This is a genomic window from Streptomyces mangrovi, from assembly GCF_900114215.1.
GTDB classification, from domain to species: domain Bacteria; phylum Actinomycetota; class Actinomycetes; order Streptomycetales; family Streptomycetaceae; genus Streptomyces; species Streptomyces barkulensis.
The window spans coordinates 1-57,671 of the sequence record NZ_FOSG01000024.1 but is presented as its reverse complement, the minus strand read 5'-3'; the positions used below and the strand labels follow the sequence as shown (position 1 = coordinate 57,671).

Sequence of the window (57,671 nt, the reverse complement as noted above, 5' to 3'; positions counted from 1 at the left end):
GACCCCATGATCTTTTCTCCCTCCCGGGTGGCAAGAAACGCACACGCTCCGAGCGGAGAAACTCCACGGGCTTATGCGGCGCCTCGCCGTACCACAACGGCCTCAGCGGGTGCCCGCGCACCGCACTCTGGCACAGTGCGCGGGCGCCCGTCCTACCAGGTCAGCGGACTCGAATGCGCAGGTAGCGCACCGTTGAGCGGGCCGCGAACCCGGCCATGACCGCCATGGCCGCCACTCCCCCGGGCTCCGGGTAGGCGCCTGCGACCAGCATCGAGGCAACGCTGGCGACCGAGACGGCAAGGCTCATGCACACCTTGACATCCCAGACACAGACAGCCCTGGACTGTGGAGCCGGAAACACGGGAATGGTAATTTCGCGAGAGCCCGGAGGAAGGCCCATACCTTCCGCCCGGTATACGGGGTCAAGCACTGCTGCTCCTTGTTGCTTGGATCCGGTAGGCCCGGGGGTGCGGCAACACTCCCGGGCCAGAACTACATGCGCCGGCAACCCTGGTGACTCCTGGGGCTGCGGCGCACGAGTGATGTTACCCATCTCTTTTACCGACTGTACGTCGTTTCCCCCCATGCAAAGAATTTTGTCACGCAAACATCCATCTGCCTCTATCCGCTGTTGACGCGAATTGCTTGGAATTCGATCAGACGGTTTCCGAGGCTGTCAAAATCGGTCACCGAAGGGAAGGGGAATGAACGCGGAGCGGCAATGAGGCGGTCGCATTACGACATGGGGCCGCGAAGGAGCAGCTCACGTCTCTTCTTTCCTGGGAGCCCGTGCGCCCGCCCCCGAGGTCACTCGAACGGATGACAAGAGACCATAAGCGGAAGGGTGCGTTCCGCTCGCATGCACGTGCAGATGCAAAAACTTCCGCTCCGGATCGCTGGAAGCGAGCTCTGCCGGGCCCATGACGGCGACTGGAGGAGATTTCCTGGTCAACGAACACCAGCCGAACATCGCTCCCACCTGCCCACCGGGACACCGGCCCACCCGCCACACCGTGCGGCCAGGAACCAAAATGCAAAGGCAGCAGACAACACCGGCCGCTGCCCGCGACTGCGGCATCCCGACGCCCGGGCCCCGCAGCTCACCGAACGGGCTTCTTCCCGCACAGCGCCGCCCTGCCTGCCTGCGCCGCGAAGCGGTGTCGACGCCCGCGGCCGGGCCGCCGGCACGGCGCCTGCGACGTCTTCTGACAGTGATTATGTGACTGGTGGTTCTGCTGATGAGCCTGACTCGCCTTCTGACTGACGTCGCTGACTGTCCTGTCTGGGATTTGTCGGCTCGTCGGCGGGACCGCCATGCACGCGGCCGGACGGGCGGCTGTGACCTCATAGGAGCTTGGTCCAGAAGCCCCGTCACTGTCTTGTCCACCCGCCCGACCGGCGCGTGCCGCCCTCGGCTCGGACAAGCGGCAAGGACGGACATGACCAGCATGACGCACGACGGCCCGGAGATCACCGGCGGAGTCGACACCCACGGCCTGACCCACCACGCGGCCGTGATCGACCCGGTCGGCCGGCACCTGGCCGACCGGGAGTTCCCCGCGACCATCCGCGGTTACCGGGATCTGCTGGACTGGATGCGCTCGCACGGCACACTCGCGGCGGTGGGCGTGGAAGGCACCGGCGCCTACGGTGCCGAACTCGCCCGGGTCCTGACCGCCGCCGGGGTCACGGTCGTCGATGTCGACCGGCCGGATCGCAAGACGCGGCGGACGAAGGGCAGGTCCGACCCGATCGATGCCCACGCCGCCGCGACGGCGGTCGCCTCGGGGCGGGCCACCGGGATCCCGAAGAGCCGGGACGGCGTGGTCGAGGCGATACGGGTGCTGCGGGTCGCCCGCCGCAGCGCGGTCAAGGCCCGCACCCAGGCGATGAACCAGATCCGCAACCTGCTGGTCTGTGCCCCGGCCATGCTGCGTGAGCAGGTCGCGGGCCTGGACCGGGCCGCACTCATACGCTCCCTGGCCCGCCTGCGGCCCGGCGACGACCTCTCCCGGCCGCTGGCGGCCACCCGGGCGTCGCTGCGGCGTCTGGCCCGCCGCCACCAGGCCATGGAGCGGAGATCACCGAGCTGGACGCCGAGATCGGCCCGCTGGTCGAGCAGGCCGCCCCGCAACTGCTGGAACTGTTCGGGGTCGGGCCCGAGACCGCCGGGCAACTGCTGGCCTCGGCCGGGGACAACCCCGAGCGCATGCGCTCGGAGGGTGCGTTCGCGCACCTGGCCGGAGTCGCGCCGATCCCGGCGTCCTCCGGCCGCACCCACCGCCACCGCCTCAACCGGGGCGGTGACCGGGCCGCGAACAACGCCCTGCACACCATCGTCCTGGTCCGCATGCGCTACGACGAACGCACCCGTGTCTACGTCGAACGCCGCACCACCGAAGGGCTGTCGAAGAAGGACATCATGCGCTGCCTCAAGCGATTCGTCGCCCGCGAGGTCTACCGCGTCCTGACCAGCACACCAACCGAACGAATCACTCAAACCGACCTCGCTCCCGCGGCTTGACATCCATAGGAGCATCCCGGCGCACTGGGCGACGCCTCGGCCGCGCTATGGGCGGCCCGGTCGAGGCGCGCAGCATGTCGAGGTGGCGCAGAGGCGCGGACAGGCCGAGTACCTGCCGCCAGACGCTCATGCCTGAACCGGTGGCGGGCTCCGGGAAAAGCCCGCTCGCGGCAGTCCTCACGACCGCTGCCGACCGCTGCTTGGGAGACCGGCATCCCAGCGCGCCCCGCGGATGCCCGGGCGAGCCGGTCGGCGGCGTAGTCGAGCCAGAGTTGTCCGGTCACCCGGCCCCGGGCGGCCAGTCGGTGTCCGGCGTCTTCGGCCCACTGCCGCACCGGCGCTTCGTCGAGAAGATCCCGGTGGCCGAGGAGGTCGAGTCCGGTGAAGGCTTGGGCCAGCCCCGATTCGCTGGGCAAGGTCAGGGGGTGGTCTGCCATTGGTGGAGGAAGTGCGGGTCAGAGGGGGCGGATTGGTTCAGCGGTTGGCCGTCGGTGGTGAGCTGGTCGCGAGTGATGTGTCGGGGGGTGGCCTGGCTGGCGCCGCTGGTCAGGTGGGGGCAGTACTCGAGGGCTGAGGTGAGGCAGTCGTGATGGAGTGCGGCTTGGATTACGTCGCCGTCGGGGGTGACCAGGACCCAGGCCTGCTCGGGCAGGGGTAGGCCGCATACCTGGCAAAGCCATCGGTTGTGGGCGTCCGAGAGTCGTTGGGCGTCCAGGGCTTTCCAGTAGACATGGCCGCGGGAGCGGGGTGTGATCCAGGGGATGGGGAGGCCGTGGTGGCGGGGACGGGGCAGCCCGGGCTCGGTGGGCTCGGCTTGGCCGCTGACTGTCAGTGCCTGCCACAGCGGCGTCTCGATACCGAGAGCGGCGCACCAGGGGGTGGCACAGGCGACGCGGCCGGTGGTCGGCTGGTAGTAGCGGGGACGGGCGCAGTCTGGGCAGGGCAGGGCGGGCGCGGTCATACCAACCGTCCTTCCTAAACAGGCCGCGCAGAGGCCGACGGCAGTGCCGTCAGCCTGAGCACGGCAAGAACTGCGATCCGCTCCGCCTGCCGGGTTACCTCGAAGACACGCTCGTTCTCCCGAAGCCGCCTGGTCGGTGGGCTGTGTTCCCCGGGACTCGACGGCGGTGGCGGCAAACGGGTCCGCGGCTGCAAGGCTGCGCCACGAAGGCTGTCACCTGCTGGTTCTTATGCGTGGGGTGTGGCGGTTCAGGCGGGGTGGGCTTCTTCCCAGGCCTGGAGGATGGTGGCGGGGATGCGTCCGCGGTCGGGGAGGTCGTAGCCGTTGGCACGGGCCCAGGCGCGTACCGCTTGGGAGTCGATGCGCCGCCCGGTGCTGGGGGACGGTGCCGGTGCGGGGGCGGTCTGGGTGGGGGCCGGGGTGAAGAAGACTCCGCCGTCGAGGAGATCGTCGGGGAAGACGGGGACCTGGACTTGCCGGCTGAGGACGGCGGTGAGGAAGTCGGTGAGGGAGCCGTCGTAGGTGTACCAGTCGTGGCCGCGGGGCTGGTTGACGGTGATGCGCCAGGTATCGGGGGCGGTGTGGGGTGTGGTGATCCAGAACAGGTGGTTGCCGTTGTCGGTCACTCCTATGGCGAACAGCGCCTGGGGGTCGTGGGGGACGGGGAACCTGTCCTGGTCGCGGTCCTGGGTGAGTTGGTCGCGCAGGGTGGCGGGCATGGGGCCGGTGAGGCTGGCCCATGGGGTGGGGGCGTGGGGGTGGTAGATGCGGAGGAAGTCGCAGAATGCGCCGGGTCCGTAGGTGGAGGCCAGGTGTTTGTAGTCGTCGGGCAGGCGCAGGCCGAGGGTGGTCTCGACGGTCGGCCAGTCCACGGCCGGGACGTCGGCGGGCGGGGGGCAGAGCTGGGTCAGGTTGTCGAGGCCGGTCATGGCTGGAGTCCTTGGCGGTGTCGCTGCTGCTGTGCGTGGGCGGGGTTTTCCAGGCTGGTGTCCACGATCGTTTTTCCTTTTTGATCGTAGGCTTCGAGCTGGATGTACTTCGGTACGGAGTCTTTCTGGTCGTCGCTGTACTCGAGGTAGACGTTGTAGGTGACGATCTTTCCGTCTTTTTTGACCGCGTCGTAGATCGCTTGTTCGAGGTCCCGCATTTCGGGGCTGTTGGTGGGGTTCTGGGTGATGGTGAAGAGATTGTCCAGGGTGTCGCCGGAGCCGCCGAGCATGTTGGCCAGGATGTGCCCTCGTGCCTGGTTGTAGTCGCCGCCGAGGAAGCCGGGAGGTCTGAGTGACTGCCTGGCGTCTGTGCCTTCGTCGAGCATGTCCCGGGTGACGGTGGCGTTCATCTCGTACGGGCGCCCGTGCTGGTCGCGGGTGAAGGTGACGCGTCCGCCCCAGGTCGGGTCCGCTTCGCAGCCGGCCAGACCGAGGGGGTCGGCCAGGGTGAAGGGGTTGGGGACGTAGGCGTAGTGGTTGATGGCGGGGGCGAGGCCGAGGGGGTCGGGGGTGATGTAGCGGCCGAGGGCGGGGTCGTAGTAGCGGTTGAGGTTGTAGTGGAGGCCGGTTTCGGGGTCGTAGTACTGGCCGGGGTAGCGCAGCGGGGTGTAGGCGGTGGCGTCGCGGTTCCACTGGGTGGCACCCCAGGTGGTGCTGCGTGTTCGCCAGGCGATGTCGCCGTCGGGGTCGATGAGTTCGCTGGGGCTGCCGTCGAGGTGGGCGACGATCGCGAAGAAGCGCCGGTCGATCTCGTGCTGGTCGGTGTCGGTTTTCGTCTCGCGTTGGGCCAGTGGGTGCAGGCCGGTGTAGTCCCAAGTGAGGGTGGTGGGGCCGGTGGTCTGTTCGGCCAGTTGGGCGCCGTCCCAGCAGTAGGTGGTGGTCTCCAGGAGCCGGCCGTCGGGGTCCAGGTGGTGTTTGGCGGTGCGGCGGCCCAGGGCGTCGTAGCGGTAGTGCCAGTGGGTGCCGCCCGGGGTTTGGAGGTGGGTGAGGCGGTCTTCGGCGTCCCAGTGGAAGTGCCAGGTGAGGGTCTTGCCGGACAGAGTGGTGGTCTGGCGGCGGATGAGGCGGCCGGCGGGGTCGTAGTGGTAGTGGGTGCGGCCGGCGCGGGTGATGCGGGTGCCCTGCTGGGTGCGGGGGCCGGCGGTGTCCTGGCCGGGGGCCTGGGCGGGCAGGGTGGTGTGGGTTTGGTCGCCGGCTGCGTTGTAGGCGTAGGTTTCCCGCCAGCCGCGTGCCTGGACGGCGGTGATGCGGCCGGAGGGGTCGAGGGTGAGGGTACGGGGGCCGGCGAGGGTGTCGTCGATGCCGGTGGGGGTGCCGTCGGCCCGGTAGGTGAAGGTGCGGGTCAGGATGTCGGTGCCGGGTGTGGTCAGGGACTGGCCGGTGAGGCGGCCGAGGGTGTCCCAGGTGTGGTGGAGGGTCAGGCGCCCGTCGAGGTCTCGGGCGGTCTCGCGGCCGAGGGCGTCGCGGTCGAAGTGGAAGGTGTGTTCGCCTGTCTCGTAGGCGGTCAGGCCTTGGGGGGTGTAGGTGAGGGTGCTGGTGGCGCCGGAGGGGGTGCGGCGGTGGGTGCGGCGGCCGAGCGCGTCGTAGGCGTGGGCGAGGGTGCGGTCGTTGACCGTCTCGGCGGTGATGCGGCCGGCGGCGTCCCGTTCTAGTTCGATGGTGGCGTGGGGGTTGGTGATGCGGGTGAGGTGGCCGGTTTCGTCGTGGGTGAAGGTGGAGACCGGTCCGTCGCTGTGGCGTAGTTCGGTGACGCGGCCGAGGGTGTCGCGTTCGAAGGTCAGGGTCTGGCCGGCGGCGTTGGTGCGGGATATGAGGCGGCCGGCCGGGTCGTGTTCGTAGGTGATGGTGCGGCCGTCGAAGTCGGTCTCGCGGGTCAGGCGGCCGGCCGCGTCGTAGGTGTAGTGCCAGGTCAGGCCTTGGGCGTTGGTGACGCGGGTCAGGCGTAGTTCGGTGTCGTGGGCGAAGCGGTATTCGCCGTCGGTGGTGCGGGTGGCGGTGGGCTGGTCGAAGTGGGTGTGGGTGTGGGTGCTGGTGCGGCCCATGCGGTCGGTGTGGCGCAGCAGGTTGCCTTCGCCGTCCCAGGTCCATTCCTCCCGGGTGCCGTCGGGTAGCTCCCGCCAGGCCGGTTTTCCCTCCACGGTCCACGCCTGGCGGACGGTGTGGCCCAGGGCGTCGGTGGCCACGGTGACGCGGCCGAAGGCGTCCCGTACGCAGGTGGCGGTTGCGCCGCCGGGGGCGGTGACCGCCTCGGGGAGGCCGACCGGGTTGGGGGTGATCCGTGTGGTCTGGCCCAGGGCGTCGCGGATGGCGGTCAGGTGGCCGTGGGCGTTGACCTCGTACTCGGTTCTCGCGCCGGCCGGGTCGGTCGTGGATGCCAGGTTGCCGCGGTCGTCGTAGGTGTAGCGCGTCCGCCGGCCGCCGCGTTCGGTGATCTCGACGGGGAGGTGCAGGTGGTTGTAGGCGGCGGTGGTGCGTGCCCCGTCGGGCGCGGTCATCGCGGTGAGGTTGCCGTGCTCATCGCGTTCGAAGCGGGTGGTGTGGCCCAGGGGGTCGGTGACGGCCAGGAGCCGGTCGTAGGGGTCGAAGTCAAAATGTGTGGTGTGGCCCAGGGGGTCGGTTTCGGTGACGACCTGGTGGGCCTGGTTGATGCGGAAGGCGGTGGTGGCGCCGGTGGAGTCGGTGAAGTGGGTGGTGCGGTGGCCGTCCGCCCCGGCGGGCTGGTAGGCGAAGGTGGACGACAGGAAGCCGGCCGGGCCGGTCGTGCGGCTGACCCGTCCTTCGGTGTCGTAGACGTAGTGGTAGGTGGAGTCGTTGCGGTCGGTCCAGGACGTGATCCGCCCGTCCGGGTCGTAGGTGAAGCGCAGCGGCCGGCCGGAGGAGTTCGTCACGGTCTCCAGGCGGCCGGCTTCGTCGTACCCGAAGGCCGTGATGCGGGTGGGGCCGTTTGGGGTGTGGAGGCTGATGTCTGCGATGCGGTCCAGGTCCGCGTCCCGCGACAGGGTCACGCGGTAGCCGCCGTCGTGGGTCACCGCGGTGGGCAGGCCGCCCTCGCTCCGCGCAATGTGGACGCTGTTGCCGTTGCGGTCCTCGATCTCGTTCAGCCAGTACAGGCTGCCCTGGTGAGGGCTGCCGGTGAAGTAGCGGGTGATCCCGGAGCGGATATCGGTGACCGCGTAGGTCACCTCGCCCAGGACGCTGCGTTCGGCGAAGGCCAGGGGCAGCCGGTCGCCTTCCAGGGGCCAGACCGCCTCGCTTCCCTCGCCGGGGAGGGCCGGATAGGCGAGGATCGATCCGTCCTCGCGCGCCCACAGGGTGCCGCGGTCGGTCACCTCCAGGCGCTCGTCCAGGGTGGAGGCCCAAGTGGGGCCGAACCAGTGTCCCCAGCGGTAGCTGGAGAGGTGGGTGCGGCGCAGCACCAGCGGCAGCACCCCCGGCAGGGCCAGGTCGGTGTGGGCCAGGACCATCTCGCCGCTGGCCACGTCGACCGGGTCGGTCTTGCAGCGGCGCTTGGACAGCGGGATCGCCTTCTCCCGGGGCTGCTCCGAGGCATCCCGCAGGGAACGGGGCCGCTCCCCGCCGCGGCGGGAGCCGGGACTACCGGGCCGGTCAGCCCCGCCGGGGCCTTTCCCGCCTTGGCCGCCGCGGCCGTCTCCGCCGTCGACCTTGATCTTGTCGAAGGAGTCCTTGGTGCGGCGGTCGTTGTCCTTGTGGGAGCCGGCGATACCGCGCACGCCCTTGGGCAGGGCGCCGCCCATGTGGTCGCCGAGCTGTTTGGTGGCCTTCTCCAGGGAGGCCATCATCTTGTCGGCGACGGTGTCGATGGCCTGGGCGACGTCGTCCTTGCCGCGTGTGCGGTTGTGGCTGCTCTTGGCTTTGGTCAGCTTGCCGGTGGTGCGGCCGTTGATCGAGGTGCTGACGCTGTTGAGCTTGGTCGCGGCCCGGTCGTGCTCGTCCTCGTCGATGTCCAGGGTGCCCAGCATCCCGCCCAGGCTCGGCAGGCCGCCCGCTGCGGGGCCGTCGGCGGAGGCCAGGTGCAGGGACTCCTTGCCGGACTGCACGCCGTCGGCGAAGCCTTCCCGGCCGGCCGCGCCGACCTGTGCGATGTCGACGCCGTCCTGGGTGCCCAGGCCGTTGGAGGCGAGCTGGACGACCAGTTCGGCGGCCATGTTCTCCAGCGCGGCCGCCGCGGGCTCGGTCATGGCGGTGACGATCTGCTCCACCGCCAGGTCCATCATCTCCTTGATCGCCCGCTTGACCGCGATCCGGCAGGCCTGGATCGCGCCCGCGCCGATCAGCGTGGACAGCCCCGCGGTGAACGGGGCGGCGGCCAGGGAGATACCCGCCGAGGCCGCGCACGCGGTCAGCTCCCCGACTGCCACCCACTTGCGGCCCTCGATGATGTCGGCCGCCGCGTCCATGGCATCGGCGAAGATCCGGGCCGCGTCACCCAGATCCTTCAGATGCTTGTCCTTGACCTTGCCCCAGTAGCCGTTCAGCGCGCCCAGCGCCTCACTCTGGCCCGACGAGATCAGCCGCTGCATGCTCTGGTGCGCGGCGTGGGAGTCCTCGTCCACGTCGTCGGCGAAGTCCCGCAGGTCCTTGGCCATGTCGCGGTAGGCGTCCTCGTCGACGTTGGGCCAGCCCACCCCGATCAGATCCAAAATGGTGTCCACACCGTCCGGCAGCACCACCGCCATGACCCGGCCCCCTCGTCGCCGCCCGCCCCACGCAAGTCGGCCAACTACTCTTCCACAGGCGCTGATTGGACACCGAACGGTTACCGGGCAAGCCCCCCCCGCCACGGCCCCCAGCAGAAGATGATCATGCCAGGTTCCGCGTCCCTCCCCCACCACAGACAGCCGCCAGCCCGCCACAGGCTGAGGGTGGCCCGGTCAGCACCCCAATTCGGCTTCACGGCCTGATCTCAGTCAGCCTGTGGCTTCACCCCTTGGTGTGACGGACCGAGCATCGCCTATGCCCTGTGATGGGCACGTCCGAGGCCTGCGCACAGGCAGTTTGGTTCCACGTTATTGGTGTACTTCGCTTCGAACGTGGAGGGCCCGTGAGCGGATCAGGCGAGGATGCGGCGACAGTTCCCTCTCAAGACACGGTGGGCAGGCTGCGGAGCAGGGCCGCAGACTTGTTCGTCGAGGTGCAGCGGGCCGACAGCAAAGCAACAGCGTTGTGTGGCCTGGCTGGAGGGTTGTTGGCTGTCGATGTCGCGGCACTGTCGACGCTGGACGACGCCGTGTGGCCGGTAAGGGCCGCGTTGACGCTGGTGTGCGGGTTGCTGGGCACGGCTCTCATCGCCGCCTTGTTGGCGATCCGCCCGGTGCTTCCGCGCGGCAGGGCGCTCACCGGGATGGACGGCCCGTCTCCTCACGAGAACTCCGAGACCCTCATGGCCGTTCTTGCCGCCATGGGTCGTGAGGAGCAGCTGCGTGCGGACGCGTTTCAGGTGGCGCGGCTGGCCGCGCTCGCCCACCGGAAGTTCCGGGCCATCAGGGTGGCCGTAGACCTCACAGTATCCGCCCTCGGTATGGCCGGAATCGGATTGTTGATCACCTACATCACCTCTTGAGACCATCCCGCATGTGACGGGTGCCACACCTCGGGGGGTCCATGTATCAGCCGCATGCCACCGTGATCGGCCCACGCCTGTGGTCCAAGCTGCGTGACCTCGCTCCCGTGCGGGTCCGCCCGGCCCGCAGCATCCTCCTGCGGCAAGGTGACCCCGGGACCCACGTCATCGTGCTGGAATCCGGATCAGCCCTGGTGACGCTGGTCGGAGAGAACGGAGAGCGGACCCTCCTAGCCGTGCGGGGAGCCGGCGAGCTACTGGGCGAGTTGGCCGTTTTGGACGCGCAGCCGCGGACCGCGTCCGTCATCGCGGCCGAGACCTGTCACGTGCGTATCGTCCCCGCTGCCGATTTCCTCGCCTTCGTCGAGCAGCACGATCTCCTGGCCCCGCTGCTGCGCCATGCCATCACCCGCGTCCGCGAAGCGGAAACCGTGCGGCTGGAACTCGCCACCGCCCCGGTCCCCGCCCGCCTGGCCTCGGCACTAAGCCGTCTGGCCCGGTCCGCCTCCGCAGCGGCGTCGGAGATCTCGGTGCGCCTCACGCAGGCAGAACTCGCACAGATGATCGGCGCGTCCCGCAACGCGGTCGGAACGGCGATCAAGGCGTGGCGCGAGCACGGCTGGCTGGACACGGAAGCCGGCGGTGGCCTGCTCATCAAGGACATCGCCTCCATCCAGGCCCACGCGCACACACAGACGTGACGGAGAGCACCGGATAGGTGCCCAGTACTGGGCACCGTCTTCGCCCGGGTCCGGCCAGCATGGTGCGCCGACCGCGACCGATGTGATTGAAAGGCCGGCGATTCCATGACCTCCTCTGCCCTGCCCGATCCTGTCGACGTGCCGCCGGAGCATGCGTTCCTGGTCGTCGATATGAAGGGCTACAGCCAGATCCCCGAAGCGGAGATGGCTCCGGTGCGCTCCGATCTGGACAGTGTCCTGACCACTGTGTTCGCCCAGAGCGGGCTGACCCCTGTCAGGCCTGAGGAAGACCACTACAAGGAGACCGGCGACGGCGCCATCTTCGTGCTGCCGGCCCGGGATGCGGCACGGCTGATCGATCTACTCAGCCACCTGAACGACGCGCTCGTCCGTCGCCACAAGGCGCGGTTGGCCGATTCGCCGCCGATCCGGCTGCGGGCCAGCGTGCATACCGGCCCGCTGGTGATGCCGGGCTACCGAGGCGATGCGATCAACGATGCGTGCCGATTCGTCGACAGCCAGGCCGTGCGCCAGGCCATGACTGCCGCCCTGGAACACGGCTCCTTCCTGGCGGCCGTGATCTCGGAGATCGCCTTCCGCCGCACCGTGCGCGCGGGACGTACCCTGACGCTCGACGAGCGCCAGTTCCTGGTCTCCACCGCCCGCGTGCAGGGAAAGCCGGACTTCGAAGAGCCCTGCAGGGTGTTCGTCCCCCGGGTGCCGCCGGCACTGGTCAGCCCTTACATCACCGAGGAAAGCGATGTCCCGCCCCCGCATCTGCGGGATCCTGCGGCGCAGGCACCGGCCGGGAGCCGGAAAACCGGCGAACGTTCAGCCCCGGTGAGGCAGAAGGCCAGGGCCAGCGGCCATGCGCAAGTGGTGCAGGTCGGCGGAGACCAGATCACTTACCGCCCGGAGCAGCCGTGACGACGTACGAAGACGCCGGGACGCCTCCGGTGCAGCAGCGAGTTGAGGCATCGGGGCACGCCAGGGTGACCCAGGTCGGCGGTGACTACAACCGTCACGAGTACGTGCGCGGCTGGGAGCACCTGCACGGCGTCAGCGTAGGCAAGCGCGAAATGGATCTCGTGCAACATGCTTTCGTTGATGCATCGGTCGATGGCCGACCGGGCCGGGTGGCTGAGGCTGTGGGCGCGCTACGCCGGTTCGACCAGCGACGCAGTGTGCTGGTCCTTCTCGGTGAGGCGGGCACAGGGCGCCGGACAGCTGCGCTGCGAGCACTTCATGGGATGGGGGTTCCTCGCGAGCGCATCCGCTGGCTGGTACCGGACTGGGAGCAGCCACGCATCGAACAAATCCCCGCCACCAGGAAGCACGGCTTCATCCTCGACCTGACGGACCACGGGTCGCTGCCCGAAAGCTTCTACTCGGGGCTGTCCGGCTACCAGAAGGAAGCCGGGGAGAAGGAAGCCGTTCTGATCATCCTGGCGACGCCGGGTGCCTGGGATCCTGGACATCTGGCCTCTGTGCCCCATGTACGCCTGGTCCGGCCAGCAGCGACGGAAGTCGCCAGGGCCCACCTGCAGTGCCTGGCCCCCGACAGAGTGGACTGGCTGTCAGGCACTCCCCTTGAGGAACTACTCGCGGCGGCGACGCACGCCTCCGACGCGGCTCGTCTGGCCCGGCTCGTCGCCGAATCCGAAAGCGACGACAGGGACACGGTCAAGGAGGAGTTCACCGGCTGGAAAAGGTACCTGCAGGGCTGGTTCGAGAAGCACTCCAGCGCGGAGGACCTGCGCGAGCGGGCGCTCTTGGTGGCCGCCGCTTTGCTGGAGGATGTGCCGGCCGATGTCGTGATGGAAGCGGCCGATCAGTTCTTCAAAGAGGTCGGGGGCGTCCTGCCTCCTGGCGGCGCACTGGCCGGCCGGGATTTGTGCCAGCGACTGGACACCATCGAGGCCTCACAGATCGGCGAGAACATCTCGTTGGAAGCCAAGAGGCACGGGTTGCCCGGGGCTGTCTTGATGCATGTGTGGCAGCAGCGGCCGCAGCTGCGGCAGGCACTACTGGAATGGGCCTCGAAGATCAGCGCTCCGAACGGAGTCGCCGAGCGCCATCTGCGGCGCATCGCGGAATCTCTTGTCCGCCTGTCTCTGCTCCCCGGCGGCGCGACGGTGCGGTCCGTGGTGAGCGACTGGATCGACAAGGGGCACACCCGGCACCGGCGGCTGGCTGTGGAGATCCTGGAGAGCATGGCGCTCCATCCGGCTACGGGGGCTGGTGTCCGCAAGCAGCTGTACGACTGGGCTCACCAGAAGAACACCAGCGAGGCATTGGCTGCGGCGGTGGCCGAGATCTGCGCCGGCAGGCTGGGCCGGGAGTACCCGCGGGTGGCATTGACCCGGCTGCGTCTATTGGCCTCGCGGTCCGACGGCAAAGCGCGCGAAGCGGTAGCAAGCGCGGCGCGTACCCTTGTCGGCCGTCCCGAGCAGCGAGTTCTGGTGCTGTCGGAAATCATCGACTGGTCGAGTTCCGCCGACGGCAGCGTGCGCCAAGCCGGAGCGAGCATCTTCCTGGCACTGACCGATATCACCGATCAGGATCTCCTCCCATCGCTTATGGCTGGGGAGACCCCGGACGACTCGGCCAGCACGCTGGCCAGGCAGCTCCTCGTCCGCGGCTGGCGTGCGGCGCTCTTGGAGCCCGCTGTGGCCGAAGCGGCCCTCACCAGCCTGGCAGCCTGGCTGGACTCCTCCGAGCTGCCGGATGACACGGTCCTGCCTGTGGTGGCAGCGGTGATCCGCGGACACCTCGGCCAGCAGGGGGTCGCCAGGCTGCTGGTGGGTTCCTCGAACAGCACCGAACTGGGGCGGGCCCGACGCCACAAGCTGGTCGACCAGTTGATCTACACGCAAGCAGCGCCTCCCACCGAGCTCGGTACCGGGCGCGAGCCCACCGGTGAAGAGACCCGTTCGGCAGCGTGAGCATCCTGCCCTGGCGCCGAACCGCCCGGCCGGCACTGCCCATCTCCGATAGCGAAACGGCGCATCCGCTCGTCATGAGCGGCGAGCGGATGCCCAGCCGCATCCCCAGTGTGTTCTTCACCGTACGCATCGACGGCGCGTGGCGTCCAAAGCAGGACGAAATGCCCGGTCATCATGACTCTGCCGCCCTCGCCCGTCACCATCTGCGCCACGGCGCCGACCGCGTCCTGAGCTCGTACTCCGTTCTCGACCTCGCCGCAGCTCAGGACGCGGCCAACACCGCCATGGCTCGATGGCACAGCCCCGCAGCCGGGCTGGAGGTCATCGGCTCGGTGCAACTGGCCGTCTCGGCCCGAGATCGCGAACTGGCCGAGGAGCACACACGCCGACACCAGAACATCGACCTCGAGCACGAGGCGGAGATGCGCCGCCTAGCCCACCTGCAGCGCGTGCTCGCCGATCCGAGCCTGCGCCGGGTGTGGTGGATCAACCAATTCCCCGACCGTTTCGATCAGCTGTCGGACCTGGTTAAGGAGCTGGGTGATCTCCCTGCCCCGTGCGAGCGCGAGGACGACGGCACCCGCGGCGACATCAGACGCTTCATCGACCAGCTCGTCACCGCCACGGACACCCCCGAGCAGCGGGACCTCTTCCTCCAAGCCCTCATCCACGCCCTCCACGTGCTCGGCCACCACGACTTGAAGACCACGGCCGCCCAATGGCAAACCCAACACAAGCCCGGGAGTACACCGGCATGAACCCGCACACCGCACGATGGCTTCTGACCCCCCTGCGGCAGCTACGGACCCACCGGCTCATGGCCCAGCACGGGCCGACCCTGCCGTACGAGACCGCATGGGCCTTGATCACCCTGCGCCGCGCCCCCGACGAAGCCGGCTTCGTGCGCGCCTGGGCCGGCGAGAACCCCGGCGAGGAACCCGGAGTCCACTACGACCGGTGGCACGAGCTCAGCCAGGCAGAACAACGCCGCCGCCGCCAGTGGCTACACCGCCACGGCCACTCCCCCGTCCAGCTCCTCCGTCTGGATGCCGACCTCATCAAAGCCGCCGGCCTCCATGTCCTCGACTGGGGGCCGCCCTCCAGCCTATGAGCAGCACAGCTCAACGATGGCTTGCCTCTCCAGGTTGTGCAGTGGCTGGTGCATGTGAGGCGGCAGGCGCACCGCCTGCCTGCCCGGCGGGATGGTGGTGGATCCAGGACAGCCCGCCCAGGTCCAAGGCGTAGCGGGCGCGGGTGACGGCGACGTAGGCCAGGCGGGCCTCGGCGTCGTCGATCGCCCCGGGCAGGGGCTGGCCGTGGTCGTCGGTCTCCTCCTGGTCGGGGGGCGGGGTGAAGTCGTCGGCGATCCGCACCGCGGCCCACTGACGGCCCTTGGCCTTGTGGGTGGTGGAGACGATCACCTCCGCGTGCCGCTCGTCGATCAGGCAGTCGGCGGCATGGAGGATGGTGTCGGCGCCGTGTTCGCCGACCAGGTCCACCAGCGGCTGCAGGTCCCGGCCAGCCGGGTCGTGTTCGGCGTAGTCGATCAGGTCGCCCCAGGTGGTGAACAGCACCAGTTCCGGATGGGAGGTGCGGCGGCCGGACTGCAGGTCGAGGGCGGCGTGGGCCAGGGCGCGCAGGGCCTGCCCGCCGCCCGCGAGGGCCACCGCGTAGCCGTCGTCGAGGTGTTTCATGATCTCCACCATGGCGCCGACGTTGGTCCGGCACAGCACTGCTTCCGGCTCGGGTACTTCGCCGACCTCGCTGGGAATCTCTTCAGTACCGGTCAGCCGGATCGGCGTCTCCGCAATCTGCAGCCACCGGTTGGCCTCCGCAGCGATCGCGGGGCCGAAGCGGAAGGAGCGGGACAGGGTCAGCGGGGTGCCGTCGAAGCCGGTCATCACATCCTTGGCGCCGCGCCATCCGTAGATGGCCTGGGCGGAGTCGCCGACCATCACCAGCTGGGCGTGGCCGCGCTGGTTGAGGAAGACCTCCTCCAGGACCGGGTTGGTGTCCTGGGCCTCGTCCAGCAGCAGGAAGTCCGCCTGAATCCGGGGTTGGGACAGGGCCCACATCTTCAGGTAGTGGTCGTGGTCGAAGCGGACCACCCCCTGGTCGGGGTGCTGCAGATCCGCCCAGGCCTTGCCCGCGTACGGCAGCACCAGGTCGGCGAACTCCGCGTGCATCTCATCCGAATCGATGCCGCGCAGCCGCGGCACATGGCCGGCCTCCAGCACCGGGGAGGCGGAGTGGCAGAACCGCTCCACCGTCCGCAGCACCGCCGCCGACAACGCCTTCGGCGACAGGTCCCGGCCGCCGAGGGTGATGCTGTGGCGGATGCCCAGCTCCATCCCGGTGCGCCAGCTCGGGACCCGGGGGGCGTTCAACCGGGCCTGGTAGCGGTGGCCGATCGCGGCGTAGGCCAGCGCGTGCGCGGTCTTGCAGACCACCGTGCGGGGGAAGGCTTGAGCGGCGGCCTGGGCGATGGCCCGGTTGAACGCCAGGTACCGGCCCCGCCGCTTCGTGGCGTGGGCCAGCAGTGCCAGCGTGGTGGTCTTCCCGGTGCCGGCGCCGGCCTGGATCACCAGGTGCTCCCCGGCGGCGAACGCCTCGGCCGCGGCGGCCTGCTCTGCGGTGGGCTCCACCGTCGTCATCTCCATCTCCTTCACGATTGGGCAAGCTCAGCAGGGGGTGGCCGGTGCAGCGGCCGGATGGGCACGGCCGGCGGGGCCGTCCGGTGTGCCGGCCCGGACCGCCGCGCCCGGGGATGCGGCCGGCGGAGCGGGGGCTGCGGGCGGCGGGCCGGGCAGGTTCGCTGCGGTCAGCCACCGGCCCCGGCCCGGATCGGCGCCGGGGACCAGCCACACCGGCACCCCCGCGGCCACCGCGCGGCGGGCGATGTCCGCGCTCACTCCCGGGCCGGGGGCGAAGGCCTCGTGGAAGACGACCACCAGCCGCGGGCCCTCGTCGCGCAGGATCCGCTGATGGCGCACCGCCAGGGTCTCCCGCGGCAACCGCATCAGCCCACGGCTCGCCTGGAGGCGGGGGTGGCAGCGGTGCCGCCACGCCGGCAGGCCCCGCTCCTGGCACCAGCGGTGCGCGGCCCGCTCCGCCCCGGTCCCCGCGCCCTCGATCACCACCAGGTCCCCGCCGTGCCGGGCGGCCGCCCGGTCCAACACCGCCGCCACCGTCTGCGGCCACGGCCAGCACCGGCTCCCGCACACCCACACCCGCGCCGCGAACCCCATCACCGGCCCGCCTCCCGCCGGCACGGCACAAGCCGGCCAGACCGGCAACGGGTGCCGTCGGCCCGGCCGGAGGGGTATCGGCGGACGGGGCGGAGCTGAAGGGGTTCCTGGCCGCCGTCCGGCAGGCGCGCGCCGGCGTCGCGGGGAGGAGAAAGGGTCATGGGCGGGACCGTGGCAGGCGACACGCCGCGCCACCGGTGTCCGAGCCGCGTACGTCCCGGGAAAGGCTGAACCGACCACCTCAGATGTTCGACGGTTCGGTCATTCGTTCATGGTGCGTCATCAGTTCGGGGATGACCTGCGTCGGCGCTCTGCGGTCGAGGAGGGGTCAGATCGAGGGCTTGGCGGGGGGCGGGTGCCCCTCGCACAGGCTGCCGAGGAGCCGGTCGATCGGGATGTCCAGGGCATGGGCGAGGGCGTGCCAGGTCTTCAGGCTGCCGATGGTGCGGCCCTGCTCGATCTCGATCAGGGTGCGGCGGGCCAGGCCACTGTGCTCGGCGAGCTGGTCGTAGGTCCAGCCGCGCTCCGCCCGCGCCCGCGCCAGCTCCAGGCGGAGCGCGGCCAGGTTCGGGGCGGGCGGAGGGTTCGTCACCCAGCTATCGCACGGTGCAGGACCCTGCCCTGTCAGTGCAGGTCTCTGCCCTATCTGATCACTGACTCGACCCAAGCGCAGGGCAGGGGTCTGCACTAAGGTGCGCGCCGCCGGATGCTGCCGACCGCCACCTCGGCGGTATGGAAGCAACTTCGGCCTGGCCATGAGTCGACTCGCAGGAAGGAATGGCATCCGATGGGGCCCGGCACACCCCCGCGTCCGCCGCAGCGCATCTGGACGGTCACCATCAACCCGCACCCGGACGGACCGGTCCTGCACTGCCTCGTCTGCGGCCTCCTCCCCCGTTCTACAGGCATGCCTCCCCGCCGCGCCGCCGTCGCTCATCTGCGTGACCATGACCGCCGCGCCCCTTTGGCGCCGCACCTGCGCATCTGTCAGTGCCGGGAGGACGGCTGCCGCCAGCACCCCCGGCACCGCGGCTGCGACGGCCCCCTGCTGCTTCTGGTGGCCTGCGACCTGCGCGGCCGCACCTGGCGCCTGGCCGACACCTGCCACGCCTGTGCCGCTGTCACCGCGCACTCTGCCCCGGTACCCGAGTCCCATCAGGTCCCGTCCGCTCGCGGCGCCGCTTCCGCCAAATTCATACCGGAAGGTGACGAGGGCGGGGAGGTCTTCGACGGTTACCTGTGGTGGACCGACGAGGCGCACCTTCCCTTTTGAGGAGGAGGCCGTTCCGCCCCTCGGCCGGCGCCTGCGCGGACGCGGCTTCTATGAAAAGAGCCGCAGGAGGAGGACAAGCGCCAGGAGGGCTGCCAGGGCTACTACGGCGATCTGCCAGGTTCTCCGCCGCGAGGGCAGGACCAGGACGCGGGGTGAGGCAGCCGTGGGGAGGACGTAGTAGACCCGGTGGGGGGTGCTGGGGTACCACGGTGCGGGCCAGCCGCAGGTGTCTGAAGGTGGCCTGCCGCGCGATTTCGCCTTCATGGGGCGTGAGGTGGGGCTGCACAAGGTGCAGAAGTCTGCTCGCCGCGTCGGCGGGAAGAGGGTCTTGGCCGGTGAGGTGCAGCTGGTGCCAGGCGCCGCTCTCGCGCGCCGCGCTCCAGGCCGGGTACGGCACGCCCGTCTCGGGCTGCCTGATTCTCTCGGTGCGGGGCTCCCGGCGGATGATGCCCTCGATCCACGTCACAATCCTGCCGGCGCCTTTGCACCGTTGGTGGGGCACGGTTCCGGCGCGGTCGCAGTCGGGGCAGTCCCGTACGCCTGCGCCGTGGCATGTCGAGCAGGTGGTGCGGCCCCGGCCGTCGCAGGTGCGGCAGGCGGCGTTGTGCGTCCCGCACCGCTCGCAGGTGACGCGCTCGCCCACCACGCCGTGGTCTTCGTGGACCTTCAGCTTCCGGTAGCCGGTGCCGTCGCACCGCAGGCAGGAATCGATGCCGCGGCAGGCGGCGCAGGCCGTGGACGCCTCACACGGTAGGTCCCCTCGGCCCTGGCAGCGCGGGCAGGCGGTCTTTCCGTTGTCGCAGGGGCAGAAGTCTTCGGTCACCGAGTCCCGCCGCACCAGTTTCACCGTCTGCGCCCGGGTGAGGTCCTTCGGCGGGGCGATGCGGTGGCGGGCCAGGGAGTCGCACTCCGGCCGGTCCGACAGGTCGATGTGGCCGTAGTGCTTTTGCCGCTGCTCCATACGGGTCTCGATGAACCGTATGACCTCGCCTTCCAGGAGGGTGTACCAGGCGATCTGGGGGGCAGCTCCGGCCCGGGGGCTTCACCCCGGTCTTCGATGCATCGCCGCACCGCCTCCAGGACGTCTTTCTCGTTCAGCGCGCCGCTCCCTCTGCCGCCGGGCTCCGGTCTCCGCCTTTTTCTCCTGCGGCCGCTATCGGCACTGCGGGGCGGGGCCCGTATCGGGACGGTAGCCAACCAGTCGCCCGGTTGCGGTGCATTCCCTGCAATTCCATACCAGGCTCACTCCCGCGTGGGGGCGGTGGAGTCTTGCGTGACGGCCGATCCGGTGAAGGAGATCGCCGCCGGAGGCGGCAGAGTCCCGCTGGCCTTCGGTGGCCTCCTGTCCCGCGTCGGGGCGGTCTGAGCAGAGGCTGTAGGGCATCGGGAGCAGGGGCGGTGCGGCTTTCTTCGCGCCTTCCCGGATCATCACTGTCGGTGGTATGACTTTCACCGAGCGGAAGCTCGCGGTGCAGTCAGGGGGAGTATGGGTACGTCACGCCAGTCGTCTGGGTACTACGCCGAACCTCTGTTCACCGAGCTTCCGAAGCCCTCACAGACTCCTGTGACAGTGGTGTCCCCCATGATGGCACCGCCTCCCGCTCTCACACCGAAGCAGATCTTGGTCCACCACTCGGCCGATCAGTGGGAGGAGTTCGTTTACGAGTGGGTGCTGGGGCTGAAGAAGACGGCGGGGTATGTGGACGTAGTGGGCATGGGGGGCTCCAACGACCGCGGCGCCGACATCGCAGCTTTCCTGACGACGAGGAAGACCGACGACCGCTGGCATTGCTACCAGTGCAAACACTACGAGAAGGCCCTGACGCCCCATGCGGCCTACCCGGAGATGCTCAAGATCTTCGTCGCTGTCGCGGAGAAGCAGTACCAGGTACTTCCTGAACGCTATGTCTTCGTCGCACCGAAGACCGGCGCCTCCCTCACGCAACTCCTGGCCAAGCCTTCCGAGCTCAAAGCCTCGTTCTTCAGGGAGATCGCCAAGCCGGGCAGCAGATTAACGGCCGACTACGACGAAGCGGTACTGCACCGGGCGCTGGATCTGGCCCAGCAGACGGACTTCTCTCGCTTCGAAGCCGGCAGTCTCGACACGATCCTTGAGCAGCATGCTACGACTCCGTACCACGTGAGGCGGTTCGGTACGCGTCTGCCGGAGCGGCCCGCTGTCCCGAAGCCTCCCCCGGAGCACTCCGCCGATGAGGCGCGCTACATCCAGCAGCTTCTGCGTGTCTACGCGGAGAAGTACGGCTGTTCGCCGCACTCCCCGGATGAGGCGCGTGCGCACCCCAGGGCAGGGCGGCACCTGCAGCGGCAGCGTGAGGCCTTCTACTGCGCCGATGCGCTGCGTGTCTTCGCCCGGGACAGCGTGCCTCCCGGCACATACGAGTCTTTGCAGGACGATGTCTACGACGGGGTGGTCGAGGTCGAAGAGCGCGATTTCGGCACCGGCTACGACAGGCTCAACGCTGTCTTGGACGCCGCTCGGGACATGGAACTCGGCGCCAATGTTCTCGTCTCCTATGTGCGACCCAACGACCGCAAGGGCATCTGTCATCAGCTCGCCAACGAGGACCGGCTCACCTGGTGCCAGGAGGAGGAGCGGTGAATCCCCTCAACAGCCCGCTGGAAGTCGGCATGCGCGCCTTGGTGTTGCTGTCCGAGTCCTTTCCGGAGCCCTTGGATCTGGCGCAGCTGGTCTATCTGGACCATGCGATGCTCCACAGCGGCGACATGAACGGCCCACCGAGTCTGCATCCTTCCCTGCCCGCTGGCCCGGGAGAGCTGGCGATGAAGCGGCAGCTGATCGAGCAGGGACTGCTCGTGCTGCTGCGCGCAGGGCTGGCTGACGTCCAGGCCACCGCGGACGGCCTGGTCTACCGCGCCTCCGAGGAGGGTCCGGGCTTCGTGGACATCCTCGAAGCCCCCTACATCGGCGCCCTGCGGCAGCGGGCGCAGTGGGCTGTCCAAGCCCACGCAGGACCTCGCGTGGATGCCCGCGAGGCAACGCAGGCCATCACCAAGCGGTGGGCCGAGGAACTGCGCGGCGGCTTACCCCTGTCCGGGAGTGACCATGAGTAGTCTCAAGCTTCTGCACCTGACCTTCGCCGGAGCCGGGAAAGAGACGGCACAGGTCGCCTTCGGCTCCCGGCTGACGGTGGTCTACGGGGCCTCCGACACGGGAAAGTCCTTCGTCACCGAGGCGATCGACTACATGCTCGGCGCCCGCCGCCTCAACGTCATTCCCGAAGCCGAGGGCTACTCCCAGATCCTCCTGGGCCTGGCTTTGCCCGACGGCAGTGTCATCACGCTCATGCGCGCCCCGCGATCAAGCCGTATCAGCGTCTTCGAGGACGATCTACGCGAGCTTGTCTACCGGGCACCCGACTTGGTCCTGTCGGCGCACCACACCCCGAGGAGTTCCAAGAACCTCTCGCGCTTCCTGCTGGAGCGGCTCGGGCTGGGCGGCGCCCTGATCAGCACCAACGACAGCGGAGGCACCAAGCTCCTGGGCTTCCGCGACCTGCTCCACCTGTGTCTGATCAGCGAGACCCGGATGGTCTCGAAGGTGTCGCCTGTCCTGCGTACCTCCGGGCCCAGCGGGCAGACCGCCCATAAATCGGTGCTGAAGCTGTTGCTCACCGGCGCCGGTGAGCAGGCCGCCGCCACCCGGCCGAACGCCTCGCAGCGGCGCGTCCACAAAGGCAAGATCGACTTGCTGGACAAGCTGATCTTGGATCTGCAGCAGCAGCTCACCAACCATGGTGCGAATCAGACCGCACTGGAGGAGCAGCTCCGGCGCATCATCACTCACCTGGACGCCCGGGCGGTGTCGCTGCGGGATGTCACGGCCCGGCATTCAGCGGCTGCCGAGAAGCGGGCCACGCTGTCGGTGGGGCTGGGCCGGTACACCGAGCGCCTGGCCGAGGTCGATGATCTGCTGGGCCGCTTCGAGCTGCTGCGCAGCCAGTACGAATCCGACCTCGCCCGCCTGGCGATGATCAGCGAGGCGGGAGGCCTGCTCGGCTACTTCCACACCGGTACCTGCGTCTTCTGCGGCGCGGAGCCCGAGCACCAAAGGACCGGCCACGACGAGCAGGAGACCACCGCGCTGCACACCGCGGTGGCCGCCGAGACCACCAAGACACAGCACCTTCTGTCTGACCTGCTGGTCACCATCGAGGGGCTGCGCGCCCAGCGACAGGACCTCGCCGACCAGCGCGGCGCCGCCCTCGCACAGGCCGAGGCCGCCGACCGCGAGATCACACGCATCGAAGACGAAGAGCTGCGCCCCCTGCAGAACGAGGCCACCGAGCTGATGACCGCCCGCTCCCGGGTGGAGCGGGAGCTCGGCCTGCACACCCGGATCCAGGAACTCGAAGAAGTCCGCGCCGGTCTCGTCGCCGACGGAGCGCTGCCGAGCGGCCGCCCCAGCGGCAGCATCCCCGCCAGCACCGTGGTCGACTTCGAGCAGACCATCCAGCGCACACTCGACGCCTGGCAAGTGCGCAGGGCCGGCGAGGTGTCCTACGACCAGTACAGCGCGGAGCTGTCCCTGGGAGACCGCCCGCGCGCAGGGCGCGGCAAGGGCATGCGGGCCGTGCTCCACGCAGGCTTCGCCGTGGCGCTCGCCGACTTCTGCCTGCGCCGGGATCACAGCCACCCCGGCTTCGTCGTCCTGGACTCCCCCCTGGTCACCTACCGGGCGCCGGGAGGAAGGGACGCGGCGCTGCCGGAAGGCGTGCGGCACCACTTCTACCGGCACCTGTTCACCGACTTCGCCGGCCAGGCCATCATCGTGGAGAACGACGACCCGCCCGCGGACATCGTGGAGCAGGCGCAGGTGTACCTGTTCACCCGCGAACCCCACAGCCAACGCTTCGGTTTCTTCCCCGCCGGTCCCGGACACTCCCCCACACCATCGGACGAATAGAGCGGCGAGCAGTTGCTCATCGTGGGCTCGGCCTGCACGCACTGGCCTCGGCCTCCCCTCCCTCGGAGCCAGGCTGGGCGGCTTGGAGCACGCTGCCGCGCCACAGAAGAAAGGGAGGACAAGGGGCCTGCGGTCACGGTGCAGTAGCCGGTCTCTTAAGTCAGAAGGGGAGCATGCGGCGCAGACCGCGAAACGCCTGGTGCGCATTGTGCAGGAGGAGACCGAGTACACGGCGGGCCGCACTGCGGCGGTACTCGTGGTGCGACCAGACCGCCGGCAGGACCACCCCGACGTAGAACAGGAGGAACACGGCCAAGGCCAGAACTCCGAGCGGGGTGAGAATCTCGGTGAGGGCGAGGAGTGCTTGCTGCACGGCATCGGTGACGGACACAGGGGCTCCTGGGCAACGAGGGTCACTGGGCCGCTGGCTGCGGCAGTTCCAACGCTTCCTGTCCAGTGGGGTGTTCAGCAGCTGTATACGAAATACTGAACACTGCTTGAGCGGCACGCCTGTCGAGAGGGCATCGCCCCGGTACCGCGCAGCCGGATGTGCTGGACGACTGAGCATCGGAGGGGGCAGGTGGCGGTCGGCGCGCCTGTGGAGGGCGGAGAGGAAGGCTTCTTCGCTGAGCTGCGCCGGTTGGGGCAGCTCTACCGCACCCATCTGGAGGAGCGTCCGAGCCAGCGGAAGCTGGCGCGAGCGGCTGGCGTCGCGCCGGCCACCGTGAGCGGATGGCTGAAGGGTGACCGCTTCCCTCAGCGGGAGGACTCCTTGGTCACGGTGGTCAAGGAACTGCAGAAAGCCGCTCGGCTCAAGAGCGGCATCCCCCAGGAGAGCCTGCATCTGCTGGATCCTGCCAGGTGGCGCGAGCAGCACCAAAGCGTGGTCCGCCGCCGGGCGCAGGTTGTGCAGGCGGGCGTGCAACGCGAACGTGCCGTGAGAGCGCTGGAGGCGCAGGACGCAGCAGCGCGCCTTGCCAAAGTGCCCGACAAGCCGCGTCCGCTCATGCAGTGGCACCCTCGGCACCTGGGAGTTCACCCCGCTGTCCCCGGTACTTCCGAGAGACTGAAAACTTCTGCCTCGGCAAGTGCTGGCGGCGAGGGCTTTGTCCTGCCGGCGTACGTGGAGCGTGAGCACGACCAGCACCTGCGGTCCTACCTGGGCAGAGCAGCGGACAGGCAGGAGACGACGCTCGTTTTGATCCAGGGTGAATCCAGCACCGGCAAAACCCGCACAGCCTACGAAGCAGTACGTGCCTGCATGCCCGACTGGCAACTGCTCTTCCCCAAGGGAGCCGAGGACCTCGTCGAGGTGCTGGAGAACGGCCTCTTGTGTGCACGCACCGTGCTCTGGCTGAACGAAGCCCAGGAGTTCCTCCTTGGGCCGCACGGCGAGGAGGCCGCCGTACGGCTGCGGCGGTCTCTGGAGCAGCCCGGTCCTGCGGTGATCGTCATGACCTTGTGGCCCAAGCACTACAAGGCCTTGATGGACCGGCCCGATGTTCCCGGCAAGGACCGGCACTCACACGCCCGTGCCCTGCTCGCCCAGGCCATGGTGATCCACGTTCCCGTGGCATTCCAGCGCCGTGCGCTGGAGGACGCGCATGCTACAGGTGACCTGTCTTTGGATGTCGCAGTACGCGTCAGCCGTGAGGGCGCGGTCACCCAGGCCCTGGCGGCAGGCCCTCAACTGGTCAACCACTACGAATCCGCCGACGGGGTACCGGCCTGCTACGGCAAAGCGATCATCACGGTCGCGATGGACGCACGTCGAATGGGCCACTCCTCCGCACTTCCGGATCGGCTCTTGGAGGCAGCCGCTCCCGGTTACCTGACCGAACCACAACGCGCCGCAGCGCCAATCGACTGGTTCTCCGGCGCCTTGGCCTATGCCCAGATCAAGATCAAAAATGTCGTCTCCCCCTTGGAGGACATTGCCGTGTCGGGCAGTATGGGGGCAGTATCTGGGGTGTATCGGTTGGCCGACTACCTCGATCAGTACGGCCGGACCACTCGCCGCTACACGTTCCCTCCCACTGCTTTCTGGGAGGCCGCGCAACGGATCGTCACGGGTGCGGACGACTTGTACAACTTGGCGGACTCGGCCCGGCGCCGAGGCAGAGGGGCCCTGGCCGACACCCTCTTCCGGCGGGCCGCCGACAGAGGGGACGGGCGCGCCTGGGAGGAAATGGCGCACACGCGCTACGTGCGAGGTCGCCGGACAGAAGCGGAGAAGCTGCTGTGGAAGGCCTATGCGGCAGGCGAGATCGAGGCCCTGCTGACGTTGGCCCAGTGGCACGAGGACGACGGCAATTGGGCAGAGGCGAAGCGTGTGGTGCAGCAGGCAGCAAACTCAGGTGCCGTGCATCCTCAGGTACTGCTCTTCCTAGCGCAGGAAAAGTACGCCGACAGCAGTGATGAGACCGAGCGCCTTATGCGCACCGCAGCGGATCTCGGCGATCCGGAAGCCCTGGCCTCTTATGGGCGTCGCCGAATGCTCACCGGAGATGCGCAGAGCGCGGAGCGGCTTTTCCAACAAGCCATTTCCTGCGGAAATTACGAAGCTGCGGGCGAACTGATGCGCATGCGGCTCCTCCACCAAGGGAATGTGTCCGGCGCCGAGAAGGCAGCACGGCAGGCAGCTAGCCTTGGAGACTTCTTTGTGCTGGCAACCTTGGCTCAGCTCCTGATGGACGTGGACCGGGCTCATGGGGAACAACTGGCCCGGCAAGCCGCTGCCTTTGGTGGCCTCCCCCCATCACGCATGGTGGACCTGTCCCCATGGCAGTACCTGGGCAGAGGCCATGCTCTCGCGCTGTTGGCAGATTTGGCCGAAGCCACCCAGGGACGCGGGGCGGGCGAGAAGGTATATCGGGACGCAGCGGCGGTCGGAGACCTGCATGCGATGACTCGACTGGCCCAACGTAGAAGAGACCTCGGTGACGTTGCCGAAGCAGAGCGGCTGTACCGCTGCGCAGCCGAGAGCGGCCACCTCCCGGCTTTGACCTCGCTCGCCTGGCTGCGGCTGGAGGCCGGAGACGCAGCCGAAGCCGAGCAGCTCTGCCGAATCGCACTCGACGCAGGAGAGCCCATAGCGTTGAGCGCCCTGGCGGAGACGTGGGAGGAGACCGGCCGCCAGGAGAAAGCCGACCGACTGCGCGAGCATGGCTTGGACGCGGACGGAGCCATCGCGGAACCCTGGCTCCCTGCCTGACGTCCCCAGGAGAAGCGCGTTGGAGAATGGAACCTGCGGTTGAAGAGCCTGCATTCGATCTCCATCAATAAGAGAACTCGAGATAATCGATCCTCTTCAACGTGACCGTCTCCAAAGCGCTTGGGATGCCATCGCGATGGAAGTAGCTCGCGGCCAGAGCTTCGCTGAGAAGCTGGTGGAGCTCTGCTTCAGGCGCGTTGCGGTGTCGAGCCCGAAAGAGCCTCTTGAGGTGGGGACTTGGCAGGCTGAGAGTGAGGAAGCGCAGGCGTGGATCGTCAGTGGTTCCGGCCGCGGCAGTGAATCCGAACCAAGCGCGGAAGGAGACAGTCATCTGTCCGTCGTTTTCCATGATGGCAGCGTGGGCGCGCCAGCGTACGTGAGGCTGCCACAGGCGCAGTGTTTCTCTTTCGATGGCATCGCGCAGGGCATCGTCAGTGGGCGGGTCGCCGGCGAGGATGCGGAACACGGTGTCGGAGTCGGTGCCGAGGCGGGTGGCGAGGGCGTCGTGGTCTCCTTTGACCTGCTGGAGCAGGTACTTCGTGCGGGCTCGGTCCGAGCGTGGGGGTTGGCGGGTCCAGTGGCGGGCGTCGGCGCGGTCGAGGGCTTCTTGGACGGTGTCGGCGTACAGGCGCAGGGACATGAGGGCGTGCCTTTCGCTGAGATGGCGCCCGGGGCGCGGGAGGTCCTGGGAGGATCGGCGCGTGCTGATGGGCGAGGAACTGGAGCGGCTGCCGCGGCAGCCGGTATGGATCGCCGAGGAGACCACCGCGTCGTTCCTGCTGCGACTGGCCGCGCTGAACGGGCTGTCCTTTGACGCGCTGGCCCGGCACGTGGGCGGTCCGCGCGGTCTTCCGGTTCCCGATCCGCAAGTGGATGAGGTGTGGCTGGGGCCTGTGGTACGGGAGCGTCTGGCGCGGGTGTGCGGTCGGCCGGTGGAGCGGCTGGAGCGGGCTCTGCCGAGCCTTGGGGAGTCGCGGATTGCGCCGAAGGCGCGGCGGCAGGTGCGGGTGGAGGCGTGGTCGGGGAGTCGGCGGCCGGTGCAGGCGTGTGCGCTGTGCGTGGCCGGCCGGGCGGATCGCCCGGTGTGGCGGGTGAGCCGGGACACCTGGGCGGTGTGCGTGCGGCATGGCCGGTGGATCGGTGAGGCGCCGGGGCGGTTCCAGGTGGGGGTGGCGCAGGTGCCGGGTGTGGTGGAGGCCCAGGAGCGGCGGCAGCGTCTGGAGCGCACTTCGGGGTTGTACGCGCGGGCGCTGTTGGCGGATGCATCGCAGGTGGCGGTCTATTGGTGGCAGTGCCGCCAGATGGGGGCCAAGGGGGTATGGCGGGAGCGGCAGGCGGCGCTGGGTGTGAGCCGGGCTGATCTGTGGGCGGTGCCGCTGGTGGTGTGCCCGGAGGTGGTGGTGGTCGCGGAGGCGATGGCGGTGCGGGAGCGGCAGCGGGCGGTGGGGCGCAGTTTCGCAGGAGGGCCGGCGGGTTGGACGACGGGCCGCTGGGTGGCGTGGGTCGGGGAGCGGCTGGGCATGGCCGAGGAGATGGCTGCCGGTGGGCATCGGGCGTTGGAGGCGTGGCTGATGGCGCACCGCAACACGATGTCGGTGAAGGAGCGGTTGGCGTTGCCGCGGCCGCCGGAGGGGTATCGCAGTTGGCCGCTGCGGATGATGCGGCCTCATCTGGATGTGCCGCGCTTTGGGCCGCTGGAGGCAGCGTCGTGTCTGCCGTGGCGGCTGGGGTCGCCGATGACGAGTGTCGCCGTGGTGCGCTGAGGGCGTCTTGGTGGCTAGGTGGAGAAGCTGCGAGGTCATGCGGCGTTTTTGATGTAGCGGGCGGGGTTAAGGCCGCCGTCGTGCATCTGGCGGTACCACTGCAGGGTCTGGGCGCCCTCTTCCTTGACGTAGCCGGGGTTGACGCCGAGGTGGAATGCGCCAGTTCGGCCGTTGCTGTCCGTGTCTGGGGGAACGACGTCGAGAGCGGTGGGGTGGTGGGCCGGGTAGAGGACGCAGTCTGACAGCACGGCCAGAGGATGGCGGCCGGTGGCTTCCAGAGTGCGGCGCATCTTGCGATGCATGTTGGTACGGGCGCGGGCGATGATGGCGGCGCGGATGTCGGGCCGCCAGGTGCGGGTGTTGAGCGCGGGCCACGGCTCGAAGGGAGCTCGGTGAGGATCGCGAGGGCCGGCGCGGAGTTTGCCGATGCCGCCTTTTCCGGTGGTCTTGATCGCGGCGAGCAGGGAGAGCAGAGCGGGGTCCTGTTCGGGCAGGGCTCGCATGGCGTGGAGGAAGTCGGCCTGGGTCATGTCCGGGGTGATGCCCAGATCGTTCATGGTGGCCAGGTAGGCGTCACGCAGGTGTTCGTACCAGGGGTCGAGGTAACGGCCGCTGTCGTAGCGCAGGTAGGCCTCGGTGGGGTGGACGGCGGCGCCCAGTTCGACGGCGTAGGCGAGGGTCGGGGTGGCGTACCAGGCAGGTCCGGTTGGGGGCTGGCCGGTGGGAGTGAAGGGCGAGGGCAGTCGCGGGTCCAGGTCGATGTGTGACAGGTCCGCGTACCAGCAGCCGGGGATCTTCTTGTCGAAGGTGGGGTGGATGACGTGTTCGGGGGGCGCGTTGAGGCCGACGGCGAGACTGCTGGCCGCGACGACGAAGGCGAGGTTGATGTCGAGGCCGACGACGTGTGGGTAGGCGGTCTCCTCGGTGGTGAGGGGGCGGTGCCAGTCCCAGGCTTCTTCGTTGAGGGCGTCGGCGGGGTTACGGTCCCGGGCGAGAGGGTGGGCGTCGTGGGCTTCGGGTGGGGCGGGGGGCAGGGGGTGCCACAGGGCGCCGGGGTTGTTGCCTGACACCCATTTGTTTGAGTCGCTGCGGACGGAGCGGGTTGGGGGGCGCAGGGTGGTCATCAGTTCCTGGCCGCACACGGCGGTGGAGCCGCAGGGAGTCAGGACGCGGTTGGCGTAGGTGCCCAACCAGCGGGCGAGCTGTCCTGGGGTGAGGTCGGTGGGCGGGTTCCACCCGCCGGTGGTGAGGGCTCCCCAGGGGGTGACGGCGAGCTGAACGCTTTGGCGGTGGCCTTTCTCTTTGATGGGCCGGTAAATGCGGGTCCAGGGGCTGAAGCCGCGGCGGGTGAACTTCCAGCCGTCCGCAGTGATTGCGGCGCACCAGGGGTGATCGGGAGGCAGGCGCAGGGCTGCGCGGTCCTCGAGTTCGGGGGGTAGGCCGAGGTAGTCGGTTGCGGAGGGGGTCAGGACGATCAGGGGGTCGGCGGGCCACCCTTTCTTGGCAGGAGATGGCTGGCCGATGCCTGCGGTCAGGGCCCAGTGCAGGACGTCGACGATGGTGGCGGCCGGACAGGGACGGGCGGTGCCGTCTGTGAGATGGGCGGTGAGTGCGGTGTCAGGGGCGTCGAGGACGGTCAGCGGGCCCGCCGGGAAGTGTTTGCTGGCTGGCGGGCGGCTGGCGCGGGGGGCCTTCCTGGCCTGTGCCGCAGAGGTGGGCATGGGCGCTGATGTCCGCGCAGGGGCTGGGGGCGGCTCCGGTTTCTGGGAGTGCCTTGCGGAGTCTGCCGGCGAGGCCGGAGTGCCTTGCTGGTGGGCGCGTTCTCGGGCGAGCAGACCGTTCAGCAGCCGAACGTAGGCGGTGCGCTGGGGCCCGGCCGGTTCGACGAGGCCGGTCTCCCAGGCTTCGACCAGGTCGGGGCTGGCCTGTAGGGCGGCGCCTATCTGTTGCAGGGACAGGTTCGCCGTCTGTCTGATCCGCTGGCGCTCGCTTACTTCCGGCAGTGGGGCGGCGGTCTGCGCCAGCAGGGCATCGACGCGTGTGAACAGCTCGGCGGTTGAATCGTCTTCCACGGGGCGGGAACCTGCCACGCCGCTGCGCCGGGAGGGGCGTTTGTCGGCCAGTGTGGTGATCGTCTTGTGGCCGTGCCTGCGGCAGGGCTCGGGAATCCGGCAAGGTCACGTGTGCTCTCCAGCAGTGCCGACCGCGGCAGCGGCGTATCGCAGACTGGCGGTAAACCGACTATTTGGCCGATGAGCGGTCCTAGGGTGGCCCGCACCGCGGACAGACAGAGCTGCCGACATGGCAGAGGCCACTGCGCGGGGATGACCGGTGTGGGTTCGAGGGGCGGCAGCAGGGGGTGAGATGGCTCGGGGGTTGGAGGTTGTCCATCTCAACGAGACCGGCGACCGGCGGGTCACCACTCCTGCGGCCCGGGCCGGTGGTGTGCCGCTGACCCGCCGGGAGGCGGTCTGGCAGCCCTCCCGCCATCCTGCGGAGCGCAGTATCACCACGCTGTGGTGGGCGGCGACGACCCGGCGGCTGGTGGGCTGCCGGTCGCTGGACCGGCTGTCGATGGCGATGGTGCTGGATTTCAACCCCGCGGTGGTGGAGTTGCAGGCGTGGTCGGCGCAGCTGCGGTGGAAGGAGAAGGGCCGGGTGCGCACGCTGGTGCCGGACTTCTTCGTCCGCACCGCGCAGGAGGCCACAGTGGTGGTGGCCTGTCCCCCGGCGGCCGGTCCCAGTCAGCGGTGGACGCGGCAGGCGGAGATCCTCAAGGAGGCCTGTGCCGAGGCCGGCTGGCAGATGGGCACGCCCAGGCTGCCGACCGCGATGGCGCTGGCGAACCTGCGCTGGGTGGCCCGCTACCGGCATCCGCGCTACCACGACCCGGCGGTCGCCCGGGCCCTGAGGGCGGTGTTCGCCCAGCCGCGCCCGCTGGCGGAGGGGGTGCGCGCGACCGGGCTGCCGAAGCTGTCGACGCTGCCGCGGCTGTATCACCTGCTGTGGCGGCGTGAGCTGGGGATCGACTGGAGTCGTGCGTTGGGGCCCGCGTCGGTGGTCGGTGCGGTGCGCGGCCAGGAGCCGCTGGCACTGCGCCGCCCACTGGAGGTGGAGCAGGCATGAGCCACGGCAGCAAGGTTCGGCTGCCGGCGGCGCGGCGGGCGTACCGCGGGGTTCTGACGCCGGGTGACTCGGTGCGCTGGCAGGGCAAGCTGTACCAGATCACTGCGCTCTCGGGCAGCAGCGTGCACCTGGCGCCGGGATCAGGGTCGGCGGTCGAGCCCGCCGTGGTCCTGCTGGGCCTGCTGGTCTCCGCTCCGGACTTTGCCGTCGTGGACAGTGGCCGGGCTCTGCCTGCGGCGAAACCGCTGCCGGACTGGTCCATGTTGGAGGCCATCAGCGAGGGCGCCGCGGTGGAGGCGCGGCTCTGGGAGCGGCATGTCGTCGAGGTGGACACCGGACTGCTGCCAGACGCGGCGGAGGGCGCCCCACCGCGTGAGGGCTATGACCCGGCCCGGTTCACGCTGATCGAGCGCTACCAGCGCAAGGCGGCCGAACTAAACGCGGTGCTGGCACTGGGGGTGTCCTGGCAGACCGTGCAGCGCAAGAGGCTGCGGTACCTGGAGGATGGCATCTGGGGGCTGGTCGACAAGCGCCGCACCCGCGCCCCGTCCCTGCACGGGCGCACCGATGCGCAGGTGGTGGCGCTGCTGCTGGAGATGATCGAGGAGCGGCAGGACCGGACCGACATCACGGCCCGCAAACTCTTCGGCGACCTGCGGCGCGCCGCGCGCTACCGGCTGGGGCCCGAGGTGCGTGTTCCGGCCGAGCCGACCCTGTACAAGCTGCTGGTGCGGCTGGGCTTCGACGCGCGCCAGCTGAGCGGTCCGACCCGGCGCCGCAGGGACCGCGCCAACCGGCCCCTGGCCCCGTTCGGCATCACCACGGCCACCGCCCCGGGGGAGCTGGTGCAGATCGACTCCACGTCGCTGGATGTGAAGGTCCTGGGCGATGACGGCCTGCCCGCGCTGGTGGAGCTGACCGCCGCGGTGGATGTGCACACCCGCAGCATCATCGCCGCCGTGCTGCGGCCCAAGACCGTGCGCGGCAAGCGCAAGGCCCGGCAGCAGCGGCGCTCGCTGCTGCCGGGCGGGCGCAGCGCCGGCCGGGCCACCAAGGCGGTGGACGCCTCCTTGCTGCTGGCCCAGGCGGTCGTGCCGACGCCGATGCGGCCAGGCTTCGCCCCGGAGGCGTCCGCGGAGTCCTCCGACCTGCCCTACGAGGAGCTGGTGGAGGTCGACGAGCGGATCGCGCACGCGGTGGCCCGGCCCGTGATCGTCCCTGAGGTGATCGTCATCGACCACGGTGCGGTGTTCGCCACCCAGACCTTCCGCGACGCGTGCACCTACATGGGCATTTCGGTGCGGCCGGCCCGCAAGCGCACCCCGACCGACAAGGCCATCGTCGAGCGGACGTTCAAGTCGATCAAGTCGCTGTTCAGCCAGCACCTCAACTCCTACACCGGCCGGGACGCGACCCGGCGCGGCAGCCGCCCGGTGGAGGCGGACCGGCTGTGGACGCTGCAGGAGCTGGACGACCTGCTGCAGCGGTGGATCCCGCTGGGCTGGCAGAACCGCCCGCACGAGGAGCTGCGCAACCCCTACGACCCGAACCTGCCGCCGCTGTCACCGAACCAGATGTACGCCGCCAGTGTCCAGGCCGCCGGCTACCTGCCCATCCCGCTCGGCCAGGACGACTACCTGAAGCTGCTGCCCACCGCCTGGGTCGGGGTCAGTGATGAGGGCATCCGCTTCAAAAATCGCACCTACGAGAACTACGAGGGCGGCCTGGAGGCAGTCCGCCACCGGTCTTCGGGTCTGCGCGGCAAAAAACGCGGCGGCTGGGAGCTGCGGTACAACCCCTACGCGCCCGAGCGGGTGTGGCTGCGCGACCACCGCAGCGGCGCGTTCATCCCCGCCGTCTTCAAGCACCAGCACCTCATCGGCGCGCCCTGGACCCAGTACCTGTGGGACATCGCCGCCGCCGAGCACGTCGAACGCGGCGGCCGCTGGAACGACGAGGTTGCCATCGCCCAGGCGCTGGCCGACCTCCTCGAACGCGCCGGCCACGGCCCCGACGAACCCGGCACCGTCCTCCTCCCCGACGGCTACACTCCCCATCTCCCCGACCCCGCCCCGCCCCGGTTCGACCCGTACGCCGACGCCGCCCCCGTCGACCTGGACGCGCTGGGCGCGCTGTCGGCCCTCGACATCGACGACCCGACCCTCTACGCCCCTCCCCCGGCCGCAGCCCCCGGCGAGGGCACCTTGGGGACGGCTCCCGCCGGGGAGCCCGCGCCCGGAGACGGCGGCGCCGTGTCCGGAGGCTGGGCCGAGCCCCTGGCGCTGGATGCCATCGGAGACCTCGCCGATGGCCTGCCCGCCGACTTCCACACCACCCTCGGCACCCGCCACCGCCCCGGCACCGGCGCTCCCCCGCCGGACGAGGCCGGCCCGCCTCGCACGGAGGAATGATGCAGCACCCGGCCATCGACGACGCCGACATCCGCCTGCTCGACCAAGCCCTTGAGCCCACCCGTTCCATCGCGCCCCCGCACCCCAGATGGCTCAACACCCTGGCCAACTGGCGCAGCTTCGCCGCTCTGGACCGCACTCCCCCCGATCTGGCCGACAGCCCCCCGCCCGGCCGGCCGGTCGCCGACAACGACGCACGGCTGCGCTACCACGCCCTGCTGCCCACCGTGCTGACCCCGGCCGTCAGCACCACCCTGCTCACCGTCCACCAGCAGCTGCTGGCCAACCGGGAACGCACCCACGGCAAGGTCGGCGTGATCATCGAAGGGCCCCGCGGCACCGGCAAGAGCACGATCTTGCAGTACGTCGGCCGCTACTACGAGAACAAGATCGCCAGGCTGTACGAGCCGGACCAGGACCGCATCCCCGTCATCGCCCTGCGGGTCCCCGCCGCCGGCCGCGGCGGCCACCGCAACTGGCCCGCCGCTTTCGCTTCCTTCCTCGGCCTGCCCCGCGACGGCGGCAGCGACCCCACCCGCACCATCTGCCACACCATGCGCGCCGCCAAGACCCTCCTGGTCCTCATCGACGGCGTCGAACAGCTCCGCCCCGGCACCGACACCGAGGACTCCTTCGCCTACCTGGAGGAGATCAGCGAGACCACCGGCGCCACCTTCCTCTACGCCGGCCGCTCCGCCCGCGCCATCGTCGACCCCGCCACCCGCGACCGCGAAACCCCCCTCGACGAGCACGAAGACGTCTGGGGCGACCACCCCACCCTGCGCACCAGCCGCATCGGCTACGACGACGAGAGCCGGAAACTCTTCGCCCGCATCGTCCGCGAGTTCGATAAGAACCTCCGCCTACGCCACCACCAGACCGACGACCTCACCCACCTCCACCCCTACCTCCACCAGCGCAGCAAGGGCTACCTGCGGGCCCTGTCCCACCTCATCGGCCAAGCCGCCCAGAAAGCCATCCTCACCGGCCAGGAACGCATCACCCACGACCTCCTGGACACCCTCACCCTCGGCCGCAGCCTCCGCCTCTGAAGCTCACTGCCCTTTCGCCATGGGCCGCCACTCGCTCAAAGGGATCGTTGTGTACCCATCCCTCAGACGGGTGAGTAGGACCCGAGCCCTCTCCCCGGAGTCCTCGGCAGTGATGCCGGGTGGAGGAGCACCGCTCCTCCACCCGGCATGCGATGGCGCCGCGTCAACAGCCCATCGCGGAGAGGGCCTTGTCCGGGTCATAGACAGAAGAGACCTCTGCTGCGCCGTGCTTTGTTCACACTCCACCGACGCTACAAATATTCCTACCAGCCGCCGCCTAACTTCCCGTCGCAAATCCTGACAGAGATGAAGCGAAAGCGGACCCGACCTGCGGGTTTACCGAACGAAGTCTTTCTTCAAAACATCCTTCAGGCACCATTTTCTGAAGAAGCGAGCATCACGTATTTCAACTTTCGTCAGAGACGGTGCACACCTGCTGATGAGGTCGTAGATGATGACTGCATCGGCAGCGGCTGGCGTCAACCGGTCACTACCGACAAGTCCTTGTCCGGGTCTGTGGGACCAGGCCGTCCCGTGAGTGACGCCTGTCCCTGCACGAAGAATCGAGAACACATGCGCATCATTTACCCCTGCTCGCACCTGTGGAGCCGGGCCTTCCCCTGGCGCATCTCCTGTCAGTCCGGGTCTTTCCCGGAGTTGTACGCGGTCCGTCCCCCGGCCCCTGTTGCTGTCCTGGCCATCGTGCTGGCGGCGACGGCCGTGCTGGTCATGCTCGGTTGCACGCCGCAGGTGGCCATGGCAACAGTGCTCGCGGGCGGGTTGACCGCCGCCGAGCTGCGCCTGCTTCTGTCCTGACGCCTCCCGCGGGGCACCGGCCCCATCCCGGTGCCCCGCTCTTCCATGGAGAAGGAGACGCCCTGCCATGGCCCGCCCCAGCAACAAGCTTCCCGAGGAACACGACCTTCCGTGCGTCGCGTTCGCCACCGAGCTCCGCGCTCTCAGAGAGCGTGCCGGGCTCACCCTGGCTCAGCTTTCGGCCCTGTCGGGGCTGTCCACAGGGACTCTGTCGACCGCGCAAAACGGCATGAGTGTGCCAAGCGAGAAAACCGTGAAGGCGTTCGTTGAGGCCTGTGGCGAGAGGGACACGGAACCGTGGGTGGCGCAACGAGAAGCCGCCTTGCGTGGGAAGCGCCCTCAGCAGGCATCTGTTTCCTCCCAAGCCATGACAGCCGATGACTGCGGGGAGCGAACGGCGTGGCGCCAGACATGGTCACGCTGGGAGAAGAGCGGCAAACTGACACCTCCCTCCGGTGCCTCGAGCACGAAGGCGCTGGTGTTCTGGCTACGAGGACTACGTGCCTACCGTTCGGTCTCGTTCCGAACCATGGCGCGCAGGAGCGATTACTCGCACACCACGCTTGCCGCGATGGCCAACGGCTTCCATCCCATAACAGTGCGCGGGTTGCTGGCTTTCCTCGAAGGTTGTGGTGTCGCCACGTTCGCCGAGAAGATCGAGTGGCTGGCGCTGCTGGAACGTACCTCAGCCAGTGCCCGCCGCAGCATGGACGCAGCACGTGAACAAGCGCGCATGAGAGCGCTGATATCCGGTGGCGGACAGACCCACGTCTCTCGTCCCGGCGAAGCACTCACCGACGCTTGGCAGCCCGCTGCGGCCCGGCCGAGGCGGGGCCGGTCCGCCTGGCCTCGGCAGCGAGCCGTCCATGTGGACCCCTTCCTGCTGAAGGCCGAACTGCAGGCACTCAACAGGTTCTACGGAGCCGGCTTCCTGCCCATCCTCGCCCGGCACACAGGTGTTCCCACCAGGACCCTGCAGCGCTACCTCAAAGACGAGATCCCCTTTCTTGCCGGAGACCACAAGGACCGCCTCGCCGCCGCCTTGATGCGGATGGGAAGCTCTCCTCCACCGCGGGAGCGCCTAGCGCTCATTCTCCCGCCACTGGCCTACGAGGCCAGCACGACAATCCGTCGATGAGGCGTTGATCATCCAACACCCGGGTGGTAAGGCACCCGACGGCGACCATGGGTCACTGGCTCCCGATTCCCAGGCGGCCGGAGCAGAGACGCCTCAACGGTGCAGGAGCCCATTGGGCAGCGCCGATCAACAGGGCGTCCCTTGTAAATCCTCCAGACGGACAGTCCCCGGGGTTCATGGGTTATTTCCGTCGCGGGCTGGCACAAGCGCGCTCTAGCGTTGTGCCTATGAGTGAACACGTGGCGGTGAAGGACGCGCTGCAGAAGTGGTTGGAGGACCTGCGGACGCACCCACCCCAAGCATGGTCCGCCGCGGAGCTGAGCGGCCGCGCCTCCTGGAAAGCGGTCGACACGGCGGTGACGGACCTGGCTCCGGCCTCCCGCCGCCCGGATCTGTATACGAAGGACGGAACCGCGCTCAGCGGCACCGTAATGATCGACATGACCGGGCTCGGCCGGGTCGCTGAGGCCTTCGCCAGCGGCCTGGAGGTACCGGTCGAGAAGTTGGCCGCTGACATTGCCGCGTTCTGTCTCCGTGACACCCCTGAGGTGCAGACTTGGGTTCTGCTGGACATCGAGCTTCCGGAAGGTACGGAGCTGACGCTAGGCGACTACCGGCTGTGCGCCGCCAGTGCCGATGATCTCGTCCGGCTCATGCCTCTGCCTTCCATGCGGCGCTTCCTGCGGCCGCCGAGCCTGGACCCGGACACTCTGCACGGCGCGGCCTTCCTCCAACTCCCCCGGCCTGACGACTCCCCTTATCGGGGCCACTTCCTTCTGCCCGACCTCGACATGCGCCCCGAACGCCGACACCTGGATGTCCTGCTGACCTTGCAGCTGTGGGACCCCGATCACCCCCTCCACCCCGAGGCGTACTTCCGGGTGGAACCCGGACGCCGTAGTGACCTCCGCTCCGGAGCACCCGTCATCGAACCGCGCCACGATCACTATGGCGAGGAAGTGGGAGAAAGCCATCGCGCGTACGGCTATGTCGTGACGGACTCCGAGCTGCCAACCTTCACCGCGTTCTGCACCACCGTCCATACCCTGGTCGGCGCAGTCCGTTCCCGCGTCGTCATGAAGGGAAACAGGAGGGGAGACCCGACGCCGACCGCTCGTGCGCTGACCAGCGCGGCCAGTCGCCTGATGCGGGCCACCCAACGCACCTGGGGCGGCACCTACGTCGATGAGGCAGAGGCTGACGACGTGCTGCTGGACTACGTCATCGCCATGGAAGCCGTGGCAGCTGCTGACGGGCAGGGGGACAGCCGACGCCGGACTCATCAGCGGGCAGCGGCTCTGTGGGATCAGGACGAGGCCCGCCTGGCCGTAGCCGGGGTGATCAAAAAGGCGTATGAGCTCCGTTCCAAGTATGCCCACGGGGAGAAGGAAGGAGTCATCCACTCCAAGGACGGCACGACCGATACCGAGCGGCTGGCCGACATCCGGCGCACGGCGTTCGGCGTGTTCCTGCGGTGGCTCGTCACCACCGACACCATGGGTGAGCAGGTGCTGAGCGACCTGGACCGATCCTTGCTGTCGAACCGGGAACGCCATCGCGTGGCCGAGATCCTCAACGCCTTCTTCACGGCCTCCCCGCCCGCGACGACGGCATACGGGAAAAACTGACGAGCCCCGCCTGATCGTCCGGCCAGAGTAGGTGAGGCGGTTCCCGTGGCCGGTCGGCTCGACGGCGGTCCAGCCCCGCCGGGCGGCTCCTTCTGCAGGCCCCGTTACCTTCACGGCCCGCAAGGAGGCTCCCGGCCTCTGGCTCCGGCATGACTTGTGCCTCCAGGGGCCGGAACAACCGCGGCGATGCGCGGCTCCCCGTGTTACGAGGTGGGCACGTCGGCAGGATGGTCAGCAGCAGATCGCCATTCGAACACATCGGGGTGTTCAACGTCCGTCCAGTAGCCATACCGGTCACCAAGTACCGACAGCAGTGCCTGAGGGTCAAGAGAGCCATGGCGGATGACAAGGCCAAAGCCGCGCGCGGTGCTCACGGCAGCCATGGACAGGTGTGAGCGAAGGGCGTGTTCCGTGAACGCCTCAGCAGGAACAGGAGGGTCGTCGGGATGTTCGGGGGCTTGCAGGACGGCGAGGATGCGAGCTCGGTGTTCCTCTGAGTCGTCCGGGGACGGGTGCAGGCCCTGCTGCTGGATGCGATGGTTTCCGACCGCGTTGGCGATGGCGGTCAGCAGGTGCCAGTCGCGCCACCCTTCCTGCCTCAGTTGTGTGACCGTACGCCGGAAGCCGGAGTCTGTGGCCAGGCGAGGAAGGGTGTAGCGCACGATAGGGAGCATGACGGCATAACGGTTGCGGGTGATCTCGAGGGCTGTCTCATGCTCGTAGCCGGGTCCAGGCCCGGTTCGGGTCGGCAGGGCAGTCGTTTTCGCCTGGCCGTGCGGCGTACCTGCTCCGACGGCTGGGTCGGCGAGCGCAGCCATCGTCTGGTAGTCGGCGGGCCGCAGGAAGTCGGCCAGTTCGTCGTAGGGGCGGCCGGCGAGGAGCTTGTGCCAGAGGCCGCCGGCGAGCGCCTGCTCGACGAGGTGCATGAAGGCCTCGTCGGAGAGCAGTGACTGGGAGATCACCACCCTGATCAGGGCAGTGAGCAGGCGGGAGGGCTCTGTTTCCAGGTGTACGGGGTCAGCCGCGGGCAGGCGCAGCCTCCACCGGTTGGTATCCCGGTCGGCGCTCTGCTCACAGACAGCGGGCTGGTCATGAGACAGGGTGGTGTCTGCGCGGATCTCGACGCTCAGGCGTCCGGGAAGGAACAGCGGGTCCTGTGTGGCGAGTTCACCGAGGAACACCTGAAGTGCTGCGGTGTAGCGTTCGGCAGCAAGTACCGACGGCCGTTCGTTCGGGCAGGTGGTCTCCCAGTCGACGCCGAGCGCGTTCCAGGCGTAGCGGCGTGTAGGACCGGCGTCGCTGAAGGGCCGTCCCACGCCTTGGGCATCGGCCTCCTTGGCGTAGGTTTCTTCGGTTGCTGTGGGGGCACCGGCGGTCGGGGCGAGCATCTCGTCGATGACGGTGTCGATGCCCACGGAGGCGGTGATCGCGCGGAGCAGGGGAGTGAAGCCGGGCCGCACCGCGCTAGCCACGCGCAGGGTGAGCGCCTGGTCGGCCATCATCTCCCAGACATAAGGATAGCGTTCGTGGTTGTACGACTCGTCGCAGTAGGCGTTCTGCGCCATGAGGCCGATGCAGAACAGGCGGGTGGCAGAGATCCAGTTTCCAGCCTGTCGGTCGTAGCGGGCGGCGAGGATGACGCCGCGAGGGATGAAGCGGCGAAGTTCGGGGTTAGGTGCGGACTTCGCGGCGGTGGCGGCTGCGAGCGCGTGTTGCTTGGCGGCGATGGGCAGGCCGAGTTCGCTGTAGAGGCGCGCGCACAGCAGCAGCATAATCAGGCCGCCCTCGAGGGTGTCGCCGCGCAGCCAGTTGGCTTTGGCTTCGTGGATCTCCTGGAGTGCTTGCGGAAGGCGGCCGCTCTTGATCAGGGCGTGGCCGCGGGACTGGGCGCGTTCGCCGCGTGCGGTCTGGCCGGTGACCCGGTCGGTGGCCTGATCGAGCAGGTCGCGGACCTCCCGGTACAGCGGGTGGTCCACCAGTACGGGTGTGAGGTAGTCGAAGAGGTCGGCGGTGTGCTCGATGGGGAACAACGGCGCGTTGTCCAGGTGGTGGCCCAGCCGGTGCAGGGTGCTCATGGCAGTGTCGAGGTCGGTGAGCGGTGGTCCTGTCTGCAGGGCAGGTATCGGCTCACCGGCTTCTACCGCTTCGACAACGGATGCGGTGACTTCCGCGACGGTCGGCAGGTCCTCGGGCACGGATTCGAAGTCGGCGGTCATGTCGGTGTGCAGAGCCAAGCGGGCCCGCATGGCCAGCAGATGAGCCATGGCGTTGGCGGGCGGTTCCGCCTCCAGCAGGCGGTCGATCTTGTCGGCCAGCAGGTGCTGCCAGCCGCACAGCTCGTCTGTGGATAGCGCGGTAAGGCCGCGCAGCAGCGCCCCGAATGCGTATCCGAGGAGCACGACGGCATCCTCGAGGATTCCCGGATCGGTGAGGGTGTCGTCGGAGATGACCGTGTCGAAGAAGTCACGGGCCAGTTGGTCCGCCGGGCGCATGTCGCCGAGGCCGCGCAGGGTTGCCACGACAATCTCGTAGCGGGCCCGCAGAGCGGTGTGCTCCCCCGCTGCGGCAACCAGCAGGGCACGTACGTGGCCGATCCATTCCGGCAGGTCGGCCCGCGCCTCGTCGTAGAAGGTGGCGTGGCGCAGCGGGCCCCGCAGGTCCACCAGGTCGCCCAGCGTGCGGCCGGGCTCGTCGCTCGCCTGCCACCGCTGGCGGGCCTCGACGTACCAGTCGGGCAGTTCGCCGGCCCCGTCCGGGCGCGGCGGAGCGAGGTCGGAGGACAGGTGGAGGTACTGGACGGCGAGGTAGAACAGGTCGTAGTCGGCGAGGTGGACGGCGAGGGCGGCCGCGTCCCAGATCTCCAACTCGACCTGGTGCGTCCGAGCGGCTTCGTCGATCAGGTCGTGCCGCTTCCTGGTGGGCACAGCGGTCACCGTGAAGTAGATGACGCGATCCACGGGTGTGCCCCGCCCACAGATCGATGCCAGGTCCTTTCGGATCTTGCCCGGCACCTTGGTGCCCTGGATGGTGCAGGCCATCACCACCCGCTTGGTGGAGGCCAGCGCCGCGAACAGAGACGTGCCGGGCAGCTCCTGGGGAATGTTGGTCCAATGGCTTTCGGCGTCCCGGCCCTGGTCCCCGCCGCTGCTGACGGGCCCGGTCGCCGGCAACAGGTTGCTGGTGATCCTCCGGCGCGCCAGGCCCAGGCACAGAGCCTCGAACTCGTGGTGGCTGTTGCTCTCACCGAGAATGCTCAGGGCGAAGCGGATACGCCGCTCAAGCTGGACGGCGTCATCGCTCACGTCGTTCCCCCTGGTCTCACTGCCGCAGTCACGCACGACCAGTGTCCAACACCCCACCGACATCCGTGGCGCGCTCCCCCCTTTCGGCTGCAGCCCGTCTCCGTTGGCTGATCGGGGTGGTGCGTGTGGGCTTGGCCATCGCCGCCGCAGTCTGCCGGGATTGTGGTTTCACACAAGGCCGACGTGGCTCAGCAGGCGGCGGGTGCCAGGGGACTTGTCTTCCCAAGTGTGGCCGTGTTCGAGGCTCTTGAAGACGACGGCGCCCTGGGGGACGCGATCAGCGTGGAAGGTGGACCAGGTGCGGCACGTCGGGCAGTCCCGGCCGATCAGGAACGGGCGCAGCAGGTGCAGTGCGCCGTCGGTGTCGCGGAGGTAGAGGCTGCCGGTTTCCAGGTCGTTGTTGGATGGGGTCATGGTGCGGGTCGGGACGACGGGGTGGTCTCCGGCCAGTTCCCGGTATTCCACCCGGGCGCTGCGGGCGAAGGTGTCCCAGCGGACGTCGGTGACCTCCAGCAGGGGCAGGTCGGCCAGGAAGCGGGCCCGTTCGACCAGGCGGGTCAGGTCGGCGAAGGCGACGTCGATGGCGTGGGGCAGGTCGATCGGGTCGACACGCCGCAGGTGGGCTTGATCGTTGCGACGTTCGCTCAGGGCCTGGCGGGCCTTCTCGGCATCCGAATGTGCCAGCAGTGTCCGGATGTCGTTCAGGGGGTGGGCTTCGGGGAGGTTGTTGAGCTGTCGGCTGGTCGCGGCTTCGTTGAGTACATTCGCCCAGTCGCCGAAGCCCGGGCCGCTGCGCCCGCCGGCGAGCTTGTCCCGGATCGCCGTCACCGCCCCCAAGGTGATCTGTCTTGCGTGGGTGAGGGCGAGGACGAGTTGGGCGATGTAGCACAGCAGTTCCTCGGCGGTGTCCAGGATCGCGGCGTAGGCGGCCTGGGCGTCGCCTGAGCTGATCCGGGCCTCGGTCTCGCGCCAGCGGTAGGCGATGGGGTAGGGGAAGCGGGTGCGGACGCTGTGGCCGAGGTCGTCGAGCAGTGAGGCTGCTTCGACGCGCAGCCTCAGTGCGCGGCCGGAGTCGATGACGCGGGCGCGTGCCCGGGCCGCGGTCTTCTCCAGGAAGACGGACTCGATCACCGAGTCCGCCTCCTGTTCCCACCGTTTGAACTGCTGCTTGGCGGCCGTCAGTTCGTCAAGGGCCTTGGTCAGCGCCTCGTCAGGCTGCGGGACAGGCAGCGCGGACAGCGCTTCCACGGTGGTGACCGGCCGTGGCCCGGCCAGGCTCAGGGCGAGCGGGGTGCGCAGGAACATGGTGATCAAGCGGGCCTGCGGCCGGGAGAGCGGCTTGATGGGTCGTAGGACCACCACATTGTCAGATGCGGCGGCGGGGAGGTGCTCGTCGGTGACCTCGGCGGTGAAGAAACCATGTGGGGACACCGTGACCGGGTCGTGCAGGCGGCGTATCACCAGGTCCCCGGGGGCGAGTTGCAGATCCGCGGGGATGGTCGCCCACAGGGTTTCCTCCGACGGCGGGGCAATCGTGCCGTCCCGGCCGATGTCCCGCGGCCGGACGATGCGCACCGCACCGGGATCCTTCGGTGACGTCAGCTGCTTGCCCTTCCTCAGGGCTGCCTCGCTGAAAGCAGTGCGGTGGAAGGTGAAGAGATCACCGAGCGCGTTGACGGCGCCGAAGCCGGTCAGGTCCTCGCGGCGCCTAAGGATGTGTGGGTCGAAGCGGTCGAAGTACAGGCCCTGCTCTGGGCTGGGTACCTCCCGCAGCACGTAGCCGTGTTCTCCCCTGCCACCCTCGCGGGCCAGCAGCCGCTCAAAGTCCTTGACGACGGCCGCCTCATCCGGGCGGTACGGCACCCGGAAGACCTTCAGTACCGGCCTGGTCTGCGCTCGCGCCCGCAGGAACACGACGACCGATTCCACACTCGCATGCAGATGCGTGAGGGTGCCGAACCCGTAGACGACGAGCAGGGTGTCCCAGTGCTCGGCCACCTTCATGCGCATCTCGGCCAGCCCGGGTCGGTCCGAGGTCCACGCCTGCGCCGGAAGCAGCACCGCCATCACGGCGTCGGGTGAAGGTGGGCGGCACGAGGTCATGGCCTCGACGTAGTAGGAGTCGGGATCGGTGGCACGGCGCCTGGCCGGGTTCGCCCTTCGCTCCCACGTCGGCACCAAGAACAACGGTCCATCGGCGAGAAGCTCCCCAGCGCGTGCGGCCAGTTGCTCCCACGACGGCTCGCACACACTCTGCCAGCCCTCCGGCGCCCCGAACGCCAGCTCGCCAGCGAACGCGGAGCTGCTCAGCACGGCCGGCACGCCCTGGGCAAGCCGCTCAAACCCGATGGCAACCAGCCGTTCACTCAACGACGACAGCCGCACGGTCTCTCCCCCCATGCTGCCTTACGGCTCCCCTACGGAAGGAAGCCTAAGACCTCATAGAGCGCCACCCTGCAGCGTCCGTGTTCCGGCGAGGGCGAAGGTGGTCCGGTACTGACGCGCTGGGACGCGTAAGCGGCATCAGCGCACCTGCCCCTGTCTATTGCGTTCTGTCCCGGCGCCTCGTGGGAGTTAGGGTGACCGCGGCAAGCACGCTTTGGGCGACGCACGGATACACGGCACGCTGGGAGGGGGCCATGGGGCTGCGCCCGACGCACCTCGGTTACGCCTACCAGGACTTGCTCACCGCGCTGCGCCTGGTGGACCTGGCGGTGGGGCGTGCAAGGTCCGTGGTGGTCGACACGAAGATGTTCGCCGGGGACCGGTTCGATGACGTCACCTGTGAGTGGGGCACCGGCGGCCGTGAGCGGCTGCAGATCAAGCACACGGACCACGACCGCGCGTTGTCGGTAGAGAGTTTCACTAAGGACATCCGGGGCCTGCGTCTGGATCTCCTCTTCTCCTCCATAGACCGCGATCTCGCATCGCATCCCGGCACCTCGCACCGTCTCGTGGTGCGCGACACGGAGCCGGACGATCCTGATCTGGTCCGGGTGCTGCGGCCGGTCAGCGCAAGCGCCGATCCCGGGTCGGCTCTGCACGGCCTGAGCAGCCGGCGTTTCCGGTTCGACGCCGCTGCGCTGCGGGCACAAGACCCGTGGAAGACGATGCTCGCCGAGGTCAGCGACGACTTGCTCGACCGTGCCTGTGCCGCCCTCATCGTCGATACAGATGTTCCAGCGTGTTCGCTCAACATCCGCGAGCCGGGCCCGGCCGAAGCGGCCCTGCTGCGTCGCATTACGGAAGAACTAGGAGCCGGACGACCGCCGAACCGGCACCGCGCACCCGAGGACGTGGCGCTGGCTCTCATCGAGGCGGCCAAGGCGGCGCGCAGCCGGGTCGGAACCGTGGCGATCGAGGATCTGCTTCCGCGGCTGGGCTTGGAGGTTGATTTCGGGGCGGTGCGTGAAGGGCACCCCGTGGACCGTGCCACCGAGGTGACCCGCCCGAAGGTGCTCACGACAGTGGTCGCCGCCGTGGAGGAGGCAGCGGAGCACGGAGGCATCGTGGTGGTCACCGGCGCTCCTGGCATCGGCAAGTCGTGGTTGTGCGAGCAGCTCGGTGATGCGCTGCGCGACGCCTGGATCGCGGTACGGCACCACTGCTGGCTCGGGCCCGCGGATGTCGACCGTGAGCAGCGTGTGCTCACGGAGGTCGTGATCGGCAGCCTCCTTCAGCAGCTTAAGACGGTCGCTCCAGAGGCGGTGGAAAAGGTCAGACCCCGCTACGCGGCCACGCGGGAAACGCTCGCGGCCGCTGTCGCTGCGGTGCGCAGCCTGACCCCGGACCGGCCGGTTGCGTTGATCGTGGACGGAATCGACCACGTCAGCCGGGTGCTTGGGTACAACGTCGGCAGCGCGTTTCGTGATCAGGTGGACCCCGCTGCCTGTCTGGTCGAGGAACTGACTGCTCTGAGGCTGCCGCCGGGTGCCGCCCTGGTTATGGCCGGTCAGCCCGGCTCTCACCTTGAGAGGGTTCAGTCCACCGGTGCCGCTCGCGTTACCGTGCCTCCGCTCAACCGCCCCGAGCTGCGGGCTCTGGCGGATCGTCTGGGCGTGGTATCGGCCATGGCGTCGTCCGCTGCTGACGTCGGGCCTGCAGACAGGGCGGAGACTGCCATCACCTTGATCGAAGAGCGTTCGCAAGGCAACGCCCTCTACGCGACCTATTTGTGCCATCAGGCTGTCGGGCCGCCCCCCAGCCTGGGATCGCTACCTGCACCGGACGCCGGAGCCGATCCCCTCGACCGGCTGCGCGCGGTCCCATCGTCAGCGCACGACCTTGATGACTACTACGCCTACCTGCTGCGTGGTCTGACCGCCGAGCAGCGCTATGCCGTCAGCATGCTGGCCGTCTGCGACTTCGCCGTGACCGCTGACGAGCTTGGGGAGATTTTTCCGCTGCCCGGGTTCCTGATCGGCGCCGCGCTGACCAAAGTGGCGCCGATCATCGCGCAGCAGCCGGGCATCGGCGGTCTGAAGATCCACCACGAGAGTTTCAGCCGGTACATCCGCCAGAGCGCTGGCGACCACAGGTGGATCGATCAGGTCCGTGCCCAGGCTGCCGAGTGGCTCTCCCAGCGTGGGTTCTTCACGGATGCACGCGCATTCCGGCACCTCCCTGAGCTCCTGTCCTCCCTGGGCCGCGATGACGAGCTCTCTTCACTGATCGGGCCTGATTTCCTCTCCCGTGCGATTGCCGGGCTGCAGCCTCCAGCCGCCATCGCCCACACCCTGACCGTCGTCGCACGGCGCGCGGCGGCCCGCAACGACTGGCCGATGCTGGTGCGCTGTATCGAACTCAGCCGGGCGCGGGCGACCTACGAGGACGAGGGCGTCCCCGGCTCGTTGGTGACCTACGCAGATGTGCTGGTGGCCCTGTCAGGAGCCGACCGCGTGGCGGCAAGCTTGATGTACGAGGGTGTACCTACGATGTCGGCGCGGTGGGGCCTGCAGTTGTGCGCGGCAGTCGACCGGGCCGGCTGCGCCGCCCCGTGGGAGGCGTACCTGACGGCCTGGGAGGAGGCACGTGAGAGCGAGCGAGTCCACTACGGTTCCGAAAGTGACGAGGCACTCCTCCTCGTGGAGCTGCGCGGGCGGATCCGGCTGCCCCGGCGGGACGCCGACGATTCTGAGTCTGGGGAAGCCCCGCGCACGCTCGCGCAGCGGGTGGCCCGGTTCCTCGACCAGGAAGCCCTGACATCCCCTGAGCGTGCGCTCGGTGTGCTGCTGGACTGTCTGGGGCCCGACCCGTTGATCGAGAGCGCGGAACTCGTCGAACGCCCCGACCGGCGCGCGGCCCTTTTGCTGCATCTTGCTGATGCCTACGGCCATGCAGGCGGCACGCTGCCGTCGCCGCGCACGCTGGCCACCGCGGCTTGGGCCAGCGGGCCGTGCGACCCACGGCGTCTGCTCCGCCATGGCGTGGCGGTGGCGGACCTTGCCGAGGAGGTCTTTTCCGGGGAGGTCTCTGGAGTTCTTGCAGGAGCAACGCAGGAGGTGCTGACCGACCGTGCCAGCGGGCTGTCCGGACCGGTGAGCAGGTGGCTGGCGTTGCTGGCCGTGGCTCAGGCATCCGATCCGCAGGCGCCCGCCCGGCTGCTCCCCCGGCTGGGCGGAGTCGGCTTCTACCGGGCCTGGCTGCGCTTCACCATTGCCACGCTTGGCCTGCGCCATGACGTCGATGCGGGCAGGACTTCGGCCGAGGCCGCTTCATCTGCCGTCCGTGTGGCGCTCGAGCAGCTGGCTCAGCACGCGGACCCGTTCTCGGGCCGTCCTCGTGCCTGTGACCTCGCGGACATCCACCGGCTCGTACGGCAGGTCCTGCACGATGCCGTCGTCCTGCTCCGCGGCAACGACGTGGCGCTGGGCATCACTTCCTTGCAGGCCATCAGCCGCGGCACCACCACGTCTCTCATGGGTATGGCCGGGACTGGCCCTCTGATCACCACGGAGCTGCTGTCCCTGCTCGCCGAGAGCGTCGGCCAGGCCGGGGCCGACGTCGTGCACGAGCTCATGTGCAAGCTGCGCGCGGCGCAGGCCGAGCGCCGTGCGCTGTATGCGGAGGACGCCGACTTCGAGCTGGAAATGGCCCGCGTGAGTCTCGCCTGCGGCGACCCGCAAGAAGCGCAGCGCTGCTGGGAGCGTGCCGCTCGCTACATGGGCGCCTACGGCAGCCACAAGGACATCACCATCAAGGAGCTGCTGGACCCGCTGCCCCAACTCATGCAGGCCGATCCCGTCCAGGCGCGTGTGCGGCTGGCGTGTACGCAGCCTCTTGTGTATCTCGTCACGGCCTGCACCGACGGGCGGGGCACGGCGGGAACACCACAGGAGTGGTGGCGCTCCCTCGCGCGCCTGGACCCGCAAGCTGCCGCGCAGCTGGGCGCCCAGGTGCTGCTGGCCGAGCCGGGGCTGCCCGATGCTTGGGTGGACGCAGCCCACCGGCAGCTGCTGGCCACGCAGGCCGACGCTGCCGACCCTGTGGTCCTGGCCGCGCTCCGTATCGCTGCAGGACCCGACGGCCGCAGTCTCGAGGCTGACATCGCCCTGCTCAGGAGGCTGGCCGCCCTGCCCGGCGGCGACGCGGCACGCATACGGTGCCTCCTGCCGATCCTCGCAAATGCGATCACCTCCACCTACGACGACCAGCCCCTCATCTACGCATCTCATGCCGCAGGAGACGAACCCACCACCGCGCTGTACACGGCAGCACAACGCTGCGGCGGTGAGAGCGGCCCGCCCCGGGCGCCCAAGCCCACCCACAACACCACGTCTCGTCAGTGGTTCAGTCCGGAAAAGCGCTACCCCACGCTCACCTACCTGCACGCCCAGCAGCGCCCCGCACTGCCCGAAGGCTCTGCCGGCATCCTTGCCGCGGTCCGGGACCACAGCAGCAAGGCGTACGACGATGCACCGGGCCCACGGTGGTCCATGGACGCTCTGGCCAACGCGGTCGGATGGCGGCTCGTCGAGGTCACCGTCAGCCAGGGAACCGACGCAGCCGTCCAGCTTCTGCATCGGATCGCCGACGGGATGCGCAGCTCCGGTCCCCTCGAGGTGCTCGCCGATGTCGCGACCGGGCTTCGCCTCCGGCAAAACATCGATCCCGACGCCTTCGGCCGGCTCGCCGCCACGGCCGACCTACTCGCCTTCACCAAGATCCGGGGCGGCGGGGGGTGGCTTTCCTTCGCCGGCAACGACCGGCTGGAACTGTGGCAGCAGGCGTACGCCGCCGACGCCGCCACAGCAATCCGGGGTCTGGCAGACCAGGTGGCCCACGCAATCGCCGCCCGGTCCTACAGCCACACCATCGGCGTCAGCCAGGCGCTGGTCTCGGCCTTCGCCGTCCAGCCTCCGGACACTTCCCGGCCTCCGGCTGCCGACGCGCTCGCCTGCTGGGACGCGGCGTTCGAGGTCATCACCCATCGCCTACCGGGTGACGCCCATCTCGGCGACGGCGCCTACCGCCCAGCGCCGGAGTCGGCCACGCAGCACGACATCGATGCCGCCCTGTGCCGACTGGCTCTGGCAACTATTGCCCTGCCCGAACGCGGCGACAAACGGCGCGCCTTGGTCGTGGCGACGGTGCTCTTGGCCGGTCGCCCCCGCCAGGCCCAGGCCGCGCTGGCGCATGTCCTCTCCTTCGATCTCGGCGCCGGCCCTCTTACCTGGCTCCTGACGGTCTTGCGAAGCCACCTGCCGGACGGACCGCTGGATGCCGCTCTCACCGACCGGCTCGTGGCCCTGTGCAGCTGCGACATGCTCTCCGTCCGGACGGAAGCCTCCGACATTCTTGCCCGTGCTGGCCATGAGCCGCCCGCCTCTCCGGCAACCGCGGCCCATCCGACCCTCGCACGCGCCATTGCCGCCTTCCTCGACACCGGGGACACCGCATGAAAGATCCCCGGCACTTCGCGACCAGCCTCGTCGACCACTACCTAGGAGCCCGCCTCGACGCCGCTGGCAACCCTCCCGGGCTTCGTGAGACCGTCATCGACCTGGTGACCGAAGCAATCCCCCAACGCGTCCAAACGCTGATGGACGCGCAGCTTGATCTCCTGACCAGCCCAAGCCGCACCCTATTTCCCGACGCCTACCTCGCCGACCAGGCCGCCACAGAAGACGCCTTGCAGCAGGCCGCTGCGGGCCTGCGTGCCGCACTTGCCCAGGCGGGCCAACTCGTCAACGCCCGCAACTTCGAGCGCGGTATGGCAGCGCGGCTCCGCGACGATCCCCAGGCAGCGCTACGCGCCGAACTCGCCCGCGTTCCCCGCCCTCTGGCCCGCCCCGAACCCTTGCGCTGGTCGCTCGACCCTGCGCCCTGGCTCAGCGACAGCCAGCAAGAGGAGAAGTCGTGGCCTCCCGTCGGGCTTGCCGAGGTAGCCGGCCTGCGGTGTCTACCGGGGGGAGCCGCGGCCTTCTCCCGAGTCGACGACGGTCCTCACGCGGGATGGGTGCAGATCGGCCTGGTGGAGCACCACCGCACCCCCGCACGCCGCTACCCGGACCAGCCCAGCCGTAAGGTACTGCTCATCGTCGGGCTGGAAGCCGCCAGCGACAATCCGCCCCCAGGCACACTGCCCGTCTCCCGGGGCCCCTGGCAGTTGTGGATCCACCCGTGGCAGCGCTTGGCGGTTGGTCTAGCGGCGCAGGGGCATGCGGCAGCCGAGTACATCGGCACCAAGGACCAAGCCCTCGTGGCACTCGCTGACACCGGTACGGCCCCTCTGGCTGGTTCAGTCCGCCGCCCGACCGGATTGGGAACACCGCCCTACGTCCTTGCGCCTGCCGCCAGTGTCGTGGCACTGCTCGGTCTTGAACCGACGAGCGGCGTCTGTGGCTTCAGCCTCAGCGACACCACCGGCGAGGCAATGATCTGCCGCCAGTGGCGAGGTCACCTGGTCCACGACGGGAACTATGAGCCTCTTCTGCCCGCAGTCGCGGGAGCGGACCTGCTCATCCGCCCGGACCTGTTCACACGCCTACACGACACGATCGGCCTCTCACGCTGCCAAGCGGGCATCAGTGTTCACCACAGGTCGGCAGACGAGGACGAGGGTTTCGACGACGGCTGAGGCACCTTGGACCTTGAGGTCCCCATCCGGCTGCTCGCACTGTCCGGAGACTGAGCTCATTCCGCTTTGACGGACACCATCAGTGTAGTGGTCGGGCGGCCAGGGCGGCTCCGTGATCAGCAGGGCTGCGCGTCTGAAACGCATATTCCGTACACCTGGAGGCGGCGTAGTCCCCGCGCTGCAGAGGCACCCTGCCACGCGGTGCCGTCGGCTGGCGGGTGACGGAGGACAGCCACAGGCACTGTCTTGGCGATTTCCGTCTCATAGCAGTAGGTGTCCTGTAGCGTGCCGCTGTTGTGGCGAGCGGCGGTGAGGTCGCTGCGCGGGGCGGGGATCAGGGCATGCACGTGTGGTTCGAACGTATGGCGGAAATTCCGGGGTTGGGTTTTGACGGCAGTCCTGGGGTTGCCCGCGGCGCCATCCGGGGCGCGTATGGCCGTTCTGAGCAGTCCTATGGCTCGTTGATGTGGCCCACTCCTGAGGGCAGTACGTCGGCCATGCCGGCCAGTCGTCACGTGCCGCCTGATGCGGACGGGGCGGAACTGGCTACCAAGGTCTGGGAGGCGCTTGAGCTGCCGGGCTCGGCGATGGACTACCACTTCGTCTTGCAGGGTGCGGTCGATCGGCTGTGGTCCTCACGGCGTTCGTATCCAGGAGGTTTGGCGTTACTCGAGGTGTTCGCCTTGTTGGACTTGGAGTTGGTCGAGGCCGCGCCGCAGGCGGTGTCCTTCGACGGCCCTCCGGTCCCGGGCACGTTCGTACGCATCGCTTCTGTTCCGCGGCTGGTGTCGTTGCTTGAGCGTGAAGGCGCCTTCACCGAGGCCCTGGCTCTGGCCCGGCGGCTGGCCCGGTTCGGACAGGGCGAGGACGCAGTGACCCGATTGTCAGAGAAGATCGCTGCCTGGGAGGCCGAGGCGGCAGGGGGCAGGGTAGCGTGACCGCGAGTCTAGATCGGCTGCTCCCCGCAACGTCCTATCTAGAGGAGGCCTTCCTCCGCTGGGTTCTCAGCCCGGCCGTCGGCGCAGCCATCATGCCCCATGTACACAGCCAGTATCCGGTGACGGTCAACGACCGCACCTACCGGCTGGACTACCTGATCGCAGGTGCTTCGCTGCAGTTGGCGGTCGAGCTCGACGGGTTCGCCTTCCACAGCGACCGGGCAGCGTTCACCTATGACCGGCTGCGGCAGAACGACCTGGCTGCCTCCGGCCTGACCGTGCTGCGGTTCTCCTACGATGCGGTGCGCTCGGATACGGCACGCTGCGTCGCCCAACTGCAGGCGATGTTGCGGCAGGACGCGGCACTGGCGCGGTTTGTGATCGACACGCCGCGGGTGGATGTCCCCGATATGGCCGGCGATCCGATGCGGGCGGCCGACCCTCCCCACTACATGCAGCGGGAGACCGGCAGGGAGTACTTCGCCGGTGCGCGCTCCCAGGTGGATCGCAGGCCGTTGCGGGCTTGCCAGGACGAGGCCCTGGCCGCGCTGGCGAACTATTACGCTTCCGGGGGTCGGCATGCGGCCACCGTGATGGCGGTCGGGTCCGGCAAGACGGCGCTGGGAGTGACGGCCGCACTGTCGTTCACCAGACGGCGGGTGCTGGTGGTGACTCCGGGGTCGGTCATCCGCGGCACCTTCGCCAAGGCCCTCGACCCGGGAGCGCCGGGCAACGTCCTGTACGGGCTGGCGGGCGGGCCGCTGCTACCCGGCGCCCGCCCTCCGGCCACGCTGGTCCTAGACGCGGACGAGCAGCAGATCAGCCGGGCCAGCCGGGAGCAGCTGCTGGCAGCGGACATCCTGGTCACCAACTTCCACGCCCTGGGGACCGGCGAGGAGCCTGGGCATCTGCTGGCCAAGCTGGAGCCCGATGACATCGACTTCATCGTCGTCGACGAGGCCCATATCGCCGCCAGCGCCTCCTACCAGCGGCTGTTCGCCCACTTCCATGCGGCACGCACGCTGCTGATGTCAGCGTGTTTCCAGCGGCTGGACGGCAAGCCGATCGATGCCGACGTCGTCTACCGCTACCGGCTGGTGGACTCCATCGCGGACGGTTCGGCCAAGAACCTGCGGATGCACCGCTTCGCCCCCGATGCGGCGGCGACGGTATACGAGGCGGTGTGGCCGGACGGACGGTGCGAGGAGATCACCGGCCGGGACGCCCTGCTGGCCGCGCTGGGGGACGAGCGGAAGATGGCCCGCATCACCGCGCAGTCCGATGCGCCGATCCGGCAGGTAATGCGGGTGACCAGGGCGTGTTTGGAAACGCAGGCCAAACTGCTGGCCCCGATCAAGCCTCGGGTGTTGTTCGCGGCGATGGGCGAGCGGCATGCCGAGCAGATCGCGCGGATCGCCGAGGAGCACGGCATCGCCTGTGCCACGCTGCACCACAGCATGTCGCCGACGGCGATCGCGGCCACGCGGCGGCGTTTCGAGTCCGACTCGGGCGATCTGCAGGGCATCGTGCAGCTGCGAATGCTCGGCCAGGGGTATGACTTCCCGCCCATCACCGTGGTCGTGCCGATCAGGCCGTATGGCAGCTTCGGCGAGTTCTACCAGTTCATCGGGCGTGGCATGCGCGTCCTGCGGTATCCCGGACTGGCAGCGGACCGGCAGTATCTGGACGTGGTCTGTCATGCCGAGCTCGGCCTCGAAGACCACCTCGAAGCCGTCTGCGCGGAGAACGACATGGACCCCGCCCTTGTCCACGACACTCCACCGATCGACGCCGGCCCCTTGGCGGACGATCCCGCGCCCAGGGACGGTGAGGGCGGGGCGCTGGGGCCGGCGGTTCCGTCTGGCCTGGATGCGTTCGTGCTCTATGAGCGGGGAAGCGTCGAGGAGCGCGTCGTGCATGACCTGGACCGGGTCGAGGCCCGCCGGGCGGAGCGGGAACTGCAGCTGATGGCCCAGCGCTACGCCGTCTACGCCCAGAACGCCGACGCCCCGGTGCCGTTTGAGCAGTTCGTCGAGTACATGAGGAGGCTGACCGGTGGCCGGTAGCCAGGCCCGCTGGTGGCATCCGGCCACCGACACCGATCCCGCGCAGGCGCTGGCTATCGAGGCGGCCGCCGGACAGCAGCAGCGGTTCGCCGAGCTCGACGCACTGGCGGCCCGGCTGCTGGCCACGGCATTTGCCGGACAATCGATTGCCGTCATCTGCCCTGGTCGAGGGCTTCGGACCCCGGACACCGTCGAAGTGACGGCCCTCACCCGGGACGAGGCGGTCTTCTGCGCCGGCATGTTCGGGGTCCACGAGCAGCAGCGGCGCGGCGCGTGGTACCTGCCGCAGAAACTCTCCGTGAAGGCAGGGGCCGTCAACCTGCCCCACCTGCTGCGTGAGCGCCCCGCCCATGCGCTGACGCTGGCCACCGATGACACCGCCCGCCTCACTGTTGTAGAGGGTGCGGACACGGTGCTGCTGTGGGCGCTGCTGGTGCCATTGTTCGAGACGCTGCTTCAGCCAGTGCGCCTGCGGGCGGCGGGCGATATTTTCCCGCCCACCGAACAGCGGCGGTTTTGGGCACATATTGAGGAGCGCTACCGGCTGCTGGGCATCGACGCCGGGGTGCTGGAGGTCTTCCGCTTCGGCGGCGGCTGGCACGCACTGGACCGTACGGGGCAGCAGCAAGCCCGTCTGAACCTGCTGGATGCCCTCGCCGCGGCTGATCATACGGAGATCGCCGCCCGTCATCGGATTCAGCAGCTGCAAGGGCTGATGGCTGGCTTCGCCAAGAAGGCCAAGAACGGCACGGCCCTGGCGCGCCGGGTGCTCACCCGGGCGCTGCAGCCGGTCGTCTCCGCCTACTTCGCGGGCGACTGGCTGGCCGTGCTGGACTACCTTCAGGCCCCTCCTCACCCGGATGAGGAGGTCATCACCGCTTTGCCCGAGCCGCGGCTGTATGTGGGCATGTCCTCCCAGGCGGCTGGCACGGCGGCCGAGGCGGGCATCGCAGAGGACGAGATCCAGGCGATGCTCGCCGCTTTCCTGGGCGCTGGCAGCTCCCTGTCCCCCGTCGAGGAGCGGGCCGCGGCCCTGCACAGTTGGTGGGCCGGCTTCGACCAGGCGCACGCCGTCCAGTCACCGGGGATGCCTGCGCTGTGGGGCCTGGTCGATCAGAACCTGATGAGTCTTTCCCGCACCGAGCAGGGGTTCACCCCCCAGCTGTACCGGCAGAGCCTGCCGGACGAGGTTCTCGAACAGGCCGGGCGGCTGTGGGGAACGGTGACGCTGCAGCGCCACCCTGGCAGCATCGTCAGCAACCCCCGGCCGCACCAGACGATGGCCCAAGCCTTCGGTGCCGCGGCCGAGTTCTGGCACGGCGTCGGGCTGACCGCTTGGTTCGTGTGCGAAGGCCCCTACTCCCGCACCACCCTGTCCGGCGTCGACCGCTACTACAGCCGGCCGCTGGCCGCACTCCGCTCGACCGGATGCCCGATCGATGCCTCCCTCTTCGAAGAGCTGCGCGCCGCCGAACAGCATCTGGGTCCGGAGGAAGAGATCACCGACAGCAGGGCCAGCACGGTCGAGACGTCGTACGGGTCTTTGACACTCACCTCCGGCATGAGTCACGGCACACGCCGCGAGGGCTTCGAGCAGGTGCGGGACATCATCACCCGGCACCGGCGTGCCTGGGCCCAGCGCCATCTCGACGCCTACCTGCAGCACCGCTGGCGCTCCGAGTTGGAGGAGGTCGCCCACCAGTACCACCGCTTCGTCGCCGCCAAGGGACGTCCGCCCACCCTGGCCCAGTTCGCCCGGTTCGCCACTCCGGCGGCCAACCACTGGGCCGGAGGCGACCTGGGAACGCTCTACACCACCATCGGCGAACCAGCACCCTCCCAGCAGGCCCGGCCCACGCGCCTGCTGAGCGGTGACGGCTACGACTTCGCCCGGCGGGTGTACCAAGAACTAGGCGGCAAGCCCGTCGACCACGACACGTGGATGAGCAACCCGGAAGAGACCCAGCGGCAGTGGCAGCTCAGCCGGCTGGCCACCGAGAGCCTGCGCTACCTGCAACTACACGAAGCACTCGGACAACCGCCCACTCCCCAACAGTTCGGTACCCGGCGTCTGGCCTGGCCCTGGCCTGGCGGAGAAACCGAAGGCTGGCCCTTCCTCCAGCACGCCCTCGCCACGCTCACCCGCACCAGCCCGTCTGCGGCCATGCCCGACTCCCCCACCGCCGCTGCGCCGCCTCACGGCAAGGAACCCGGCACACGGCAACGGCTAGCCAAGGGAGGCAACGCCTCCCTTGGAACCGAACCGACCACGGTGCGTATCACGGCCACCGGCGCACCGGTCGACGTCTCCGCTGTCCTCCTCACCGGCAGCGGCAAGGTACGAGGCGACCACGACCTCGTCTTCTACAACCACCCTCACCAAGACGGGGTCGGCGCCGGCAGCGACACCATCACCGCCGACCTCACCCGCATTCCCGAGGACATCCACAAGATCGCCGTCATTGTCAGCATCGACCTCGAAGCCCGCCCCACCACGGTCTTCGACGCCCGCACCACCTGGCGGGCCGACATCACCCAGGCCTCGGGCACTGCCCTCTCCTTCAAGCCACCGCCCTTCACCGCGGGCGAGACCGTCACCATCGCCGTGGAGCTCTACCGCCACGGCCCGGTCTGGAAGACCCGCGCCGTCGGGCAGGGCTACAACACCGGCCTGGCAGGCCTGGCCACCGACTACGGCATCGACATCGACGCCTGATACCGGCAGCACGGCGCCCCCCACCACCACCGCTCGGCAGCGCGGGCATCTCGTCGGCGCAACAGACGATGGGGGGTCTCTCCGCATCAGACACATCCCACAGACACCAGTCGACTGCCGGCCCCTCGGGTCCGGGGCCTGCAGAGCGGCGACTGGACATCCGACCACGGTCCGTGTGCTCCCCTCACCGCCCAATGGCTGCTCCGGCCCGGCCAACCGACGCAAGACCCCTTGGACATCGGCTCGGCCCAACCTCCCCCACCCCCTACCATCCGCAACGGGATTGTCGACGGAGTTGCGACATCCTCTGTCAAAGTGCAGCACCGCAGGTCAGTGGCGTAACCACACCAAAGACGGCTTCATCGCCGCAGGTAACCGGAGTACCCCGCAGCTGTCGATGGACCTGCAGCACCCCAGGCCAGCCATCTATCGACGTTCCAACTGTGCGGACAAGCGACATTCCTTCAGGCTGTCGATCACCTGGTCGGCCTCGTCCGGGGACGGTCGAGCTCCTGGGCAAAAAGCGCACTCGCCGCTTTGAGGATCTCGTTCGCGCGCCTCAACTCCGCTACCCCTTTGCGGAGTTGCTTCAACTCCTCATGCTCCGCAGTGGTCAGCCGGTCGCCGCGTTCGCCGGCGTCCGCCTCGGCCTGGCGGACCCAGCCCCGCAGGGCCTCCTTGTGGATGCCCAGGTCCTTGGCGACATGGGCGATCGGCCGGCCGGTGGTGCGGACCTCGCGGACAGCCCGTTCACGGAGCTCGTCCGGGTACTTACGTGGTGCTGGCACTGCTCGTGGTTCTCCTTCGGACCAGGATCATAAGCCTGGCTTCAGGGACTCCACGAAACCGGGGTCAGCTCAGGGGACTTCGTCCGAGAGGGACGACTTGACCCGCTTCCGGCAGGGACCACCCCCGGCGTGCATCCTCATGGAATGCACGCCGACGGATGATCCCGTGGTGTTCGCGGCGGAGTGCGTCGAGGTCAGCAGTGAATGTAGATGCTCCGCCAGCCGACGGGCGCGGGGCTCGACGCGTCGCCCCGGAAGGTGTAGTGCGGGCTTCCTTGACAGTTGCGGGTGTTGAACATGCTCGCGTCCTGACCCGTGTGGTCGAACCGGTAGGACCCGCGGTGGTTGAGGCTGAGGTTGCTGCAGCCGCACCTGGTGACCTCCGAGCTGGTGCCGGTGTAGTGCGCACCGGACCAGCCCCGGAAACTGCTCGCGAAGGCCGCTCCTGTGCTCATCACCAGGACGGC

The 57,671-nt window shown here is 69.0% G+C and carries 36 protein-coding genes and 2 pseudogenes (1 of these 38 running past the window's edge); 24 read left to right on the top strand and 14 right to left on the bottom strand.

What is annotated here, in order from left to right:
* A protein-coding gene (locus BM237_RS24985; protein WP_107415256.1) for a helix-turn-helix domain-containing protein crosses the window boundary here: on the bottom strand, nucleotides 1–8 show its start. The gene continues 1,090 nt to the left of window position 1, outside the view; 8 of the gene's 1,098 nt are visible here — the first part of the coding sequence; its start codon is at nucleotides 6–8; its stop codon lies off the left edge, out of view.
* A 152-nt stretch (nucleotides 9–160) separates the two neighbouring features.
* Complete coding sequence (locus BM237_RS29435; protein ID WP_175541126.1) at nucleotides 161–307, bottom strand: hypothetical protein; 147 nt, start codon at nucleotides 305–307, stop codon at nucleotides 161–163.
* A gap of 1,141 nt (nucleotides 308–1,448) precedes the next feature.
* Between BM237_RS29435 and BM237_RS24980 the strand changes: the two are divergent.
* A pseudogene (locus BM237_RS24980) lies at nucleotides 1,449–2,524 on the top strand (IS110 family RNA-guided transposase).
* 1,209 nt (nucleotides 2,525–3,733) lie between these two features.
* Here the strand turns inward: BM237_RS24980 and BM237_RS24970 are convergent.
* Both BM237_RS24970 and BM237_RS24965 read right to left on the bottom strand, forming a co-directional pair.
* Nucleotides 3,734–4,414: an Lsr2 family DNA-binding protein gene (locus BM237_RS24970; RefSeq protein WP_093851994.1), complete on the bottom strand. Its 681-nt coding sequence runs from the start codon at nucleotides 4,412–4,414 to the stop codon at nucleotides 3,734–3,736.
* On the bottom strand, nucleotides 4,411–9,171 hold the full coding sequence (locus BM237_RS24965; protein WP_093851993.1) for an RHS repeat-associated core domain-containing protein: 4,761 nt from the start codon (nucleotides 9,169–9,171) through the stop codon (nucleotides 4,411–4,413). Before BM237_RS24965 ends, BM237_RS24970 begins: the two co-directional genes overlap by 4 nt.
* A 443-nt stretch (nucleotides 9,172–9,614) precedes the next feature.
* Between BM237_RS24965 and BM237_RS24960 the strand changes: the two genes are divergently transcribed.
* From BM237_RS24960 to BM237_RS24935, 6 genes are all read left to right on the top strand, one after another.
* Nucleotides 9,615–10,055 carry a Pycsar system effector family protein gene (locus BM237_RS24960; protein WP_139238172.1) on the top strand — a complete coding sequence of 147 codons (441 nt, stop codon included), beginning with the start codon at nucleotides 9,615–9,617 and terminating at the stop codon, nucleotides 10,053–10,055.
* Between the two features lie 41 nt (nucleotides 10,056–10,096).
* Nucleotides 10,097–10,756 carry a Crp/Fnr family transcriptional regulator gene (locus BM237_RS24955; protein WP_093851991.1) on the top strand — a complete coding sequence of 220 codons (660 nt, stop codon included), beginning with the start codon at nucleotides 10,097–10,099 and terminating at the stop codon, nucleotides 10,754–10,756.
* Between the two features lie 105 nt (nucleotides 10,757–10,861).
* Complete coding sequence (locus BM237_RS24950) at nucleotides 10,862–11,683, top strand: hypothetical protein (RefSeq protein WP_093851990.1); 822 nt, start codon at nucleotides 10,862–10,864, stop codon at nucleotides 11,681–11,683.
* A complete protein-coding gene (locus tag BM237_RS24945) occupies nucleotides 11,680–13,701 on the top strand; it encodes a hypothetical protein (protein WP_093851989.1) in 2,022 nt (673 codons plus the stop codon). Before BM237_RS24950 ends, BM237_RS24945 begins: the two co-directional genes overlap by 4 nt.
* A complete protein-coding gene (locus tag BM237_RS24940; RefSeq protein ID WP_093851988.1) occupies nucleotides 13,698–14,459 on the top strand; it encodes a hypothetical protein in 762 nt (253 codons plus the stop codon). The genes BM237_RS24945 and BM237_RS24940 overlap by 4 nt, the downstream gene beginning before the upstream one ends.
* Nucleotides 14,456–14,812 (top strand): hypothetical protein, encoded by a 357-nt coding sequence (locus BM237_RS24935; protein ID WP_093851987.1) that lies wholly within the window; start codon nucleotides 14,456–14,458, stop codon nucleotides 14,810–14,812. The genes BM237_RS24940 and BM237_RS24935 overlap by 4 nt, the downstream gene beginning before the upstream one ends.
* A gap of 10 nt (nucleotides 14,813–14,822) precedes the next feature.
* Here BM237_RS24935 and BM237_RS24930 read toward each other — a convergent pair whose 3' ends face one another.
* The 3 genes from BM237_RS24930 to BM237_RS24920 all read right to left on the bottom strand — a co-directional run bounded on the left by BM237_RS24930 (nucleotide 14,823) and on the right by BM237_RS24920 (nucleotide 17,541).
* The gene (locus BM237_RS24930; protein WP_093852026.1) at nucleotides 14,823–16,346 is read right to left on the bottom strand and encodes a UvrD-helicase domain-containing protein; all 1,524 of its coding nucleotides are present in this window, start codon (nucleotides 16,344–16,346) and stop codon (nucleotides 14,823–14,825) included.
* Nucleotides 16,347–16,382: 36 nt separating this feature from the next.
* Nucleotides 16,383–16,949, bottom strand: a complete 567-nt coding sequence (locus BM237_RS24925) for an SLOG family protein (RefSeq protein ID WP_093851986.1) — start codon at nucleotides 16,947–16,949, stop codon at nucleotides 16,383–16,385.
* A 328-nt stretch (nucleotides 16,950–17,277) separates the two neighbouring features.
* The gene (locus BM237_RS24920; RefSeq protein WP_093851985.1) at nucleotides 17,278–17,541 is read right to left on the bottom strand and encodes a helix-turn-helix transcriptional regulator; all 264 of its coding nucleotides are present in this window, start codon (nucleotides 17,539–17,541) and stop codon (nucleotides 17,278–17,280) included.
* Nucleotides 17,542–17,736: 195 nt separating this feature from the next.
* Here BM237_RS24920 and BM237_RS24915 point away from each other — a divergent pair, with 195 nt between their 5' ends.
* From BM237_RS24915 to BM237_RS24895, 4 genes are all read left to right on the top strand, one after another.
* Nucleotides 17,737–18,222, top strand: a complete 486-nt coding sequence (locus tag BM237_RS24915) for a hypothetical protein (RefSeq protein WP_093851984.1) — start codon at nucleotides 17,737–17,739, stop codon at nucleotides 18,220–18,222.
* Between the two features lie 1,582 nt (nucleotides 18,223–19,804).
* Nucleotides 19,805–20,842, top strand: coding sequence for an ABC-three component system protein (locus BM237_RS24905; RefSeq protein ID WP_245794024.1), 1,038 nt, complete (start codon nucleotides 19,805–19,807; stop codon nucleotides 20,840–20,842).
* Entirely contained in the window at nucleotides 20,839–21,315 is a 477-nt protein-coding gene (locus BM237_RS24900) for an ABC-three component system middle component 2 (RefSeq protein ID WP_093851982.1), read from the top strand. The genes BM237_RS24905 and BM237_RS24900 overlap by 4 nt, the downstream gene beginning before the upstream one ends.
* Nucleotides 21,308–23,167 (top strand): hypothetical protein, encoded by a 1,860-nt coding sequence (locus tag BM237_RS24895; protein WP_093851981.1) that lies wholly within the window; start codon nucleotides 21,308–21,310, stop codon nucleotides 23,165–23,167. Before BM237_RS24900 ends, BM237_RS24895 begins: the two co-directional genes overlap by 8 nt.
* 160 nt (nucleotides 23,168–23,327) lie before the next feature.
* Here the strand turns inward: BM237_RS24895 and BM237_RS24890 are convergent, their stop codons facing one another.
* Nucleotides 23,328–23,558, bottom strand: coding sequence for a hypothetical protein (locus BM237_RS24890; protein WP_093851980.1), 231 nt, complete (start codon nucleotides 23,556–23,558; stop codon nucleotides 23,328–23,330).
* Nucleotides 23,559–23,747: 189 nt separating this feature from the next.
* Here BM237_RS24890 and BM237_RS24885 point away from each other — a divergent pair, with 189 nt between their 5' ends.
* Nucleotides 23,748–26,381 carry a tetratricopeptide repeat protein gene (locus BM237_RS24885; RefSeq protein ID WP_093851979.1) on the top strand — a complete coding sequence of 878 codons (2,634 nt, stop codon included), beginning with the start codon at nucleotides 23,748–23,750 and terminating at the stop codon, nucleotides 26,379–26,381.
* A gap of 64 nt (nucleotides 26,382–26,445) precedes the next feature.
* Here BM237_RS24885 and tpg read toward each other — a convergent pair whose 3' ends face one another.
* On the bottom strand, nucleotides 26,446–27,021 hold the full coding sequence (gene tpg / locus BM237_RS29430) for a telomere-protecting terminal protein Tpg (RefSeq protein WP_175541125.1): 576 nt from the start codon (nucleotides 27,019–27,021) through the stop codon (nucleotides 26,446–26,448).
* A 67-nt stretch (nucleotides 27,022–27,088) separates the two neighbouring features.
* On the opposite strand from tpg, the gene BM237_RS24875 reads away from it, so the two are divergent.
* On the top strand, nucleotides 27,089–28,144 hold the full coding sequence (locus tag BM237_RS24875) for a TniQ family protein (RefSeq protein WP_245794039.1): 1,056 nt from the start codon (nucleotides 27,089–27,091) through the stop codon (nucleotides 28,142–28,144).
* A 35-nt stretch (nucleotides 28,145–28,179) separates the two neighbouring features.
* On the opposite strand, the gene tap is transcribed toward BM237_RS24875, so the two are convergent.
* A complete protein-coding gene (gene tap / locus BM237_RS24870; RefSeq protein ID WP_093851976.1) occupies nucleotides 28,180–30,216 on the bottom strand; it encodes a telomere-associated protein Tap in 2,037 nt (678 codons plus the stop codon).
* 292 nt (nucleotides 30,217–30,508) lie between these two features.
* On the opposite strand from tap, the gene BM237_RS24865 reads away from it, so the two are divergent.
* The 6 genes from BM237_RS24865 to BM237_RS24840 all read left to right on the top strand — a co-directional run bounded on the left by BM237_RS24865 (nucleotide 30,509) and on the right by BM237_RS24840 (nucleotide 38,315).
* Nucleotides 30,509–31,270: a TnsA-like heteromeric transposase endonuclease subunit gene (locus BM237_RS24865; protein WP_093851975.1), complete on the top strand. Its 762-nt coding sequence runs from the start codon at nucleotides 30,509–30,511 to the stop codon at nucleotides 31,268–31,270.
* Nucleotides 31,267–33,681, top strand: coding sequence for a DDE-type integrase/transposase/recombinase (locus BM237_RS24860; protein WP_093851974.1), 2,415 nt, complete (start codon nucleotides 31,267–31,269; stop codon nucleotides 33,679–33,681). Before BM237_RS24865 ends, BM237_RS24860 begins: the two co-directional genes overlap by 4 nt.
* Complete coding sequence (locus BM237_RS30370) at nucleotides 33,678–34,733, top strand: AAA family ATPase (RefSeq protein ID WP_093851973.1); 1,056 nt, start codon at nucleotides 33,678–33,680, stop codon at nucleotides 34,731–34,733. The genes BM237_RS24860 and BM237_RS30370 overlap by 4 nt, the downstream gene beginning before the upstream one ends.
* Nucleotides 34,734–35,306: 573 nt before the next feature.
* A complete protein-coding gene (locus BM237_RS24850; RefSeq protein WP_093851972.1) occupies nucleotides 35,307–35,549 on the top strand; it encodes a hypothetical protein in 243 nt (80 codons plus the stop codon).
* 67 nt (nucleotides 35,550–35,616) lie between these two features.
* Entirely contained in the window at nucleotides 35,617–36,687 is a 1,071-nt protein-coding gene (locus tag BM237_RS24845) for a helix-turn-helix domain-containing protein (RefSeq protein WP_093851971.1), read from the top strand.
* A 227-nt stretch (nucleotides 36,688–36,914) separates the two neighbouring features.
* Nucleotides 36,915–38,315, top strand: a complete 1,401-nt coding sequence (locus tag BM237_RS24840) for a HEPN domain-containing protein (protein WP_139238170.1) — start codon at nucleotides 36,915–36,917, stop codon at nucleotides 38,313–38,315.
* A gap of 203 nt (nucleotides 38,316–38,518) precedes the next feature.
* Here BM237_RS24840 and BM237_RS24835 read toward each other — a convergent pair whose 3' ends face one another.
* Both BM237_RS24835 and BM237_RS24830 read right to left on the bottom strand, forming a co-directional pair.
* Entirely contained in the window at nucleotides 38,519–41,617 is a 3,099-nt protein-coding gene (locus BM237_RS24835) for a hypothetical protein (protein WP_139238169.1), read from the bottom strand.
* Nucleotides 41,618–41,785: 168 nt separating this feature from the next.
* Complete coding sequence (locus BM237_RS24830; RefSeq protein ID WP_139238168.1) at nucleotides 41,786–44,017, bottom strand: hypothetical protein; 2,232 nt, start codon at nucleotides 44,015–44,017, stop codon at nucleotides 41,786–41,788.
* Between the two features lie 239 nt (nucleotides 44,018–44,256).
* Between BM237_RS24830 and BM237_RS24825 the strand changes: the two genes are divergently transcribed.
* The 5 genes from BM237_RS24825 to BM237_RS24805 all read left to right on the top strand — a co-directional run bounded on the left by BM237_RS24825 (nucleotide 44,257) and on the right by BM237_RS24805 (nucleotide 56,416).
* Complete coding sequence (locus BM237_RS24825; protein ID WP_093851967.1) at nucleotides 44,257–49,518, top strand: ATP-binding protein; 5,262 nt, start codon at nucleotides 44,257–44,259, stop codon at nucleotides 49,516–49,518.
* The gene (locus tag BM237_RS24820; RefSeq protein ID WP_093851966.1) at nucleotides 49,515–50,696 is read left to right on the top strand and encodes a hypothetical protein; all 1,182 of its coding nucleotides are present in this window, start codon (nucleotides 49,515–49,517) and stop codon (nucleotides 50,694–50,696) included. The genes BM237_RS24825 and BM237_RS24820 overlap by 4 nt, the downstream gene beginning before the upstream one ends.
* Before the next feature lie 341 nt (nucleotides 50,697–51,037).
* Nucleotides 51,038–51,634 (top strand): hypothetical protein, encoded by a 597-nt coding sequence (locus tag BM237_RS24815; RefSeq protein ID WP_093852025.1) that lies wholly within the window; start codon nucleotides 51,038–51,040, stop codon nucleotides 51,632–51,634.
* Entirely contained in the window at nucleotides 51,631–53,700 is a 2,070-nt protein-coding gene (locus BM237_RS24810) for a DEAD/DEAH box helicase family protein (RefSeq protein ID WP_093851965.1), read from the top strand. The genes BM237_RS24815 and BM237_RS24810 overlap by 4 nt, the downstream gene beginning before the upstream one ends.
* Nucleotides 53,690–56,416 (top strand): TerD family protein, encoded by a 2,727-nt coding sequence (locus BM237_RS24805; protein ID WP_093851964.1) that lies wholly within the window; start codon nucleotides 53,690–53,692, stop codon nucleotides 56,414–56,416. Before BM237_RS24810 ends, BM237_RS24805 begins: the two co-directional genes overlap by 11 nt.
* Nucleotides 56,417–56,913: 497 nt before the next feature.
* Here BM237_RS24805 and BM237_RS24800 read toward each other — a convergent pair.
* Nucleotides 56,914–57,204 (bottom strand): annotated as a pseudogene (locus BM237_RS24800) (transposase); the annotation flags it as partial.
* A gap of 194 nt (nucleotides 57,205–57,398) precedes the next feature.
* The coding region (locus BM237_RS24795; protein ID WP_139238167.1) for a MiAMP1 family antimicrobial peptide at nucleotides 57,399–57,671 on the bottom strand (273 nt) is incomplete at its 5' end.

Excerpts from the sequence above, each read along its gene's own strand:
- BM237_RS24970 (WP_093851994.1), bottom strand. The coding sequence starts at position 4,414 with ATGACCGGCCTCGACAACCTGACCCAGCTCTGCCCCCCGCCCGCCGAC.
- BM237_RS24950 (WP_093851990.1), top strand. The coding sequence starts at position 10,862 with ATGACCTCCTCTGCCCTGCCCGATCCTGTCGACGTGCCGCCGGAGCAT.
- BM237_RS24915 (WP_093851984.1), top strand. The coding sequence starts at position 17,737 with ATGGGGCCCGGCACACCCCCGCGTCCGCCGCAGCGCATCTGGACGGTC.
- BM237_RS29435 (WP_175541126.1), bottom strand. The coding sequence starts at position 307 with ATGAGCCTTGCCGTCTCGGTCGCCAGCGTTGCCTCGATGCTGGTCGCA.
- BM237_RS24905 (WP_245794024.1), top strand. The coding sequence starts at position 19,805 with ATGATGGCACCGCCTCCCGCTCTCACACCGAAGCAGATCTTGGTCCAC.
- BM237_RS24825 (WP_093851967.1), top strand. The coding sequence starts at position 44,257 with ATGGGGCTGCGCCCGACGCACCTCGGTTACGCCTACCAGGACTTGCTC.
- tpg (WP_175541125.1), bottom strand. The coding sequence starts at position 27,021 with ATGTCCCTGCGCCTGTACGCCGACACCGTCCAAGAAGCCCTCGACCGC.
- BM237_RS24860 (WP_093851974.1), top strand. The coding sequence starts at position 31,267 with ATGAGCCACGGCAGCAAGGTTCGGCTGCCGGCGGCGCGGCGGGCGTAC.
- BM237_RS24925 (WP_093851986.1), bottom strand. The coding sequence starts at position 16,949 with ATGGGGTTCGCGGCGCGGGTGTGGGTGTGCGGGAGCCGGTGCTGGCCG.
- BM237_RS24830 (WP_139238168.1), bottom strand. The coding sequence starts at position 44,017 with ATGGGGGGAGAGACCGTGCGGCTGTCGTCGTTGAGTGAACGGCTGGTT.
- BM237_RS30370 (WP_093851973.1), top strand. The coding sequence starts at position 33,678 with ATGATGCAGCACCCGGCCATCGACGACGCCGACATCCGCCTGCTCGAC.
- BM237_RS24935 (WP_093851987.1), top strand. The coding sequence starts at position 14,456 with ATGAACCCGCACACCGCACGATGGCTTCTGACCCCCCTGCGGCAGCTA.
- BM237_RS24895 (WP_093851981.1), top strand. The coding sequence starts at position 21,308 with ATGAGTAGTCTCAAGCTTCTGCACCTGACCTTCGCCGGAGCCGGGAAA.
- BM237_RS24865 (WP_093851975.1), top strand. The coding sequence starts at position 30,509 with ATGGCTCGGGGGTTGGAGGTTGTCCATCTCAACGAGACCGGCGACCGG.
- BM237_RS24955 (WP_093851991.1), top strand. The coding sequence starts at position 10,097 with ATGTATCAGCCGCATGCCACCGTGATCGGCCCACGCCTGTGGTCCAAG.
- BM237_RS24820 (WP_093851966.1), top strand. The coding sequence starts at position 49,515 with ATGAAAGATCCCCGGCACTTCGCGACCAGCCTCGTCGACCACTACCTA.
- BM237_RS24815 (WP_093852025.1), top strand. The coding sequence starts at position 51,038 with ATGCACGTGTGGTTCGAACGTATGGCGGAAATTCCGGGGTTGGGTTTT.
- BM237_RS24850 (WP_093851972.1), top strand. The coding sequence starts at position 35,307 with ATGCGCATCATTTACCCCTGCTCGCACCTGTGGAGCCGGGCCTTCCCC.
- BM237_RS24845 (WP_093851971.1), top strand. The coding sequence starts at position 35,617 with ATGGCCCGCCCCAGCAACAAGCTTCCCGAGGAACACGACCTTCCGTGC.
- BM237_RS24840 (WP_139238170.1), top strand. The coding sequence starts at position 36,915 with ATGAGTGAACACGTGGCGGTGAAGGACGCGCTGCAGAAGTGGTTGGAG.
- BM237_RS24875 (WP_245794039.1), top strand. The coding sequence starts at position 27,089 with ATGGGCGAGGAACTGGAGCGGCTGCCGCGGCAGCCGGTATGGATCGCC.
- BM237_RS24965 (WP_093851993.1), bottom strand. The coding sequence starts at position 9,171 with ATGGCGGTGGTGCTGCCGGACGGTGTGGACACCATTTTGGATCTGATC.